Here is a 53,909-nt window from a genome sequence, read left to right as displayed (position 1 = left end):
TGGCGCGGCGCTCGTGGCTTTCGATCAGTGTTGCGCTGGCGCAGAAGATGGCGGGAAGTGCGAGGAAGAGCCCGCCTGCGGACACACCAAAGCAGGCACCCACGATTCCCGCCAAGACCGTGGCCAGTCCGCCGAGCACGAAGCGAACGCCAAATTCGTACCAATGGGTTTGCTTCAGTGTGGATAAAGACAGCTTGACCAGCATCAGGCGCCTCCGAAACCGGCTAGCAGACCGAAAGCGACCGCGAGCCATGCGGCGAAGGCGAAAATGGTGGCAGGCAGCGCCGTAAGCCGCAATCTCATCAGGATGTGGCAGACGACGACGCTGTAGCAGGTGAGCGCGACCGCGCCATAGATCATGGTCCAGCTCTCGGCCGCGGCATAGCCGGGGCCGTGCTGCACAAGGGCAATGCCGAGCGTGGCGAGCGCGACCGAAGGCGCTGCACCCAAAAGTCCGGCGAAACTCTTGGGCCTGAGCATGTCGCCGAGGGTTGCGAAGGCGGAAACGATCGCGCCGCCGACGATGAAGCGCAGGATATATTCGGTCATGCCTTTGTCCGTGACCTCGCGCGCTTGCCACGCGGCTCGCCCAGCGTCCATGGTCGCAAAAGTCTCTCGACTACGGCGCCAAGCGCGAAGCCCACGACCACGTCGCTCGCCCAATGTGCAAGCAACGCGATCCGCGTCAGCGAAAGCGCGACGGCAATGGAACGCACCAGTCGGCGGGGCGCCGGCGGCAGCAGACCGGCCGCTGAGGCGAGGGCGCCCATGTGCACGGCATGACCGGACGGAAACGCGTCGCGAGCCTGCCCTGAGATGGGAACGCCATGTCGATGGCCGCGAACAGTCAGCCGGTCCGGCCTGGTCTGGTCGACGACCGATTTGAGAATATGCGGTAACACCGCTGTCATCAGCGAAACCGTCAGGACGTGATTTGCGACAGGGCGGACCTGCGGCTGGCGAAGCTGGACATAGAGCCAACCTGCTGCCGCCAGCGCCAGCAGCACATGTTCGTCGGCGCCCCAAGTTACCGCCTCTGCGGCATCCTCAAGCTCGTAATCGGTATGAGCTGCGATCTCATCGGCGATCGCGGTATCCATTCGCGTGGGCTTGACTGTTACGAGCGCCATCGCTCTGAGGCCGGCAAGATCTGCTTCATGACAGTTTTGTAAAGCCTCGCGCCAGTGAAGGTTCCTGAATTGACGCGTTGGCCTTGTCGGCGTCTACGGCTGCCCCGATCCGCCGGCGGCGCCGTAAACCTGGCCCGTCGCGTAGCTGGCGTCAGCCGCGGCTAGCTGCACATAGATCGAGGCAAGCTCGGCGGGCTGACCAGGACGGCCGAACGGCGTCATCCCGCCGAATTTTTCGAGTTTTTCCATTGTGGCGCCGCCGGAGACCTGGAGCGGCGTCCAGATAGGTCCCGGCGCGACACCATTGACGCGGATACCTTTCGAGGCGAGTTGCTTCGCCAGCGATTTTACGTAATTCATCGTCGCAGCCTTGGTCTGCGCATAGTCGTAGAGATCGGGCGACGGATCGTAGGCCTGCTCGGAGGTCGTGCCGATGATGCAGGACCCGGGTTTCAAATGCGGCAGCGCCGCTTTGATAATCCAGAACGGTGCGTAGATATTCGTCTTCATCGTTGCGTCGAAATCTTCCGAAGAAACATCGAGAACTGAGGCCCGCGTCTGCTGCCGCGCCGCGTTGTTGACGATGATGTCGAGGCCGCCGAGGGCCTGCACAGCTTGCTCGACAAGCTTTTTGCAAAAGGCCTCATCCTTGAGGTCGCCGGGGGTCGCGATTCCGGTGCGGCCCTCCTTCTTGATCAGAGCGATCACCTCCTGCGCGTCGGACTCCTCCGCGGGCAGATAATTGATGACGACATCGGCGCCTTCGCGCGCATAGGCAATCGCGGCAGCGCGGCCCATGCCGGAATCACCGCCAGTGATCAGCGCCTTGCGGCCGGCCAAGCGGCCGGAGCCCTTGTAGCTGGTCTCGCCATGATCCGGCGGCGGCTCCATCTTGCCGGCGAGGCCCGGCCAAGGCTGCGATTGCTTCTTGAACGGCGGCTTCGGATAGCGGCTGATGGGATCGATCAAGTTCTGCTCGGCCATGACCGTGTTTCCTCGCGCTGTTGAAAATGCCCGCGAAGCCGCGAGCTTTGCGCTCGCGGCGGGGCCGGCATGCCCATCAATTGCTTACTTGGACGGTCCAACGCTCGGCGCCTTGCCGAGCTCCTGTGCCATCTCGAGGTGGTGGCGCAGTGCAGGTAGCGTCTTGCCGGCCCAGTCCTTCAATGCGGCATTATCGCCGCCCTTGGCGTAGCGCTCGAACAGCGAGACCGCGTCCTCGTGCGCGCTGGTCTGGTAGGAATCGAAGTCCGAGCTGAAATCCTTACCCGTCGCGCCCTTGAGCTTGTCGAGCTTGCTCTGGTGTGAGCTGTCCAGCGCCGCCGGCAGCGTTGCCTGCACCTTGCCGTAGCCGACGAGGGCCTTTAATTCGCTGCTGGTCTTGGTGTGGTCAGTCACCATTTGCTGCGCGAAGGATTTTTCCTGCGCGTTACCCTTCTGCTCGGCGAGCTTGCTCGATTCGATCTCGAACATATCGCTGACGGCGACCTCCTTCACGAAATCGGCCGTGGTCGGCGTAACACCGAGCGTCGAGTTGATGCCGGTCTTCTCACCGAGCGACTGAGCGAGGGCGGGGCCTGCGAGCAGTACGCAAGCAAAGGCGATGATGGTTCGTTTCATGGTTCGGTCCCTCCGGATTGGCGCAGCCGATAGGGCCGCGTGAAGTTTGCGCCGACCAACACGGCGCCGATACTGTTGTTCCAAACGCTTGGTTCCGCCGGATCGTTCGGCCTGAGCGGTTTGGTGGGGGCGTGCTTCCGGCTGGAACAGCACACAGGAACGATCATCCATTTATCCGGTTGGTCTAGGCATTGGCCGCGAGGGAGAATTCAAATGTTGAATCAAGGCGAGCTGGATCGGAACGAAATGGGCCGGTTAATCGGCAGCGACAAGGTCGAGGGAACATCGGTCTATGGCGCAGATCGCAACAAGATCGGTTCGATCGAGCGCGTGATGATCGACAAGACGAGCGGCAGGGTGTCGTACGCCGTGCTTGGGTTCGGCGGATTCTTGGGCGTCGGCAATGATCACTATCCGTTGCCCTGGCAGTCGTTGAAATACGACACCGAGCTCGGCGGTTATGTCACGGGGATTACGACCAAGGAGCTGCAAGGCGCGCCGAAATATCGCGAGCAGAGCGAGTGGAATTGGGGTGACGACGCAACTGTGCGCGGCATCAACACCTATTACGGCGTTCCCTTCGCGTAGCGTTTGGTACGGCAGGAGATCCGATGAGCAGGGAGGCAGCGTTGCCTCCTTATCGTCGCCTCTTATCGTCGTCCTGGCTTTCGCCAGGACGACATTGGGGCTCACCCCGCCATCTCCCTTCGTCCAGGTCCCGCATGCACATGCACCTGCTTGGCATGCAGCGCTTCGCCGCATTCCGAGCACACCATCACGGGATCGAACAGCTTGCCGCAGTTCTTGTGCTCATGCAGTAGCGGGCGGCCGCGTTCGTCGCCCATGTGGGCGTCGCCCCAATGCACCATCGCCATGATGATCGGGTAGAGGTCGAGCCCCTTTTGCGTCAGGATGTATTCGTAGCGCTTCGGCGACTCGGAATAGGGGACGCGGCGCAGGATGCCGAAGCGGACCAGCTTCTTCAGCCGCTCCGAGAGCAGGTGCCGCGTGATCTGGAGCGAAGATTTGAAATCCCTCGAACCGGCGCACGCGCAAAAAGCACTCGCGCAGGATCAGCAGCGTCCAGCGGTCGCCGACCACGGCGACGGTGCGGGAGAGCGAGCAGGGCTCTTCGTCCAGCGTGTCCCATTTCATGATCCGGTCTCCGGCGCGAGCTGAGTAAGTCAGAAAAAGGAACTGACTTGAATGATCAACGTTATTTGCAGTGAAGCCTAGCATTCAGCTGCAAAGTTTGACAGTTCTATTTTAGAACTATAGCCTCCGCTCAATCATATGCTCTCACCGGAGGAGGCGACCTTGCCCAAGCGAAACGCGACAGCGGCCGTGATTGGGGCCGGCGATTTCATCGGCTCCGAGATTGCCAAGAAATTCGCTGCCGAAGGTTTTTCGATCTTCGCCGGTCGCCGCAACGGCGACAAGCTGGCGCCGCTGGTGAAGGACATTGAAGCGGCGGGCGGCGAGATCCACGCACGATCGCTCGATGCGCGGAAAGAGGACGAGGTCATCTCCTTCCTCAACGACGCCGACAAGCACGCGCCGCTCGAGGTCTGCATTTTCAACGTCGGCGCCAACGTCAATTTCCCCGTCCTCGACACCACCGAGCGCGTGTTCCGCAAAGTGTGGGAGATGGCCTGCTATTCCGGCTTCCTCGCCGGCCGCGAGGCGGCGCGGCTGATGCTGCCGCACGGCGGCGGCAAGATCTTCTTCACCGGCGCGACCGCGTCCTTGCGCGGCGGCAGCGGCTTTGCCGCCTTTGCCAGCGCAAAATTTGGACTTCGCGCGGTGGCGCAGGCGATGGCGCGCGAGCTCGGACCGAAGAACATCCACGTTGCCCACCTCATCATCGATTCCGGCGTCGACACCGAATGGGTGCGGCAGCGCCGGCTCGAGGCGCTCGGCCCGAGCGCACTCGACAATCCCGATCTGCTGATGCCGCCGTCGGCGGTAGCTGACTCCTATTGGCAGCTTTATCAGCAGCCGAAGAGCGCATGGACGTTCGAGCTGGAGATCCGGCCGTTCGGAGAGAAGTGGTGACCGCGGCGCAAAAGTCCGGCTAGACTGTTCCCAACACCAAACAAAATTCCGGGAGGTAACTTAAGTGAAGACCGCGATCACCGAACTGTTCGGCATCGAGCACCCCATCATCCAGGGCGGCATGCATTTCGTCGGCTTTGCCGAGTTGGCCGCCGCCGTCTCCAATGCCGGCGGTCTCGGCATCATCACGGGTCTTACGCAAAAGACGCCGGAGCTGCTCGCCAAGGAAATCGCGCGCTGCCGCGACATGACCGACAAGCCGTTCGGCGTGAACCTCACCTTCCTGCCGACCTTCGCGGCGCCGCCTTATCCGGAATACATCGCCGCCATCGTCGAGGGTGGCGTCAAGTCCGTGGAGACCGCCGGCCGCAGCCCGGAACAATACATGCCGGCACTGAAGGCGGCCGGCATCAAGGTCATCCACAAATGCACCTCGGTCCGCCACTCGCTAAAGGCCGAGCGGATTGGTTGCGACGCCGTCAGCGTCGACGGCTTCGAGTGCGGCGGGCATCCCGGCGAGGACGACATTCCCAACATGATTCTGCTGCCGCGCGCGGCGGAGGAATTGAAGATCCCGTTCGTGGCCTCCGGCGGTATGGCCGATGGGCGCAGCCTCGTAGCAGCCCTGTCGCTGGGCGCAGCCGGCATGAACATGGGCACGCGCTTCATCGCCACCAAGGAAGCGCCGGTGCATCAGAACGTGAAGAACGCGCTGGTCGCGGCGACCGAGCTCGATACCCGCTTGATCATGCGCGCACTACGCAATACCGAGCGCGTGCTGAAGAACGCCAATGTCGACCGCTTGCTCGAGATCGAGCATGCCAAGGGCGACAAGCTGACGATCGACGACATCCACGATCAGGTCGCGGGTGTCTATCCCAAGGTCATGCTGGACGGGCAGATGGACGCCGGCGCCTGGAGCTGTGGCATGGTCGCAGGCCTCATCCACGACATCCCCTCCTGCAAGGAACTCGTCGATCGCATCATGGGTGAGGCGGAACAAATCATCCGCAGCCGGCTGATGGGGTTCCTGGAGGGAACGGGAACAGCAAGAAAGGTCGCCTGACACCGCCATACTTCTTAACCACGGCGGCAGTTGACCGCTGGAATTGCGCGCGACGCCTCCTAAATAGAGGTAAATTACCTCTTAAATAATCAATTTCAGGAGGCGTCCGTGGTCCTGAAGAGCGTTCATTTTGCTGTTGCCGCTGCCCTCGTGCTCGCATGGGGCGGTATCGCGCGTGCTGACGACTACAAGCCCGACGAATATCTTGGTCTCGATCTCTCCAAGGCGGTGCTGTCGCCGAAACGGCTGGGGCCCGAGACCCAATTTGCACCGGTCGCGTTAGAGGCCAAGGGTGGCAACGACGCGCAGGCGCGCGTCGAGCCGGTCGACGTGCCGAAGAAGGTCGCGGCCGAACACGTGCATGTATCGGAGCCGAAAGTCGCGCAGTCGAGGCCGGCGCAGCCGCGCGGCGCAGCCCGCGCCAAGCTCGCGCATCGTCACGGCAATCCGCTGGATGCTCAGGCGAGAGACACCCGCATCCAGACCTGGCCGTGCCGCACGGGCGGCATCTGCAACTGGCAGCGATAGTCTGGTCTGAAGCCGTCATCTCCGCGTCGCAAAACCGTAGGCGGGGAGTCAAGAAACCGTAAGCCAGGAGTCAAACGGCGCAGGCACCTTCCGTCGCGATTCGACGAAGGTTTCCTGAATGGCAACGCTCCGCGCCCCGCGCGCATGGACCTGACGGCAATTCCTGGTCCGCTCCACGTCTTCTCTCGTCATCGCCACGCTCGCAAAGCCGCACCTTAGCCGCGCCGCCGACCGCCCGCAGATCGCCGGCGGCATTCAGTCCGGCGACGTGTCGGATGGCTCCGCCATGGTCTGGGCTCGCGCCGACCGGCCGGCGCGGATGCAAGTGGAATGCTCGACCGTCGAAAGCTTCAGGACGATCATTGCGGCAGCATCCGGCGATGCGTTGCCGGATGCCGACTTCACATCAAAGCTGCTGCTGAACGATCTGCCGCCCGGGCAGGACATCTTCTATCGCGTCCGCTTCGACGACATCGCGACCGGCATCGCCGGCGAAAGCCGCGTCGGCCACTTCCGCACCGCGTCCGCCGAGGGCCAGTCGATCTCGTTCCTGTGGTCCGGCGACACCGCGGGGCAGGGCTGGGGCATCGACACATCGCGCGGCGGCTATCGCAGCTATCGCACCATGCTCGACAACCGCCCGGACTTTTTCGTCCACTCCGGCGATCACATCTACGCCGATTGCACGATTCCTGCGGAGCAGAAGCTGCCGAACGGCGAGACCTGGCGCAATCTGGTGACCGAGGACAAGGCGCAGGTCGCGCACACGCTGGCGCAGTTCCGCGGCAACTACAAATACAACCATCTCGACGAGAATTTCCGCGCCTTCCACGCGCACGTGCCGATGTTCGCGCAATGGGACGACCATGAGGTCACCAACGACTGGTCGCCGACCGGCAGCTATGACGATTCCGGCTATGAGGACAACGGCACCCCGCGCCTGGTCGCGCGCGCCCGTCGCGCCTTCTTCGACTTCATGCCGATCCGCGACATCGGCGCGCGGCAAGGTCGGGTCTACCGCAAGATCGCTTATGGCCCAATGCTCGACGTCTTCATGGTCGACATGCGCAGCTATCGCGACGACAGCTGGAACAAGGGCGACGACCATCGCGGCTGGATTCTGGGTGCCGAACAGCTCGCCTGGCTGAAGCGGGAGCTGGCCGCCTCGCACGCGACCTGGAAGGTAATCGCGGCCGACCTGCCGATCGGCCTGGTCAGTCTCGATGCAGTCGCACTCGGTGACGGTCCGCCCGACCGGCGTGAACATGAGATCGCCGATCTGCTCGGCTCGATCAAGCGTGCGGGTGTCCGCAACGTCGTCTGGCTCACAGCCGACATGCATTACACCGCCGCGCACTACTACGACCCCAACAAAGCTCAATTCCAGGATTTTGAGCCGTTCTGGGAGTTTGTCTCCGGCCCGCTGCATGCCGGCACCTGGGGCCCAGGCGAGCTCGACGACACTTTTGGCCCGGTCGCGATGTACCAAAACGGCTGTAGCGAAGCCCAGGGCGAGAACCTCGCGCCCTGTTTCGGATTGCAATTCTTTGGCAAGGTCGACATCGACGGCCGCACCGGCGTAATGACCGTGACGCTGAAGGACGTCGACAACCGCGACCTCTGGTCGGTTGACATCGTGCCGCGGCCGCAGACACGCCCGGCCGTGGTGGCGCAGCATTCGTGAGGGGCGCTAACCCGATCTTGATTGGCCACCCGACGGCTCCCGCGCTATGGTGGTCTTTCCCGCCACCTCTTTCCCATCACCAAGAGTCTGTTGTCGCGGCCTTGCCGCGCGTCTGGCGGGCTGAAATACGTCAGGAGCCTATTCATGGACAATTTGAAAACACAGGGCATCAGCATGCCCAAGCTCGGCCTCGGCACCTTCCGCATGCAGGGCGATGCCTGCCGAGGCGCGGTCGAGAGCGCGCTGTCGATCGGCTATCGCCACATCGACACCGCCGAAATGTATGCCAATGAGGAAGCGATCGGCGCTGCCCTCGCCACGGCAGGCGTGCCGCGGGGTGAGCTACACGTCACGACAAAGGTCTGGCACGAGAATTTGGCGCCGGACGCGATCCGCCGCGCCTTCGATACGAGCTTGAACAAGCTCAGGCTTGACCACGTCGACCTCTATCTCGTGCACTGGCCGTCGAAGTCGGCGAACTGGGGCGCGGTGTTCGAGACCTTGATGAAATTGAAGCAGGAAGGGCGCACGCGAGCGATTGGCGTCGCCAATTTCACCACCGCGCTGCTCAAGACCGTGGTCGAGGACATCAAGGCGCCGATCGCCTGCAACCAGATCGAATATCACGCGATGCTCGATCAATCGAAGGTTTTGGCCTATCTCACCGCCAAGTCGATCCCGCTGGTCGCCTACTGCCCGCTCGCGCAGGGACGCGTTGCATCCGATCCGGTGCTCGCTGAGATCGGCGCCAAGCACAACGCGAGTGCGGCGCAGGTGGCGCTGAAATGGTTGCTCGACCAGAACGGCGTCGCCGCAATCCCGAAGGCGTCGCGCCGCGAAAGCCAGCAGGCCAATCTTGACGCGCTGAAGATCACGCTCGACGAGGCCGACCGCAAGAAGATCGCCGCGCTGCCGAAAGACAAGCGCTGCGTCAATCCCGGTTTTGCGCCGGCGTGGGATTAGTCTCCCCAAAGCGCTTTTCGAACGCAAAGAAATGGCCCCGGGAGGGGCCATTTCCATTTTGCGTTGCGCATTAGTCCATGTGGTGATGGCCACGCTTGACCACGACGACACGGTCGTGATGGTGCCAGCCACGATGCCAGCCATTGTCACGATGCTCGCGCATTTCGGCGCGGGCGCCGTAACCGCCGTGATGACCGCCCTTGATCACCACCGTCTCAGCACTCGCCATCGTCGGTGCAACGATCGCCAGTGCGCCGAGAGCTGCAACCACATAAGCAAACTTCTTCATGATGTCCTCCTCCAGTTCAATTGCACAGGAGAACGGCGCATGCGTGCGATCGTTCCGGAGGAAATACGAGAGAATTCTGAATGGATGTTCAGGGTGGTTAATCGCAGCGTTGCTGCGCAGGTGTCGGTGCGCCGGTCTTGACGTATTTGCCGTCCCTGATCGTGTACTCGCCGCGCTCACTGCGATTGTAGATCGCGCGCAGGCTGCCGTCCTTCTGCAACATCAGTCCGAACTCGCGTGTCTGATGCAGCGATGGGAAGAACACCATGAGATTGAGCAAGCCTTCCGCGTTGACCGTGGCGGACACGACCTCGCTCTCGTCCTTGGCTTCTCCAAAATTGCGCCGGTACATCACCCGGCCGTCCTTGCTGATTTCGTACATCAGCAGCGCACCCTTGTCGCGGTCGGGCGGCAGTGCGCAGTCGACCGACCATGAGCCGAGCAGTCCCCATTGCTCCACTGTCGCAGCAAGCGTCTCGGCGTGAGCCAGGGACGCCAACGCAACCCACAGCAGCGCAGCCGTGATCCAGCGGCTCAGACAACGCATCATGTTCTGGCAAGCCCCGCCTCGATCGAGACGGAAGTCTAGCATTCTCTCTCCGATCGTCCAGCAGGCGCCTGATGCGCGGCGTCAGGCCCGCGCCTTCTCGATATTGGCGCTTCGGGTCGGCACGCCGAACTCCTTGCGGCAGACCTCGGCCAGTACAGCAATGCCCTCACGGATCTGCTGATGTGTCGGGCTTGCAAAGCATAGCCGCAGGCGTGAGCCGGAATAGCCCTTGTTGGTCGACCATTCCGGCCCCGGATTGATCGAGACGCCGGCGGCAAGCGCGGCCTGATAGAGTTTGAGCGTATCGACCTGGTCGGGCAGCTTCACCCACAGGAAGATGCCGCCCTTGGGCTCCTCGAATTCGGCGGCCGTCCCGAACTGCTCGTTTATCGCCTCCATCAGCGTATCGAGCTTGGTGCGCAGCGCTTTGGTCAGTGCTGGCACGTGGCTCGCGAAATGGGGCCGGCAATAGGTGGCAAGCACCATCTGCTCCAGCGCGCCGGAGCCGGCATCCGTCTTCAGCGCCAGCATCCGCGACATCACATCCCAAGGCGCGACGATGAAGCCGACGCGCAGCGCCGGTGCGATCGATTTGGAGAACGAGCCGATATGAATCACCCCGCCATTCGGGCTCATCGCGTGGATCGCGGGCGGCCGCTGTCCCGACCAGACCAGGTCGGCATAGCAATCGTCCTCGAATACAGGCGCGCCATATTCGACCGACAACCGCAGCAATTCGGCGCGGCGGTTTTCCGGCATGATGCTGCCGGTCGGGTTCTGCACCGTGGGGATGGTGTAGATGTATTTCGGCCGGACGCCGCGCTTCTTCAGCTCGGCCAGCGTCGTGGCCAGCACGTCCATGCGCATGCCGTCGCCATCGAGGGGAATACCGACCGCGTCGACGCCGAGACGCGTCAGCCGTTGCAGCGATCCCTGATACGTCTCCTGCTCGACGATCACGGTGTCGCCGCGCGCCAGCAACGCGGCATTGACGAGGTCGAGCGCCTGAAGCGAGCCGGAGACGATCATGAGATCGTCGACCTTGCAGTTGATGCCGGCATCGCGCTTCAGTTTGGTGACGAGGAATTCGCGCAAGGGCAAATGGCCCTGTGGGCCGTGCGCCAATCCGTAAGTGGCGAGCGACCGGCCCTCGCGTTGCAGCGCCAGATTAGCCGCCTCGATCAGGTCGTCGAGCGGCACCTGCTCGGAGTCATTATTACCGCCGACGAAACTGTATTTGGCGAGGCCCGTCCAGCGCGCAGAAGGGGCCGGCAGCCCTGCGGGAAACAGGGGCGTGAAATCGAAGCTGGACGTCATGGGGCGTTCCTCGTTTCTTGTCTTGTCTTGTTGAGCGGCCGGCTTTGCGCCGGCCTGCTTTACTTCTTGCCGACGGTCCGGGTCGAGCGTCCCTGGCTCATGAAAGCGTAATGCGCATTGGCGACGCCGCCAACCATCAAGGCTTCGACCGCCGGCTCCGCGATCTCGCCCGTGGCCGCCCAGTCGACGATGAAATTAGCCCCGGTCCCGCCGCGCACGTCGTCGGTCGGAATGAAGATCGAAACGGTGGCGAGCGGCTTGAGCGCGACCGGTGCCTTCAGATAGCTCTCGACCTGCTTGCCTGCGGTGTCGAAATAGGCGATGCGCTTGACCACCAGCGGTTGGGTTTCCGAAGCGTTGTGAACGCTCAGCGTCACCGAAAAGTCGACGCGCAGCTTGCCCTGGCTCATCGCGACACTGGAATAGGCCGGCACGTAGAAGCCACCGGAGACGCCGAGGTCCTCCTTCGGCATCGCGGTGAGCGAATCGGCAAAATTTTGTTCGATATTGACCTTGGGCTGCGCGAGCGCTGGCAGGGCCGATGCGAGCGGGCATAGCAGCGTTGCAACGGCGAGCCCCATCAGCATGTGACGAATTGCTCGCTTGCCGCGCTGCACCCGGTCTCTAGGGTGCGGCGAAACGGACCCATCTGGCATGCACGAGCTCATTCGCGACATCACTCTCTGTATCCTGTTTGCCTGGATGCTGGGCCTGCTCGCCCATTTCTTCCGGCAGCCGTTGATCCTGGCCTACCTTATCGCCGGCTTCTGCATTGGTCCATTCGGCGCCGGCTGGGTCAAGTCGCAGGAATCGATCAGCGTTATCTCCGAGCTCGGCCTGATCTTCATGCTGTTCATGATCGGCCTGGAGATCGACCTGAAGAAGATCGTGCGGGCGGGAAAGGTCATCCTGTTCGCGGCCGGCGGCCAGCTGCTCGGCGGCTGCCTGCTCGGCATTCTATTCTTCGCAGGCCTAGGCCTGTCGCTCGGCGGTGGCCATTTCGATGCGCTCTATCTCTGCGTCGCCTGCGCGCTGTCGAGCACCGTCATCATCGTCAAAGTGCTCTACGAGAAGCGTGAGCTCGACACGCTGCCCGGTCGCGTCACGCTCGGCGTATTGGTGCTCCAGGACATCTTCGCCATTCTTTTCCTGGCGGTGCAGCCGAGCCTTGCCAATCTGCAAATCAGTGTCGTCCTGCTCTCGATCGGCCGCGTCGCGGTGCTGGTCGCGGCCGCGCTGCTGGTCAGCCGCTACGTGCTGCCGCGGCTGTTTCACCAGATCGCCCGCCGTCCCGAGCTGATCCTGCTCGGCGCGCTCGCTTGGTGCTTTCTCGTCGCTGAAACCGCCGAGCAGCTCTCGCTGTCGCGCGAGATGGGGGCGCTGATCGCCGGCGTCTCGCTCTCGACCTTCCCCTATGCGCTCGACGTCACCGCCAAGGTCACCACGCTACGCGACTTCTTCATTACGTTGTTCTTCGTGGCGCTCGGCATGACCATTCCGGTGCCCGGCCTCTCGGTGATCGGGCTCGCGCTGATGATCGCGGCGTTTACGGTGGTAAGCCGCCTCGTCACCACCTTCATCCCGCTCTATCTGCTGAAGCAGGGCCTGCGCGCCAGTCTGTTGCCGGCGATCAACCTGGCGCAGATCTCCGAATTCTCGCTTGTGGTGATCCAGACCGGCGTCATCGATAATCACATCGCGGCCGATACGGCGAATGCAACTTCCTTCGCCTTCGTGGTGCTGGCCGTGCTCTCGACTTTCGCGATGACGCGCAGCGACGAGATCACGCGCTGGGCGATCGGCCCCCTGAAGCGGATCGGCCTACGCGACCTCGATCATGGTAACGGCCATGGGGAGGAGGGGGACGAGGGCGGCCATGGCGAGGCCCGTCGCATCGTCATCCTGGGCTTTTTTCGTGCGGCGAGCGCGCTGCTCGCCGAGATCGAGCGGCAGAACCCGCTGCTGCTGGAGCAGATCACGGTGGTCGACTTCAACCCCAATGTGTACCAGACCCTGCTTTCGCGCGGCTTGCACGTGATCTATGGCGACATCAGCAATGTCGACACGCTGCTCCATGCCGGGATCGGCAAGTCCGAGATGATCATCCTGAGCGTGCCGGATGCTTTGCTGAAGGGCGCCAGCAACGAGAAGCTGATCCGCCACGTGCGAAACCTCAACCCGAACGCCCTGATCGTGGCGACCGCCGACCTGTTGTCCGACGTCGGCGAACTCTACGAGGCCGGCGCCAGCTATGTCACCGTGACCCGGCTCAGCGATGCCCACGAGCTGTTTACGGTGATCGAAGCCGCCCAGGCCGGCCTGCTGGCGGACAAGCGCGCCGAGCTTGATCAGCGGCTGAGCGAGCGGCGCGAAGTGCTGCCCTGACAGCCGCCGGCCGTCTTCCGCCGGAGACATCCGCGCCTATATCGCTGGTATGTTCGGTGCAAGCCTGAAAGCCTGCCCGGAGACTGCCCCCGGGCATATGCGGTTGCGTCCAGGACACTAGCGCTCGGGCGTAAGTCCAGCTAAGCCTCCGGCCCATAACCGATAGAGATTGGGAAATGCCCGATACCGTTCAGGAAGTTTTGCAGGCCTTTGCCCGGGGCGAGCTCGTTGTCGTGACCGATGACGAGGATCGCGAGGGCGAGGGCGATCTCATCGTCGCGGCCTCGTTCTGCACGGCCGAGAAGATGGCCTTCATCATCCGCCATACCTCCGGCATCGTCTGCGCGCCGATCACGACCGAAGACGCGCGCCGGCTGCGGCTCGACCCGATGGTCGCCCACAATGATTCCGCCCACACCACCGCGTTCACGGTGTCGATCGACTACAAGCCCGACGGCGGCACCGGCATCTCGGCCGAGGAGCGCGCTTCCTGCTGCCGCGCGCTGTCCAATCCCAATGCCGGCGCCAACGATTTCGCCCGGCCCGGCCACATCTTCCCGTTGATCGCCAAGGACGGCGGCGTGCTGCTGCGCTCCGGCCATACCGAGGCCGCGGTCGACCTCTGCAAGCTGTCAGGTCTGCCGCCGGTCGGCGTCATCAGCGAATTGATGAACGACGACGGCAGCGTGATGAAGGGCGAGCAGGTCGCTCGCTTTGCTGCCCAGCACAAGTTGAAGCATGTCACCATTGCGGACATGATCGCTTATCGCCAAGCGCGCGAAAAGCTGATCGAGCGGGTCTCGACCTTCGTCACCGAAAGCCCGATCGGGCCGCTTCAGGGCTACGCCTACCGCTCACCGTTCGATTCCATCGCCCACGTCGCCTTCGTCTATAACGGCGTCGGCGACGGCAAGAACGTGCTGACGCGCTTCCACAAGCCGAACATCGTCAAGGACACCTTTACCGGCCACAAGCGCATGGCGGCGGTGCTCGAGCAGTTCAAGAAGTCCGGCCGTGGCGTGCTGGTTTATCTGCGCGACGGCGCGGCCGGTGTCCCCGTGGCGCCGCTACCGGATGAGACGTCGACGGAAGCCGACCGCAACCGCCAGTGGCGCGAGGTCGGCGTCGGCGCGCAGATCTTGCGTGATCTCGGCGTCAGCTCGATCCGCCATCTCACCTCGTCGGTGCACGACTACAAGGGATTGTCGGGCTTCGGCATCGAGATCGTCGCGAACGAACAGCTCGATACCTGAGATCGCCGTTCCGGGTTCGCGCTGCGTGCGCCCCCGGAATGACCGAAACCAGGATGCAATTGCACTTGTTGCCGCGGCGCTTTAGTTTGTCGGGCAAATTTTGACGGAACCAGATGCGAAAGGACGTTTCATGAGCGTGCGCCCTCAGGCCAAGGACAAGCCGGCTGCGGCTTCTTTCCAGTGGGACGATCCGTTCCTGCTCGACGAGCAGCTTACCGAAGACGAACGCATGGTGCGCGACACCGCCCGCGCCTACGCCCAGGACAAGCTGCTGCCGCGCATCACCAAGGCCTATCTCGAAGAGACGACGGATCGCGAGATCTTCAACGAGATGGGCGAGCTCGGCCTGATCGGCATCACGCTGCCGGAAGAATATGGCTGCGCCAATGCGAGCTACGTCGCCTATGGCTTGGTCGCGCGCGAAATCGAGCGGGTCGATTCCGGCTACCGCTCGATGAACTCGGTGCAGTCCTCGCTGGTGATGTATCCGATCTACGCTTATGGCGACGACAACCAGCGCAAGAAGTACCTGCCGAAGCTCGCCAGCGGCGAGTGGGTCGGCTGCTTCGGCCTCACCGAGCCCGACGCCGGCTCCGACCCGGGCGGGATGAAGACCCGCGCCGAAAAGGTCTCGGACGGCTATCGCCTGACCGGCAGCAAGATGTGGATCTCCAACGCGCCAATCGCCGACGTGTTCGTGGTCTGGGCCAAGTCGGCCGCGCACGACAACCAGATCCGCGGCTTCGTGCTGGAGAAGGGCATGAAGGGCCTGTCCGCGCCGAAGATCGGCGGCAAGCTGTCGCTTCGCGCCTCCATCACCGGTGAGGTCGTGATGGACGGCGTCGTGGTTCCAGAGGATGCGCTGCTGCCCAACGTCTCCGGGCTCAAGGGCCCGTTCGGCTGCCTCAATCGCGCCCGCTACGGCATCTCCTGGGGCGCGCTTGGCGCGGCCGAGGACTGCATGCACCGTGCCCGCCAATACACGCTCGACCGCAAGCAGTTCGGCAGGCCGCTCGCTGCGACCCAACTGGTGCAGAAGAAGCTCGCTGACATGGAGACCGAGATCGCGCTCGGCCTCCAGGGCTCGCTTCGCGTCGGCCGCCTGATGGACGAGGGCAAGTTCGCACCCGAGATGATCTCGATCATGAAGCGCAACAATTGCGGCAAGGCGCTCGACATCGCCCGCGTCGCCCGTGACATGCACGGCGGCAACGGCATCTCGATCGAGTACCACGTGATGCGCCACGTCCATAACCTCGAGACCGTCAACACCTACGAGGGCACCCACGACGTCCACGCCCTGATCCTGGGCCGCGCGATCACGGGCATTCAGGCGTTTTTCTGAGCGCTCAGCTGTCATCGCCCGCCTTGTGCGCACTTGCGCACTGGGGCGGGCGATCCAGTATTCCAGAGACCCCGCCTTCGCCACCGGCGCCACGGCGTACTGGATACCCCGCTTTCGCGGGGTATGACGGTGAGGGTTGGGGCTGCATTGCACAGGAAGTCCCATGTCCGACAACGACGACATCCCGTTCAACCGCAACTTTCCGCTCAAGCCCGGTGTCGTCGAGGAAGTCCGTCCCGGCGTGCGGCGTGTCCTCTGTAACAATCCGAGCCCGTTCACCTTCACCGGCACGGTCAGCTACATCGTAGGCCAAGGCAAAGTCGCGCTGATCGACCCCGGTCCGGATGACGAGGCGCATGCAGCAGCGCTGCTCGATGCCGTTCGCGGCGAGACCGTGACGCACATCCTGGTCACCCACACCCATCGCGACCATTCGCCGAACACCGCGCGGCTCAAGCAGGCCACCGGCGCAACCGTCTATGCCGAGGGCCCGCATCGTGCTTCGCGCCCGCGCTTTGAGAGCGAAAAGCACAATCCGGAGTCCGGCTCCGACCGCGACTTCGCGCCCGATGTCAGGATCGCCCATGGCGACGTCGTCGAAGGCGCCGGCTGGAAACTCGAAGCGGTGGCCACGCCCGGCCACACCGCGAACCATCTTGCTTTCGCCTGGCCCGAGCGAAAGTTCAACTTTGTCGGCGATCACGTGATGGGGTGGTCGACCTCGATCGTGGCGCCGCCCGATGGCTCGATGATCGACTACATGGAATCGCTCGACCGGCTCGCCGCCCGCGAGGAGGATCTGTATTTCTCCGGCCACGGCCCCGAGATTCCGGATGGCCCGCGCTTCGTGCGTTTCCTGATCCGACACCGCAAGGCGCGCGAGGCCTCAATCCTGCATCGCCTCGCCAAGGGCGAGGCCGACATCCCGACCATGGTGCGTGCGATCTATATCGGCATTGATCCCCGACTGACGACGGCTGCCGGCTATTCCGTGCTGGCGCATCTGGAAGATCTGGTCGCGCGCGGCGTGGTCGCGACGGATGGTGACCCGGTGATTGGCGGCACCTACAGGATGGCGGCCGGCTAGTTCTCGTTACTTCTTCACCGTCTTCGCCGGCGCCTTGGGCGGCGCCACCGGGGTCTTCTTCACCGGCTTCAGCGCGTCGGCGTCGGCTGCGGTGTTGAGATCGTCGATGAATTTGGTCACGCGCGCAGCATTGCTGCCGAGGTCGCTCTCGAAAAAACGTGAGGCGGAGCGGATGTCGACGCGGGAATCGTCGCCATCAGGCACGACCCTGATGGAAATATCCTCGCGAAAGCCCATGATCGGCGAGCGCGCCACCGCCTCGATGCGGCCGATGCGGCGCGGCGGCTGCGGCGCGCGCTCGTCGATGACCAGCCATTTGCGCTTGTTGACGAGCTGGAGCGCGATCGCATAGGCGCGGTCGACCGGAATTTCGAGCTCGATCGGCTCGATGTCGGGATAGAATTGGCGCTGCTGCTCGGCCGAATAGAGGCCGGCATAGACCGCTGGGTTGGCACCGTCGCCGGTGCGCAAGCGCGCCAGCGCGTCGAAGCGCGGCGGGTCGATCGGGTCGGTGGTGATGTCGTGGATCGCCGGCAACTTGCGGTATTGCAGGCCGAGATAGGCGGGGTAGGCGAGGATTGCTCCGTCGATGACGAAGGCGAGCAGGATACGCGCCATGCCGCGCGAGCCGTTCTGCCAGATCGCGGCAAAGCCGGCGAGGCCGAACAGGATCGAGAGCGCAGCGATCGCGAGCCCGCCGAAGAAGGTCGCGAGCGCCGGCTTCATCTCCAGGAAGCCAAAGCGGACGACGATGATCGACACCACCACCGCCACCACCGCGAACACGGCCAGATTGCGCGCCCAGCTCGCGAGGCTGGACACGGGCTCCGACTGATAGGGAGCGGAAAACCTGCGGGCCATCGGGTGAGCTCTGCCGGGGTTTTGGGGCGTCAGCGGCCGATTTGGCGCGACAATAGGGGCGTTGAGACCACGGCCGGACGGCAAATTCAAGAGTTCTGCAGGCGCCCAGGTCGTCATGGCCGGGCTTGACCCGGCCATGACGCCTCTGGCGACCTACGCCGCCGCGTTCGGGAAGCGATATTCCTTGAATTGGTCGCGCAGCGCGGTCTTCAGGATCTTGCCGGTGGCGGTATGCGGGATGCCGTCGACGAAGGCGACGTCGTCGGGCATCCACCATTTGGCGATCTTGCCGTCCATGTATTTGAGGATGTCGTCGCGCGTGGCCTGCTGGCCCTGCTTGAGCTGCACGATCAAAAGCGGCCGCTCGTCCCATTTGGGATGGAAGACACCGATCACGGCGGCTTCCGCCACGGCCGGGTGGCCGACCGCGAGGTTTTCGAGGTCGATCGAGGAGATCCACTCACCGCCGGACTTGATCACGTCCTTGGAGCGGTCGGTGATCCGCATATAGCCGGCCTCGTCGATGGTCGCGACGTCGCCGGTGTCGAAGAAGCCATCTTCATCGAGGATGTTGGCATCGAGGCGGAAATAGGCCTTGGCGACCGCGGGCCCTGAGACTTTCAGGCGCCCAAAGGTCTTGCCGTCCCAAGGCAACTCCTTGCCGGCATCGTCGGTGATCTTCATCTCGACGGCGAACGGCGCGTAGCCCTGCATCTGGAGCACGTCGAGCCGTGCCTCGCCGGTCGCATTCTGGAACGGCGGCTTCAGCGCCGCGACGCTGCCGATCGGGCTCATCTCGGTCATACCCCAGGCGTGGCGGACATTCGCGCCCATGTCGAGGAAGGCCTTGATCATCGAGCGCGGCATCGCCGAGCCGCCGCAGATCACCATCTTCAGGTCTGGCAGCTTCAGATTGTTGGCGCCCATGTGCTGGAGCAGCATCAGCCACACCGTCGGCACGCCCGCGGTATGCGTCACCTTCTCGGTCGAGAGCAGCTCGTAGACCGAGGCGCCGTCGAGCTTGGGGCCGGGCATGACGAGCTTGGTGCCCTGCGAGGGCGCGGAGAAGGCGATGCCCCAGCTATTGGCATGGAACAGGGGAACCACCGGCAGCATCGTCTCTGAGGCGCTGGTGCCGAGCGCGTCGACATTGTTGGCCATCAGCGCGTGCAGCACGTTGGAGCGATGTGAGTACAGCACGCCCTTGGGATCGCCCGTGGTGCCGGACGTGTAGCACATCGCAGCCGCCGTGTTCTCGTCAAAGTCCTTCCATTTGAATTTGCCGTCGGCCTCCGCAATCCAGTCCTCGTAGGCCACGACATTCTTCAGCGTGGTCTCAGGCAAATGCGCTTTGTCGGTCAGGATGACGTAACGCTCGACGCTCGGCAGCTTGTCGGCGAGCTTCTCGAGGACCGGCACGAAAGTGAGGTCGACCATCACGATGCGGTCCTGCGCATGGTTGATGATCCAGGCGATCTGCTCGGGGAAAAGGCGGGGATTCACGGTATGGCAGATGGCGCCGATGCCCATGATGCCGTACCAGACCTCGAGATGGCGCCAAGTGTTCCAGGCGATCGTGGCGACACGATCACCGAGCTTGATGCTGTCGCGCTCCAGCATCTGCGAGACCTTGAGCGCGCGCTTGTGGATTTCGGCATAGGTGGTGCGATGGATCGGTCCCTCGACCGAGCGCGTGACAACCTCCTGCTTGCCATGAATCCTGGCGGCGTGTTCGATGATCCGGTGGCAGAGCAGGGGCCAATCTTGCATCAAACCGAGCATTCAGACGTTCCTCCGAGGTGGGCTGGACTTTGTTATCGCTCTCAGCGCTGGGCCAAAGAATTGTCATGAGTTTTAGCCTGCCGGACTTTCGCCGCAAATGGTCTTGTCGCGGCTATATGTCCACCGGCGCGGCAATGGTTACCGCTGGGCTCGGGCTATCTCTTGTGCTGTCTGGGCCCGTGAGCGCGCGAAATTATGCTGCACCGCTCGATATCTTTGGCCTTGGTACACCACGGCCGCGCGGGCCGGCTCATTCGGCCAAAATCCCCTTGCCCAAGCCGCGGCCGGAGGAAGCCCCCAAAACGTCGGACAAGGGCTCACCGGCCGCCGAGGGCAAGCCTTCGTCCGACAAGCCTTCCCTCGACAAGCCGCCCGCCGAAAAGCCCGCCGAGGCAGCGCCCCCGCCCGAGAAACAGGCCTCGGCCTGCCGCCTCGCGCTGACCGAGGAGATCGCGATCGCGCCCTCGATTCCGGACATCCGCGGCCCCGGCGGTTGCGGCGGCGAGGATCTGGTGCGGCTGGAAGCCATCGTGCTGCCGGACAAGCGCAAGGTTGCGGTCAAGCCGGCGGCGGTCCTCCGCTGCACCATGGCGTCGGCGATCGCCGATTGGGTGCGCTCGGACATGGTGCCGCTCGCCGCAAGCCTCGGCTCGACCATCAACGACCTCGATAATTTCGACTCCTTCGAGTGCCGCGGCCGCAATCGCATCGTCGGCGCGATGCTGTCCGAGCACGGCAAGGCCAACGCGCTCGATGTCCGCGCAATCAAGCTCGCCAACGGGCAGTCGATCGGTCTGACCGACCGCACCATGTCGCGCGACGTGCGCGAGCGCGTGCTGCATTCGGTCTGCTCGCGCTTTTCCACCGTGCTCGGTCCAGGGTCAGACTGGTACCACGAGGACCACATCCATCTCGACCTGGCGCAGCGCCGCAACGACTACCGGATCTGCCAGTGGAATGTCTGGGATCCTCTGCCGCAGGTCGCCCCGCTGCTGCCGGCAGAACGCCCCGAAGAGGCGCCGCCGCGCGAGGTCGCGGCCAAATCTGAAACAAAGGAGGGCGCTGGCGATCAGGAGACGGCGAAGCCGGCCGCGCCCGCGGACAAGCCGGCCGCTGACTCCAGCAAGAGCAAGCCGGCAACAAAAAAGCGCCGGTGAAACCGGCGCTTTTTGTAGGCCCGCGAGATCAGGCGGCGATCAGAAGCTGCCGGCCTGGCCCGTGCCGCCACCCTGCAGCGCGAGACGCGAGTTGTAGGGCGAGTCGCCGTGCTTCGGCTCGAGCACCACGACGATGGTGCCGACCTTGACGCGGCTGTAGAGATCGATCGCGTCCTCGTTGGTCAGGCGGATGCAGCCCGAAGAGATCGAGGCGCCGATATATTCAGGCTGGTTGGTGCCGTGAATGCGGAACAGCGTGTCCTTGCCGCCCGAATAAAGGTACATCGCGCGCGAGCCCATCGGATTGTCGGGGCCGGGAGCGACAAATGTCGGAACGCCCAGGCGCGAGATCTCGCCCGGAGTCGGATGCCATGCCGGCCATTCCGTCATGCTGCCGACCTTGGCAATGCCCGACCAGGCCATGGCCTCTTCGCCGACGGTGATGCCGTAGCGGATCGCCTTGCCGCCATCCATCACGTAGTAGAGGTAATGGTTGTCGGAATCGACCACGATCGAGCCCGGCGATTCCTTGCGGTGATAGTCGACGATGGCGCGGCGGAACGGCTCAGCGACCGGGGTGTTCTCGTACCGGATCTTGGCGAGCAGTTCCTTGTCCTTCGGCTTGAAATTCTGCGTGTTGGTTGCTTCGAAGTGCGTGGACTGCATACAGCCCGACAGCATGAAGCCGGCGGCCAAAATACCAAGCGTAACTTTCAGCAACGACATGATTTGGTTCCAATCGAAAACAACAAGCTTTCGCGGGGCTTGAGCTGGGCTCAATTCCACGACTCCGTGGCCCCTATTATCGTTGAAATCTGCCACAATTCCAGCCTTTCGGAGCTTGTCCCGCGCTGCGAGACCCAACCTGTGGCTTTTTTGCCGCAAGTTTTGCGACTTGGCGCCGGTTTTTGGACAAAGGATGCCGAACTGTCGATTCCGTGCCACGGTGCGGCCACAAATGCGAACGCTCCGTTAATGTAGTTGTCATCATGAACTTGTCAGAATCGCGCTAAGGGGCTGCTGGTCGGCCGCAGTCCTCCACTGGAGTTGTTCATGTTTTCGGTGTTTGTTCCCTCTGAATCCTCCCTGAAGAAGGCTATTGTCGACGACCTCACGGCGGTGCCAGAGCACGCGGTGTGGATTGATCTGTTCAACCCGACCGCGGCCGAGGACAAGGCCGTGGAGCGGCTCTCGGGGATCGCGATCCCGACCCGGGAGGACATGCAGGAGATCGAGATCTCCAGCCGCCTCTATATCGAGAACGGCGCGCGCTATATGACCGCGACGCTGATGTGCCACTCCGACACCGACATGCCCCGGACCACGGCGGTCACCTTCATTCTCGGCGACCACCGTCTGGTCACGGTGCGCTACGACCAGCCCAAGCCATTCGCCCTCGTCGAGGCCAAGCTGGCCCGCACCTGCACGCCCGGAATCACCGGCGAGATGGTGCTGATGGAACTGCTGGACGCCGTGATCGACCGCTGCGCCGACATTCTGGAGCGCTGCGGCGCCGAGATCGACCAGGTCTCACACGACATCTTCGAGCCGGAGCAGGATCGCCACGGCCACGCCAAGCTGTACGCGCAGATTCTGGCCGCGATCGGCCGCAAGGGCGACCTGACCTCCAAGGTTCGCGAGAGCCTAGTCTCGATCGGTCGCGTCGTCGCGTTCCTTTCGGCGGTGGTGGAGGGCGTGAAATGGTCGAAGGACATGCGCGAGCAGCTCAAGACCATGCAGCGCGACGTCGTCTCGCTGACCGACCACGCCTCCTATCTCTCCGGCAAGATCACCTTCGTGCTCGACGCCATGCTCGGCGTCGTCAATCTCGAGCAGAACAACATCATCAAGTTGTTTTCGGTCATGGCTGTTGTCCTGATGCCGCCGACGCTGATCGCCTCGATCTACGGCATGAACTTCAAGTCGATGCCGGAGCTCGATTGGGCGCATGGCTATCCGTTTGCGCTGGTGCTGATGCTGATCGCGGCCATCGTTCCGTACTGGATCTTCAAGTTCAAGAAGTGGCTGTGATCTCGTCGCGCTCTCGGAAAATAGTGACCGAGACCTTACGCCGTTCGCAGAGACATGGCGTTTGATGTCGCAGAATAGAGCGGGATTGAGGCCGCGCAGTGATGTGTGCCCGTCGCCCCAATTGCTCCGGTAAAATTTGAGCGGTGGGCTGAACGTTTACGCGAAGCTTGTCTGCGATAAGCATCGTGTAGCCGCGAGGAACAGCCATGGTTGAGAAACACATAACGTCGCCCCGCAACGTCATCGATCTGGCGAACTATCGTCAGGTCCTGGCGAGCGGCAAGGCGTCGTCGATGTCGGCACGGATGTGCCGGCACTGTGGTGCTCCGCTGCTCGACGGTGAGAACGACGACGACTGCTCGACTGCAATCAGCGCAACCGCTCCGCGGTTGCGCGAACAGCCGCGTCGGTTTCGCGCCGATTGAGGAACGGAAGGGTCAAGGCGATCCAGGTCTTGCGGCGGCGTTGTCTGGATCGCCTTGCTTCCCGCCCCTGGCGCGGCAAATCACCTAGCGCTTCACGATCTGCGCCGTTGAGATGATGGTCTCGGCGATCATGCCGTCGCGGCTGAAGGACACCAGGCGTTCCTCGACCTCATGCAGCATCGCTTCGACATTCTCGCCCAACGCGTCCGGCGAGGACGACGAGTAGGTGAGGGTGCGTCGCGTCAGGTCCTGCACGCTGACCGCGTGGCTTGTCTCGACCGCGACGAGCTCAGTGGGCTGAAAGGCGCTGCCGCGAAAGAACGCGGGCAGGTCGCGATGGGTTCGCGTGCCGCGGCCGGCCTCCTCCCAGAGCTGGGCCGGCGACCAGCGGCGGCGGACTTCGTTGTAACCGTCAAGCCACGGGTTGCGGCCGTTGGTGGCTGAGAACGAGGCGCAGATCGCAATCGCACCGTCGCGTGCGACCAGCCGATCGAGCAGCGCGAGCGTCTGGTCGCGATCCATCCAATGCAGCGCGCGGCCGATCGTGACGATGTCGAAAGTGCCGATGTCCGCGGGAAGCGTCTCCGCCTTGCCTTCGATCAGCGTGAGCGCGTGCCCCGCGTTTGCAGCCGCGCGTCGCGCGGCCTCGAGCATTGCGGGTTCAGGGTCGACGCCGACGATGCGGCCGACATAGGGCGCGAAGCCGAGCGCCAGCAGTCCGGGTCCGGTGCCGAGGTCGATCAAGCCGCATCGTTTGGAGAGGCCGAGCTTTTGCGCGACGCTGCGAAAGAATTCGCTCGGGTAGGGCGGCCGCAGATGCTCGTAGAGTGATGCAGTGCTCGCGAACCGGCCCATGCTTTGCCCGCTTGGCCTACACGTGCTGGCCGCCGTTGATGTGGATCTCGGCGCCGTTGACGTAGGACGACGTCTCCGTGCACAGCACATAGATGATCTTGGCGACCTCGTCGGGCGTGCCGAGCCGGTGCAGCGGGATCTGCTGCTCCACGATCTTCTCGGTGCCGGGTGACAGGATCGAGGTATCGATCTCGCCCGGCGCGATGGCGTTGACGCGCACGCCGACGCGGCCGAAGTCCGACGCCATCTCGCGAGTCAGGGACGCGAGCGCGGCCTTGGAGGTCGCATAGGCCGCGCCCGCGAAGGGATGCACGCGCGAGCCCGCGATCGAGGTGACGTTCACCACCGAGCCCTTGGCCGCCTTCAATTCCTCGATAAGCCCGCGCGCGATCATGATCGGCGCGAAGAAGTTGACGTGGAACACATGCGTCCAGGTGTCGAGATCGGTGTCGATCGAGCCGAGCCTGGAGCCGCCCGGGCCCTTCGGCGAGATCGCGGCGTTGTTGACCAGCGCATGCAGCATGCCGCCTTCGAGGCGATCGCGGATGTCGGAGATCGCGCGCGTCGTATCCGCGGGGTTGGCGAGGTCGACCTGGATGTGGTCCTCAGGGCCCGCGTCCCACGGGCAATCCTCCGGGAACGGATGCCGTGAGCAGGTGATGACGCGCCAGCCCGCCGAGGAAAAACGGATCACGGTGGCATGGCCGATGCCGCGGCTGGCTCCGGTCAGGAGCAGCGTACGGCGCGGCGCATTGGACGACTGCGGCATGGAGGTCTTTCAGGTTGGAGCATGATCCGGACCGGGAGGGCCGCGTTAGCGCAAAGTGTGCAGCGGTTTTCCGAAAAGATCATGCTCAAACAAAATGCTAAGGGTACATCCGCATCTTGGACCACGGCTGCCCGGCCGCGTCACGGCGAAATTCGATGCGGTCGTGCAGCCGGAACGGGCGGTCGTGCCAGAACTCGATACGCGAGGGCGTGATGCGCCAGCCGCTCCAGCCCGGCGGCCGCGGCACCTCGCCGATGATGTGCTTGGCCGCGACTTTTGCGATGGCTTGTTCGAAGGCGAAGCGGCTCTCCAGCTCTTGCGACTGCTTGCTCGCCCAGGCGCCGATCTGCGCCTGCTTCGGCCGGGTGGCGAAATAGGCGTCGGCCTCGGCCTCGGTCACCGGCGTCACGTTGCCGCGGATGCGGACCTGACGGCGCAGCGACTTCCAGTGAAAAAGTAACGCCGCCTTAGGATTTGAGGCGAGTTCGTGGCCCTTCTGGCTCGCGATGTGGCTGTAGAAGACGAAACCCTCGGCATCAAAGCCTTTCATCAGCACCATGCGCACGTCGGGCAGGCCGTCCGGGTCGACGGTTGCGAGCGCCATGGCGTTGGGATCGTTCGGTTCGCTCTTGATCGCCTCGTTCAACCACGCCTCGAACAGCGCAAAAGGCTCATCGGCGGCGGTGAAATCACCGGATGTTAAGGGTGTCTGGTGTTTCATCGAGGTCGTGTCGGTCATGTCTGGAGTCCGAGTTGCGTTCCGCGGCCCAAAACGCGCTGTTATCCGCTACCGCCCTATATAGGGCATGGGGCCGCGTTGGCCTATCGGCGATGCGGCCGTCCGGCTTCGTCATGACGATGATTCTGATCGGGCTCGGCACCGGCGGTTGCAGCTTTTCCCGCAACGACACCAGCGCCTACGCCAAGGCCGATGACAACGACCTGACCGGTTCGATCGCACGTCTGGCGAAGGAGGCCGCACCGACCGAGACCGATCTCGCCTTCGCCCGCAACGCCGCCTCCGACGTGCTGAGCAAGGGCGACAAGGATGCCAGCCAGCACTGGGAGAATCCGGAGACCGGGGCGCGCGGCTCGGTGACGCCGATTGCACAGTCCTACGCGGCCGAGGACGGCCGCAAGTGCAGGGATTTCCTGGCGAGCTACGTCAACGGCAACACCGAAAGCTGGCTCCAGGGCGCCGGTTGCCAAAGCAGCCGTGGCCGTTGGGAGATTCATACGTTAAAGCCGTGGCGGAGCTGAGCATGATCCGGGAACCAATTTTCCGATAAGATCATGCTCGAATCGTAACGGGTCGCTTCACCCGACTAGTTGCAAAAATGCCACTCGCCCCCCACATGAGGCTCAGATGGGGCGGGGAGCCCTTTGATATTTCGATTCCGAAGAGGAGACGTGACGGATGCGCGACCCCTATGAGGTCTTGGGGGTGCCGCGGAGCGCCAACGCTGCCGCGATCAAGAGCGCCTATCGCAAGCTGGCCAAGAAGCATCATCCCGATAGCAACAAGGATGATCCCAAGGCCGCCGAGCGCTTCTCCGAGATCAACTCGGCCAACGAGATCATCGGCGACGAGGACAAGCGCAAGCAGTTCGACCGCGGCGAGATCGACGCCGACGGCAAGCCGCGCTTCCAGGGCTTTCCGGGCGGCGGCGGGCCGCGCGGGCGCGCTGGCGCGGGTCCCGGTGGTTTCGAGAGCTACTCGTTCCGCAGCGGGGGCGCGGGCCCTGGCCAGGGCGCGGGCGGCTTCGAGGATATTCTCAACAGCATGTTCGGCGGTGGGGTGCGCGGTGCGCGGCCGGGGGCCGGCGGCGGCGCCCAGTTCGAATTCGACACCGGCGGGGTCGGGCTCGATCTCGACGTCAACGTCGCGATGTCCGTCTCGCTTGAAGAGGCGGTCAAGGGTGGCGAGAAGCGCGTCCGACTGCCGACGGGCAAGGAACTCAACGTCAAGATTCCGGCCGGCGTCGTCGAAGGCCAGCAGATCCGGCTGAGGGGGCAGGGCGAGAGCGCACAGGGCCATCCGCCGGGCGATCTGCTGATCACCATCAGCATTGCGCCGCACGCCTTCTTCAAGGTCGAGGGTGCCGACCTGCGCATCGAGCTGCCGGTCACGCTCTACGAGGCGGTGCTCGGCGGCAAGGTTCGCGTGCCCACACTCGGCAATGCGGTCGAGCTCTCGGTCCCCAAAAACACCTCCAGCGGTCGCACCTTCCGTCTCAAAGGTAAGGGCTTGCCGAAAACTGGCGGAACCGGGGATCTCTTCGTCGTCGTCCGGATTATGCTACCGGACGGGAACGACGCCGAGCTTGAGGCATTGATGGAAAAGTGGCGGGACCAACACCCCTACAATCCACGTAGCGGGCTTGGCTAACGCATGATCCGGACCCGGAGGGCCGCGTTAGCGCAAAGTGTGCAGCGGTTTTCCGAAAAGATCATGCGCAAACAAGTAGCTAAAGCGCGAGCCATCGCGCTTTAGGGCGAAATCGAACTGAAGGGGTTCTCCTAAAGGCTGAGAGCATTCTCGCAGGAGATGATGCTCATCATATGCGTGAGGCGTGGTAGCGCTTCATGTGCTCGACGTGTCGGCTGTCCGGCGGGGTAGCCGATAAAAAGGTGCGGCCTCGAGAGGGGGACCAGCGCGGTACCAAAAACCCCAATCGAGGCCGCCCGCGTCGATCGGCGGATCGAACGCCGCTCATATTCGCGTGAGCACTCGGTGCGATAATGAGACGCACACATGTCTTGATTCCAAATTTTCAATGTCGGAATCGAGGCACCGCGCTTGTGCGGTTGCTTAGCCGCCGTTTTTCTCTGCCTGGTCGTAGACAGCCTGTGCCACCTTGGTCAGCCGGTCACGGTCGCTGCCGCCGCCGCTGACGACGTAGCCGACGCCGCGCTCGGCCCAGAACAGCGCCCCGTCCTTGTCCGCCTTGGCGAAGCGCATCTGCGTTGCGCCGTTCTCGGTCTTGGCGGTGTAGATCGTGTAGCGCTCGCCCGAGGCGCCCTCATACATCAGGAAGGATGCGGGTCCACTCGGCCCCGGCAGCAGTCGGCCGCCGACGAGCTTCAGCCCGCTCGCCTCCAGATTGGGCGCGAACACGGTCCAGCCGCAGCGCCGGGTCAGCCAGGCCTGGAGATGGTCGCGCTCGTTGCCGCCGACCTCGACCGGATGGCGGACCTCGACGACATAAAGGCGGTGGGCGTCGAGCGCGTCCGTCGTAAAGCTCTGGAAGGTCGAGGGCGCGTTGGCGGCGCCATGCGCGACCCAGCCGGCCGTGCCGCCGGCAACGAAGGCAACCAGCGTGGCTGCGACGGCGCCGTAGAGCCATTGCCGCGGGCGGCGCTCCAGCCGTTCGAGCTCCAGCCGTGCCGGCACCGGCTCCTGGGCGACGCCGTCGTAGCGGGCGTGCAGCATCTCGGCCATGGCACGCCAGGATTGCACCCGCTCGGCATCCTCGAGGTGGCTGGCGAGCCAGGCCTCGACGTCGGCGCGGCGCTCGGCCGGCAGCTCGCCATCGACATAGGCGTGCAGTTCGTCCTCGGTCACTGAAATCCTGTGGTCGTTCATATCGGTCGTCTCTGGCTCTGCGGCCCAAAAAATCTTACGCGGTTCAACTGCGCTGCGTCTCTCTCCGTGCAGGGGACGCGGCACGTGCGATGCATCAATCCTGCCATCATTTCACCCGCCTGAGCGCCGGGCGCATGCCCTCCAGTGAAGCTTTAACGTGGGCGCGGGCGCGCGCCAGGCGCGACATCACGGTGCCGATCGGAACACCCTGGATGTCGGCGACCTCGCGGTAGCTCATGCCCTCCAGCATCACCAGCAACAGCACCGAGCGCTGCTCCTCGACGAGCGTCGAGAGCGCCCTCTCGATGTCCCGTCCCTCGGCTTCGGTCCCGCTGGCATCCGGGTTGTTCTCCGTCAGCTGCATGAATTGCGGTCGCCGTGCCAGCGAGCGCCGCCGGTTCTTGTTGAGGTTGGTCAGGATCGTGTAGAGCCAGCTCCTGACGTCGCCTCCGAGAAACAATCGCTCCGAACGCAACGCACGCACCAACGTGTCCTGCACCAGATCGTCGGCCGCATCCGCGTCGCGCGTCAGCGCGCGGGCGTAGCGGCGCAACGCCGGGATCATGGCTTCCACACTCTGGCGAAACGCACTCATGCCGTCTTGACGTCCTTCACGTTCGGCGCGAACGCCTCAACGATCATAACACCCGAGCGGAACGGCTATTCCGCCGCCTGAAACAGCGTTAACACCGCGTATTAGGACTGTACCGCAGGGGAGGGCTGGTGTACCTCCAGACCTTAACCCAGTTCGCCGGGACGTTAAGAAAATGGTGCAGAATTCAGGTCTGATGCAAGGTAAGCGCGGGGTCATTCTCGGCGTTGCCAACAACCGCTCGATCGCCTGGGGCATCGCCAAGGCATGCCACGCCGCCGGCGCGGAGCTCGCATTCACCTACCAGGGCGATGCGCTGAAGAAGCGCGTCGAGCCGCTGGCTGCCGAAGTCGGCGCGCTCGTGCTCGGTCATTGCGACGTCACCGATGCTGCCACCATCGATGCTGTGTTCGATGTGCTGAAGGAGAAGTGGGGCAAGATCGATTTCGTCGTGCACGCGATCGCGTTTGCCGACAAGGAGGAGCTCGAGGGCCGCTATGTCGACACCACCGCGGGCAATTTCTCCAAGTCGATGCTGATCTCCTGCTACTCGCTGACTGCGATCGCGCAGCGTGCCGAGAAGCTGATGACCGATGGCGGATCGATCATCACGCTGAGCTATTACGGTTCCGAGAAGTGGATGCCGAACTACAACGTCATGGGTGTCGCCAAGGCGGCGCTGGAGGCGAGCGTGCGCTATCTGGCCGCCGATCTCGGCGAGAAGGCGATCCGCGTCAACGCGATCTCGGCCGGCCCGATCAAGACGCTGGCGTTCGCCGGCATCAGCGATTCACGTCTCCTGCTGAAATATAACGAGGTCAACGCGCCGCTGCGCCGGAACGTGACGATCGAGGAGGTTGGCGACAGCGCGGTGTATTTCCTGTCGGACATGTCGCGCGGCGTGACCGGCGAGGTCCACCATGTCGATTCCGGCTACAACGTGCTGGGCATGATGCGGCCTGACGCGCCGAAGGACTGATCGCAGCCCCGACAATGCCTGTGCCCACGATCTATTATCTTCGCCACGGCGAGACCGAGTGGAATGCGCTCGGCAGGCTTCAGGGCACCAAGGACATTCCGCTGAACGCGCGGGGACGCGACCAGGCCGTGCAGGCCGGTGGCATTCTCGCCGATCTGTTCAAGCGCGACGGCCGCGACAAGGCGGCGCTGCCATACGTGTCGAGCCCGCTCGGCCGCGCGCGCATGACCATGGAGTTCGCGCGCGGCAAGCTGGAGCTGCCGGTCGCGGACTATGCGCTGGACGATCGCCTGCGCGAGATCGGCTATGGCGTCTGGGAAGGGCTGACGCTGGCCGAGAGCGAGGCGACCGACCCCGACATCTATGCCAGGCGCCTCGCCGACAAATGGACGGTGGGCCCTGCAGGCGGCGAGACCTATGCCGATGTGCAGGTCCGCGTCCGTGCCTGGTACGACCAGCTCCGGACCGACACCGTTGCGGTCGCCCATGGCGGGACCTGCCGGGCCCTGATGGTCTCACTCGGCATCGAGACGCCGGCCAGCGCCGCCGAGCTCTATATCGAGCAGGGCGCCGTCTACGTGTTCCGCGACGGCCGGCTGGAGAAGTATAGTTAAGCCCCGCCACCGTCGTTGCGGGGCGGTGTTGCGGGTTTGACCCTCGGCCCCTCGCGCGTTACCACACGCCGGAACCAAGCGAGCAGCGATGTCCTTCAACACCTTCGGCCACATGTTCCGCGTCACCACCTTTGGCGAGAGCCACGGGGTGGCGATCGGCTGCGTGGTCGACGGCTGTCCGCCGATGATCCCGCTGACCGAGGCCGACATCCAGAAGGACCTCGACCGCCGCCGCCCCGGCCAGTCGCGCTTCACCACCCAGCGCCAGGAGCTGGACCAGGTCAAAATCCTGTCCGGCGTGATGGCGCATCCGGAGACCGGGGTGCAGGTGACGACGGGCACGCCGATCGGGCTTTTGATCGAGAACACCGACCAGCGCTCGAAGGACTATTCCGAGATCAAGGACAAGTTTCGTCCCGGCCACGCCGACTTCACCTATGAGGCCAAATACGGCCTGCGCGATTATCGCGGCGGCGGGCGCTCCTCGGCGCGCGAGACCGCGACGCGGGTTGCCGCCGGCGCCATCGCGCGAAAGGTGCTGCCTGATGTGAAGGTCCGCGGCGCGCTGGTGCAGATGGGCCCGCACAAGATCGACCGCGAGAAGTGGGACTGGGACGAGATCGCCAACAATCCGTTCTTCTGCCCCGACAAGGACAAGGCCGCGTTCTTCGAGACCTATCTCGACGGCATCCGCAAGAGCGGCTCCTCGGTCGGCGCAGTGCTCGAGATCGTCGCCGAAGGCGTGCCGGCGGGCCTCGGCGCGCCGATCTACGCCAAGCTCGATGCCGAGCTTGCGTCTGCGATGATGAGCATCAACGCGGTCAAGGGCGTCGAGATCGGCGCCGGCTTTGGCGCCGCTGAATTGACCGGCGAAGAGAATGCCGACGAGATGCGCACCGGCAATGACGGCACGCGATTCCTATCCAATCATGCCGGTGGCGTTCTTGGCGGCATCTCCACCGGCCAGCCGGTGGTGGTGCGCTTCGCGGTGAAGCCGACTTCGTCGATCCTTCAGCCCCGTCTGACCGTCGATCGCAGCGGCGCTGACACCGAGATCATGACCAAAGGCCGCCACGACCCCTGCGTCGGCATCCGCGCCGTCCCGGTTGGAGAGGCCATGATGGCCTGCGTGCTGGCCGATCATTTCATTCGCGATCGCGGGCAGGTGGGGCGTTAGGTCTTCGTGTCGCGGTACTAGCCCACCGCGCAGCTTGACGATTCCACAACTTCGTCCGCAAATGCGGCCATGGAAAGCTCCGGGCTCCAGCGTGTCCTGAACTGGCTTATCGACGGCGCGAGGTCTTCGGGGACTTCGGCCGACATGATCGCCGTCCTCTGCGACCATCTGGTCGATGCCGGCCTGCCCTTGTGGCGGTTCGGCATCTTCATCCGTACCCTGCATCCGGAAATCTTCGGCCGTAACTTCATCTGGCGGCAGGGCCAGAAGGTCGCGATGGGCACCGCCGATTTTGATTTCCTGGATTCACCCGAATTCACCCAGAGCCCGCTTCGCATCGTGTTCGAGCAGGGCGTGGAGGTCAGGGCCCGGGTCGATGATCCCGACAGCGCGCGGTTTCCGATCATCAACGACATGCGCGCCGATGGCGTGACCGATTATATCGCGGTGCCGATGCCGTTTCTCGACGGCTCGACCCACGCCACGAGCTGGGTCACGCGGCAACCGGGCGGCTTCAGCGATGACGACATCGCGGTGATCCGGATGATCATGGGGCCGCTGGCGCGGGTCAGCGAGATCGTCAGCCTGCGCCGCACCGCCGAGATGCTGCTCGACACCTATGTCGGCAACCGCGCCGGCGCGCGTATCCTCGGCGGCCAGATCCGCCGCGGTCACAACGACACCATGCAGGCCGCGATCTGGCTGTCGGATCTGCGCGGCTTCACCGCGCTGTCGGACCGGCTGCCGGCCGAGACCGTGGTCGAGATCCTGAACCTCTATTTCGACTGCCAGGTCACGGCGATCCGCGGCCACGGCGGCGAGGTGCTGAAATTCATGGGCGACGGCCTGCTCGCGGTGTTTCCGATCGACGAATATGTCGGCGACGCCGCGCATGTCTGTACCCGCGTGCTGGAGGCGGCACGCGAAGCCCGCGCCAGCGTCGAGGCGCTGGCGCATCCGGTCGGCGACGTGGTCGAGCGCTTTCGCTTCGGCGTCGCGCTGCATGTCGGCAACATCCTCTACGGCAATATCGGCGGCGGCAACCGTCTCGACTTCACCTGCATCGGCCCCGCCGTCAATCTCGCGGCACGATTGGAGAAAATCGCCGGCCGCCTGGGGCGCACCGTCGTGGTGTCGGAGGGCTTTGCAAATGTCTGCCGCGAAGGCTGGCGCGAGCTCGGTGAATTTCCGATCGCGGGATTTTCCAAGGCGCAGCGCGTGTACGGGCTGCCCGAAGAGACGCCGGTGGTGATGGCCTGACGCCTGTCGGCGCGGATGCGAGCGAAGAGCGTCAATTGAACGACATCCTTATTCGACCTGCTACCGAGCAAGACGCAGATCTCATCGCCGCGATCCATGCGTCGAGCTGGCGTGACGCCTATGCCCACATTCTCGCGCCGGAATTCCTGAATGGCGCCATCGAGGCCGACCGGCTTGCCGTCTGGTCGCAACGGCTCCGCGATCGTTCCACAACTCAACTGATCAACGTTGCCTGCGACCCAGCTGGGCTCGTGCAAGGCAAACGTAGCGGCTCTTCACTTTTACGAGCGGCTTGGAGGCCGCGTCGTTGGGAGGGATCGCTCTGAGATTCCGGCTGCTGGCGGCCAGACTGTGCTGCACGTCTATCGGCAGACCCTCGCGATGACCTGACGCCGGTCGCGATGGCGCAACAATCAGGCTATGCTTGAGATGAAGCAACAGGGCCGCCCATGACCGTCGAATTCCGCCAGATCGAGGTCGCCGACACGGATGCCTTCCGCGCCGCCGTCGATGTCGTTGCCCGCGAGCGCAAATACATTGCGCTTGTGGAGGCGCCGCCGATCGAACAGGTCCGCGCCTTCGTTGCGCGCAACGTCGAGCGTGGCTACCCGCAGATCGTCGCCGTCGCGGACGGTGCCGTGGTCGGGTGGTGCAACGTGCCGCCGGCCAGTCGCGTCGTCTCGGCGCATGTCGGCGATCTCTTCATGGGGCTGCTGCCGGAGTTCAGGGGCAGGGGATTTGGCGAGGGGCTGCTGCGGCAGGCCATTCAGGCCGCGGACGCGTTCGGCTTCCGACGCATCGAGCTCGGCGTGTTCGCGACCAACACCGCGGCGGCAGCCCTCTATCGCAAGGTCGGGTTTGTCGAGGAGGGCACCAGGCGGATGGCCATCCTGGTCGACGGGATCTATCACGACGAGATCATCATGGCGCGCCTCAAGGACTAGCTTATCGGCCTACTCCTCCGGCTCCGTCGTGAACAACAGCGGATAGCCCTTGGCACGGGCGGCATCAGTGCCGCGGGTGGCCTTGGTCTCGGCCACGTCCTTGGTGAACACGGCGACCACGCAGGCCCCCAGTTTGTGTGCGGTGATCATGACCTTGTAGGCCTGATCCTCGGTCATGCGGAACTCGGCCTTCAGGATCATCGTGACGAACTCACGCGGTGTGAAGTCGTCGTTGATCAGGATGACCTTGTGCAGCTTCGGCCGTTCGACCTTGGTCTTTGTCCGCGTCTTCGGTGTGGTGACGGTGTCGTTCATCTGTCCTGAGATACCCCGGTCCTGAGCTTCCAGCCGCGCGGCGCTCAGCCTGCAACGTTCGCATTATATTGCAGGACCCGCGCCTTCTCCAAGACGGTCGGACCGTCCAGCATCATGCCGTGAGAGATGGGCAGGAATGCGCTGATCAGGCAAGCGCGGTCAAGGAAACGCGCGAACGAGCTGCATCGCGGCAATGAGGGCGCCCACGGACAGCACGACCGATGCAATCATATAGGTCGCCGAGGCCCATGTTTGTCCGCGCTCGATCAGATACCAGGCATCCAGCGAGAACGTCGAAAATGTCGTGTATCCGCCACAAATCCCGACCGTCAGGAAGATCCGGGCGGCCTGCGGTAAGTTCCATTTGGTGACAAACAGTGCGGCGAAGATGCCGATCAAAAAAGACCCCGTTACGTTGATGATCAGGGTGCCCCAGGGAAAATCGGTGCCGAACGCCCGGGCCGAGCCGAGCCCAACGAGATAGCGCATCACCGAGCCGAGCGCCCCGCCTGTGGCGACCGCCAGAATGAATTGGATGTTCAACGTCTCGTCCCCCAGTTTGTGTCGTGCATTGTCACTTGCCTTCCTCTCCCAGCCCGTTGCCGACAGCGAGCAGCCCCACCAGCGCGGCCAACGTGAAGCCGAATCCTGCGAGGAACGTGCCGGCCGGGCCGTAGGCGTCCCACAGCGCCCCGGCGATCACGCTCGCGGACAGCAATGCGAGGCCCGTGAACAGGTTGAAATAGCCGAACGCGGTGCCGCGCAAGTGCGGCGGCGCCGTATCGGCGACGAGCGCCGAAAGCAGGCCCTGCGTCAGTCCCATGTGCAATCCCCACAGCACGACGCCGAGCGCGAGGCCCGCTAGATTCGGCAGCAGCGCGAGCGCGAGATCGGCGCCTGCGAGGAAGACGAGGCCGAGCGCGAGCAGGGCGGTCCGGTTCATCCGGTCCGACAATACGCCGGCCGGATAGGCGGACAGCGCATAGACGATGTTCATCAGCACCAGCACCGCCGGCACCCACATCGCAGTGACGCCGATGTTCTGGGCGCGCAGGATCAGAAAGGCCTCGCTGAACCGCGCGAGCGTGAAGACGACACCGACCGCGACGACGCGCCAATAGACTGCGCCGAGCTGCCGCATCGCGGCGGTGTTCAGCGGATTTTTCGTAAGTTCCCGGCTTGCGTCCGGCTCCGGCTCGCTCACCGCAAGCGCGATCAGGCCGAACGACAGAAACGCCGGCAGCACGGCCACCCAGAACACGGCGGTAAAATTGTCCGCAGTCCACCACATCAAGCCGATCGCGGCGAGCGGTCCGACGAAGGCGCCGATGGTGTCGAGCGATTGCCTCAGGCCAAAACTCGCGCCGCGCAAGCCGGCGGGCGCGATGTCAGCGATCAGCGCATCGCGCGGCGCGCCGCGAATGCCCTTGCCGATACGGTCGATGAAGCGCGCCGCGACCAGCCATCCGACGCTGGGGGCGAGCGGGAACAGCGGTTTGGTGAAGGCGGCGAGCCCATAGCCGAGCGCGGCAAGCAGCTTGCGCCGGCCGAGCCAGTCCGACAGCGCGCCGGAGAAGATTTTTGTGATCGAGGCTGTCGCCTCCGCGATGCCCTCGATGAAGCCGACGGTGAGCGTCGAGGCGCCGAGCACGGTGACGAGATAGACCGGCAGCAGCGCGTGGATCATCTCGGAGGAGATGTCCATCAGCATCGAGACGAAGCCGAGCACCCAGATCCCCCTGGGCAGCCCGGCGCGCGCAGCGTTTGGTGTCGTCGTCGTCACGTCCTTGCCTTCAAGTCTTCGCCTTCAGGTCTTCGCCTTCAGATCCTGGCCTTCAGATCCTGGCTTTCATCAGGCAACAAAAAACCCGCCATCGGCGGGTTTGTCCATGCTCCCGCCAAAGGCAGAGGCTTATTGATTGCCTCACCTCAAGCAGGAGTCATCAGCCCAGCACGATCATCGACCGTCGGGCGGTTGTCGGGGGACTCCATCCCCATCTGTGCGGTCAACCTAGCATGGAAATCGCGCGGAACAAGTGGGCGGGGCGCGCTGTCCCGTGGCTCGCATGTGCGGCGACGCAAGCGTGGCGACATGGCGGCGGTTTCGCGCAAAGCTCGAAAAGCCTAACTTGAATGTGAAGCACAAGCGATCTTCGCACTTTGCGGCAAGGCGTTTGCATGTCACCATCGCGTCATACGACGGGAGACTGCGATGCGGTTGCTGTTCTCGATCGGGGCTGTGCTGGTGGCCGGCGTGCTTGCCGGAGGGGACGTCGCGGGCATCGCGGCGCCAGGACCAAGGCATCAACCGCAGCGGCAGGCGGCCGACGGGGATGCGCAGTCGGTTGATGTCGAGCTGATCCTCGCGGTCGACGTCTCCTACTCCATGGACATGGACGAGCTCGCGATCCAGCGCGAAGGCTACGCGCAGGCGATCCAGTCGAAAGAGTTCTTGCAGGCGCTCAAGGCCGGTCCCAACGGCAGGATCGCGGTGACCTATTTCGAATGGGCAGCGTCCACCGACCAGAAGATCATCATCCCGTGGCGCCTGATCGACGGACCGGAGACGGCGGATGCGGTCGCCTCCGAAATCATGAAGACGCCGATCCGCCGCGCCTCGCGCACCTCGATCTCCGGTGCGATCACTTTCGCGATGCCGCTGTTCGACGAGGATCCGTATCACGGGCTTCGCCGCGTCATCGATATCTCGGGCGACGGTCCCAACAACAATGGTGGCCCGGTCACGTTGGCCCGCGACGCCGCGCTCGAGAAAGGCATCGTCATCAACGGCCTGCCGATCATGGTCAAGGAGCCGTCCTATTCGACCATGGATATCGACAATCTCGATTACTACTACGAGGACTGCGTCGTCGGCGGCCCCGGCTCCTTCGTGATCACGATCAAGGACCGCGACAAGTTCAAGGAAGCGATCCGCACCAAGCTTCTGATGGAGGTCGCAGGCCGCACGCCAGAGCGTCCGGTGGTGCGGGTTGCGGACAAGGACAAGGAGCCGCGCGTCAGCTGCACGATCGGCGAGAAGATCTGGTCGGACCGCTGGGGGCGCTGAGGCGCATCCCCGATGAGACCATTTGCCCCATCGCACCCGGCGGTTGAAATTAACCGCTTGTTAACGACGGCGTGGCCCTAATCAGAATTGTTTCTGAATGTTTCTGATGCCGTCTCCCGGCGCTCGAACGCAAGCGAGTTCGTCAAACTCGTCCACCGAGCAAAGCAATGGCCATCGTTACGCAAAGCACCAGCCAGATTTCGCCCGCTAACGAGCGTGTTTATCACCAGAGCGCTCTGCTCGGTGATTGGAAGGGCAATTGGGCGGGCAACAACCAGCCCGTCGGCTTCAAGGTCGTGAACATCCGCGGTAGTCGGGCGCAGGTCGAGTACACCCATAACGGGCACACCGAGCGCGGTTTTGCCCAGGTCAGTGGCGCGCTTATCACCTTTGGCGGGGTCACGGTCGGCACCAAGGACGGCAAGAACCTGGTGCTCCTGTTCTCCGCGGGCGGCTCTGGCAAGCAGACTGCGTCGCTCGAGAAGCAGGCGCCGCCGGCCTCCGACAGCCGCCTGATGGGAAGCTGGGGCGGCTATTCCAGCGACAACGGCAAAAGCGCGAGCTTTCGCGTGCTCGGGGTCAACGGCAATGAAGCGCAGGTCAGCGTCACCACCGATGGCATCACCCGCCAGGGCACCGGCATCGTCTACAAGAACGTCATCATGTTCGGCCAGTCGCAGATCGCGACGGATGACGGACAGAACGGCAAGATCATCTACCAGGTCGGCAACAAGTCCTTCATGGTGCCGGTGACGAAATATCCGCCGGCAGATTCGTCGTCCTCGGTCGACAAGACGGCGTAGCTGGACGCGGTTCGGCTCCCCGCATTGTCTCAGCGTTCGCGACTGTTAAACCCGTCATCCTGAGGTGCATTCCATGGGGCGCAGCGCGCCCTATGGAAGGCCTCGAAGGATGCACGGCCAAAGCTGGCAGCCGGGCCGTCGCCCTTCGAGGCTCCCCATCCGGCGCGTTGCGCCGCATGGCTCGCACCTCAGGGTAACGGCGATAGAATTGTCAGGGCCTGGGTGGAGGCTTCTACTTGGCCGCAAGCGGCGGCAGCGGTGGCACGCTGTCGTTCGGCGCTTCGGCCTGCATCGTGATCAGCGTCATCGAGACCAAATCGTAATAGCCGATCAGGCCGATGATATCCATGATGCCGCGCTCGCCGAATTTCTGCTCGGCCGCGCGGTAGACCTCGTCGGACACCTTCTTGTCGCGATAGAGCGCCATCGCGAGGTCGTAGAGGGCGGCTTCGTCGTCCTTCATCGCCTGCGGCCGCACGCCGCTCGCGATATCCTTGGCGACCTCTGGATCGAGCCCCGCCTTCATCGCCAGGGGATAATGCGCGAACCATTCATATTGCACCGTCCACTGCCGCGCCGTGATCAGGATGGCGAATTCGCTCAAGCGCGCCGGCAGCGACGAATTCCAGCGCAGATAGTCCGACATCGCCGAGAGCTTTGGCGCGAGCTCGGGATTGCGGATATAGGCGCGGTAGGGCGGGTTGGTGAATTTGGCATTGCGTGGCGGCACGGCGATCGCATCGGCCCATTCCTTCTGCGGCGGCGCAAGCTCGTCCGGCTTCAGCGGCGTAAAGCGCGTCGGCTCGCCGGCGCGGCCGGCTCCCGAACTCGCGACGGTGAACAGCACAACCAGCGCCAGGCCGAGATATCGCATCGTCATCCTCCCATTCCGGCGGACTGTCGCCGCCGTGTTCGGTCGCCAGCTTACGTTGCGGAATGGGCGGTGCAAGACCTCGTGATCGCATGCTAGGCTGCGTCGGACGACAGGCTCGCGATGCGAGGAGGCTGCAATGACTGACGAACACCCGATGATGGCAGGCTCCGCCACTGTCTTCGTCGTCTCTGACATCGCAACGAGCCTCGCCTATTATCGCGATGTGCTCGGCTTTCAGGTCACGTTCGAATACGGTGAGCCGCTGTCCTATGCCTGCCTCTGCCGCGACGAGGTCGCCTTGCACCTGCTCGCATCGAGCAGGACGAAGCGACTGCCCGGCCATGGCGCCATCTGCGTCTTCGTCCGGGATGTCGACCAGATCTATGCCGAGGTGTCGGGACGCGGCGCCAGGCTGCTCAACCGGCCGGAGGACCGCGACTACGGCATGCGCGATTTCGATGTCGTCGATGCCGACGGCAACCAGCTCACCTTCGGGATGGGCACGGACGCCGCGGCCTGACAATTTCGGCCGCGCGCCCGGCGTGAGTCAGATTCGCGCCTCCAGGATCAGGTTGAAGGGCGTCTCAGTGGCACGACGAAAGCGCGTCAGGCCACCTTCACTTGCGACCTTGCGCAGCCTTGCCTCGCCGGCTTGCGCGCCCAGCGCCAGGCCGACCTCCTGATCGAGCGAGGCCGGCGTGCAGATCATGGTCGACGCCGCATAGTAGACGCGCCCGACCGGGTTGAGATTGTCTTCGAGGCGGTCGTTGGCGAACGGCTCGACCAGCATGCAGGTGCCGTCCTTCGCCATGGATTCGCGCACGTGACGGATGGCGCCGACGGGATCGCCCATGTCGTGCAGGCAATCGAAGAAGCAGACGAGATCATAGGCCTCAGTCGGATAGGTTTTGGCGGAATGGACTGCGAAGCTGACCCGATCGCCCAGCTTTGCATCAGTGGCCGCCTTTCGCGCGGCCTCGATCGAGCCCTCGTGATAATCGAAGCCGTAGAAGCGCGAGTTCGGGAAGGCCTCCGCCATCAGCCGTGTCGAGACGCCATGCCCGCAGCCGACATCGGCGACCTTGGCGCCGCGCTTCAGCTTGTCCACGACGCCATCGAGCGCAGGCAACCACTCTTGCACCAGATGATGCATGTAGCCGGTGCGGAAGAAGCGGGCCGTGCCGCAGAACAGGCACTCGCTGCGCCGGTTCCAGCCGACGCCCTTGCCGCTCTTGAATGCATCCGAAATTTTGGGCTCGTCGAGAAACGCCGAGGCAATGACATTGCCGAACGCGCCGAGGAAAACCGGGCTGTCCTCGTCGGCCAGCGCCATCGCCTGCTCGGGCAGCATCGAGAATTTTCCCGAAGCGGAATCGTATTCGATGTAGCCGGACGCCGCCTGGCTCGACAGCCATTCGCGGACATAGCGCTCCACCGTGCCGGTGGCGCTTGCGAGCTCGGACGAATTCATCGGTCCCTTGGCGGCGAGGGTGCGGTAGAGACCGAGCTTGTCCCCAAGCAGGACCAGCGATGCGTTCATCGCTGCACCGAACTCGGTGACCATCTTGCCCATAAAGGCATTCAACTTGTCGGAATTGACCTCCATGACAACCTCCATGACGTGTTGAGAATTTTCAAAGGTCTGCGCAAATTGCGCGCTGCTGGACCACGCTTGGCCTTCGCGATCAAAGTGACGGCCTGAGCTTGCGCGTCCTTTAGGTGGGTCCATCCGCCGCAGGGGAGGTTCAACGTATCAAGAAGACGTAATCCCGGAACCTGAGCAAGCGATGACCGGCATCGGTCCGCTGGCATTCGTGCTATCCGAGTAGTATAATTTGCGAACTTTTCGACGGAAGCCTGAATGTCCAGCCTTGCAAGTTCTTGCGGTCTCGCAGCTTTGTTCGCGGTGCTTTGTCTCGGCGGGGCGCCTGCCCACGCGCAAGCTGCGCCTCTAAGTTATTGGATACCAGGCGGTGCTTTCGGCTTTGGCGGCAGTGCCGGCCAGAGCGCCGATACCTATGGCAACTTTCCAAGTTTCGATGCCAGCGGGCGCACCAATTTTGCGAACGGCTTCTTTGTCGGGAGCCAACGCGGCAACCTCAATTGGAGCGGCCTCAGCCAGACTGGGCCAGTCGGCAATTTCAACGCGCTCTCTTATGATAGCTCGCAGTTCGGCTACAATACCAAGACTGCGGGCGGCCTGCCGGTGACATTCTTCGCCGGTTTCGACACCCTGAAATACGGCAACGGCATTGGCAGCTCGGTTGCGCCGCTGACCTCGGGCGCTACACCCGGCTACGGTGCGTTTGCGGGCGTCGAATTCAAGCCGACCTCCAACCTCAGCCTGACGTTCGGGGCCGGGTTCACCCAGCAGGATTCGGGCCGCATGGACAGCGATATCAGCTCGAACATGCTGCCCGGCGAGTCGCCGGCACTTGGCGCGCTACGGCGTTAAGACATCACCGGGTAAAGCGCGCTATCAATTCTACATGCGGCGTGTGGCGGAACTGGTCGACCGGCACGACGGTCTCGATCTTGTAACCGCCATCGATGAGCAACCTCGCGTCGCGGGCGAAGGTTGCAACGTTGCAGGACACCGCGATCACGACCGGCACCTTGCTTGCGGCAAGCTTGAGCGCCTGCGCCTGCGCGCCCTGGCGCGGCGGGTCGAACACCACGGCGTCGAAGTCGCGCAGCTCGGGCGGCACCAAGGGACGGCGAAACAGGTCGCGCGGTTCGGCCTTGATCGGCTTCAGCCCCGGTGTGCGCGCGGCTTTTGCCAGCGCGGCGACAGCGCCAGCGTCGCTGTCATAGGCTGCAACGCGCGATTTCTCCGCAAGCCTCAAGGCAAAGGGACCGACGCCGCAAAAGAGATCGGCGACCTCCTTGGCCTTGCCGACGCGCTCGGCGACGAGCGCGACAAGCGTCTCTTCGCCCGAGACGGTCGCTTGCAGGAAAGATCCCGGCGGCAGCGTCACCTCGGCGCGGCCCATCTGCAAAGTCGGCGGCAGGCGTTGCAACACCAGCTCGCCGTGCCGCGTCAGCCGCGCCAGGCGATGCTGCTCGGCGACGTGCGATAGCGCCGTGACCAGCCGTGTCGGCAGAGGGCCCGAGCCGCGTATGTCGACGTCGAGACCGGTGGCGGTCGCGGTGACCTGGATGTCGAGCGGCTTCGTCACCGGCATTTTGGACGTCAGCGGCTCGGCGAGTGCCCAGGCGGCATCGAGCGCGCCGTCGAGCGCGGGATCGAGGATCGGGCAGCGATGGATCGGGATCACATCGTGCGAGCTTGCTGCGGCAAAACCGACCTTGAGGACGTTGTGCGTGCCGAACCTTCCGTGCAGCGTGACGCGCCTGCGGCCAGCGCCATGGGCGTCGACCAGCGGCGCGACCTCGCAATCGATACCGGCCTGCGCCAGCGTCTCGACCACGATGCCGCGCTTCCAGGCATGATAGGGCTCGGCCGCCCAGTGCTGGATCGCGCAGCCGCCGCAGACGCCGAAATGCGGACAGAACGGCTCGATACGCGCGGGACTTGCGACATCGACCGCGAGCAGCTTGCGGCGGTCGGGATGGCTGCCCGCGTCGACCTCGACGGTCTCGCCGCCGAGCGTGTAGGGCACATAGACCGTACCGCCCGCGTCGAGCGAGACACCGTCGCCGCGATGGCCGACATGATCGATCCTGACGCGTTCAACCACGGCGCGCACCCAGGAAGAATTCGATGTTGCCGTCGCCGCCTGCAATTGATGAGGGAAACACCTCGATGTCGGTGCAGCCGAGCGAGGCGGCAAAGGCTGCGATGTCGTCGCAGATCTCCTGATGCACGGCGGCGTCGCGGATGATGCCTTTCTTGTTGTGTTTTCGGTCGGCCTCGAATTGCGGCTTGATCAGCGCCAGCAGGCTCATGGGCGCTGCTGCGAGCGACAACGCCACCGGCAGCACGGTCTTGAGCGAGATGAAGCTGACGTCGATCACGACCACATCGGGCCGCGCCGGCAAACGTTTGCCGTCATAGGTCCGGATGTCGGTCTCCTCCATCGACACGATTTTTGGATTGTCCCGCAGCGAGGGATGCAACTGGCCGGTGCCGACATCGATGGCGAAGACGAGGCTCGCGCCGTTCGCCAGCAGCACCTCGGTAAAACCGCCGGTGGAGGCGCCGACGTCGAGGCAGACATGATCCTCGATCTCGATCGGATAACGCTCCAGCGCGCCGGCGAGCTTGACGCCGCCACGGGAGACGAAAGGATGTGCCGGCTCGGCCTGGATCACCGCATCTTCCGCGATGGTCTCGGACGGTTTTTCCACAGGCTTGTCGTTCGCGGTGACGAGCCCGGCCTCGATCGCCGCGCGCGCCCGCGCCCGGCTCTCGAACAGGCCGCGCTCGACCAGCAAAACATCCGCGCGCTTGCGGGGAGGGGACATCAATCTCTCCGAGGAAGACCTGAGCGCTTATGGTGCGATCAATCGCGCAGCCGCCATCCGGACGCAAGCCTCGAACGCGGCGAGATCATGCCAGACGTCGACCGGCATCGCGGCCGGAATCACCAGCGGGCAGCCATGCAGCTCCAGCGCATGGATCATCATGAGATTGTCGACGAGGCCAAAATCCTCGACTGTCAGCCCCTGCGCATCGACCAGCCGACCGTCCTCGGAGGTCACGTTCATGAAGCGGCCGACGCGGTCGGCATAGGTGGCGGGATCGTTGGAATAGGCCAGACAAAACTTGCCGCGGCCGGCCATGTAACCGAGCTCGTAGACGGTGCCGGGATCAGCGCCGGCGCCGCGAAACGGTGTGAGATTGGCGATGATGGCGTCGGCCTGATCCATCATGGCCTCGTTGGCGGTAAAGATCTGCCGCGAGGCGTCGGGAACGGCGAGCTCGATGGCGTTGTCGAGGGGATAGAGGCCGATGAGCCTCTGCGCGGCGCAGATCGCGGCTTTGCGCCGGCCGATCTCAACAGCATCCGGCAGGAACACGTCGGGGCCTGCCAGATAGATTTTCATGAAGGTCGCGCTGCTTCGCGAAGGTCGAAGCTCGCCGTCAGGCGAGCTTGACCGTCTCGGTCTTGACGTCCTTGCCGAGCGCCTCGAACACCTTGGCGACGATGCCCTTGGCGTCGAGACCGGCGCGGCCGTACATCGCCGCCGGCGTGTCGTGGTCCTGGAACACGTCGGGCAGCACCATGGAACGGAAGCGCACCATGCCGCTGTCGAGCGCGCCCTGATCGGTCAGGAACTGCGTGACATGCGAGCCGAAACCGCCGACCGCGCCTTCCTCGATCGTGATCAGGATCTCGTGGTCGCGGGCCAGCTTGAGCACCAGCTCGGTGTCGAGCGGCTTCATGAAGCGCGCATCCGCAATCGTGGTGGAGAGGCCGTGAGCGGCGAGCTCGTCGGCCGCCTTCTCGCATTCGGCCAGACGCGTGCCGAAGGAGAGCAGCGCGATCTTGCTGCCCTGGCGGATCACGCGGCCCTTGCCGATTTCGAGGGGAACGCCGACGTCGGGCATCTCGATGCCGCGGCCTTCGCCGCGCGGATAGCGCAGCGCGCTCGGGCGGTCGTTGATCGCAACCTGCGTCGCCACCATGTGCACGAGATCGGATTCGTCGGCCGCGGCCATGATCACCATGTTCGGCAGACAGCCAAGATAAGCGTTGTCGAACGAGCCGGCATGCGTCGCGCCGTCGGCGCCGACGAGGCCGGCGCGGTCGATGGCGAAGCGCACGGGCAGGTTCTGGATCGCGACGTCATGCACGATCTGGTCGTAGCCGCGCTGGAGGAAGGTCGAGTAGATCGCGCAGAACGGCTTGTAGCCTTCGGTCGCAAGACCCGCGGCAAACGTCACCGCGTGCTGCTCGGCGATGCCGACGTCGAAGGTGCGGTTTGGGAACGCCTTGTTGAAGATGTCGACGCCGGTGCCGGACGGCATCGCCGCGGTGATGGCGACGATCTTGTCATCCTTCTCGGCTTCTTTGACGAGGCTCTGGCCGAACACGTTCTGGTAGGCCGGCGCATTCGGCTTGGACTTGGCCTGGGTGCCGGTCGCAACGTCGAACTTGACGACGGCGTGGTACTTGTCGGCGGAGGCTTCCGCCGGGCCGTAGCCCTTGCCCTTCTGCGTCACGACGTGGACCAGGATCGGGCCGGTCTCCATGTCGCGGACGTTCTTCAGCACGGGCAGCAGATGGTCGAGGTTATGACCGTCGATCGGGCCGACGTAATAGAAGCCGAGCTCCTCGAACAGCGTGCCGCCGTCCATCATGAAGCCGCGGGAATATTCCTCGACGCGGTTGGCGCGGTTGGCGAGGACTTTCGGCAGGCGCTGGTTGATCTGCTTGGCCGCCTCGCGCAGCGTGCGATAGGTCTTACCGGAGTAGAGCCGCGACAGATAAGCGCTCATGGCGCCGACCGGCGGTGCGATCGACATGTCGTTGTCGTTGAGGATGACGATCAGGCGCGAATTCATCGCACCCGCATTGTTCATGGCCTCATAGGCCATGCCCGCCGACATCGCGCCGTCACCGATCACAGCGATAACGTTGTTCTTGCCGCCGGAGAGGTCGCGCGCGACCGCCATGCCGAGGCCGGCGGAGATCGAGGTCGAGGAATGCGCGGCGCCGAACGGATCGTAATCGCTCTCGCTGCGCTTGGTGAAGCCGGACAAGCCGCCACCGGTGCGCAGCGTGCGGATGCGGTCGCGGCGACCAGTCAGGATTTTATGCGGATAGGCCTGGTGGCCGACGTCCCAGATCAGCCGGTCGCGCGGCGTGTCGAAGACGTAATGGATTGCTGTGGTGAGCTCGACCACGCCGAGACCCGCGCCGAAGTGACCGCCGGTCACCGAGACGGCATCGATGGTCTCCTGACGCAGCTCGTCGGCGACCTGGCGAACCTGCTCGACCTTGAGCTTACGCAGGTCGTCCGGCGTCCGGATGGTGTCGAGAAGCGGCGTTTTACTGTATGCGTTCACGGCGATTTCCAATTTGTCAGCGCCGGAAAGTCATTCCGGTGCGCGATGGGTTTGCACAATATCGGCGCAGCGCGAGTCCCCAAACCGTCGGAGCCACCTGCATGGGGCAAAGCCCCTTGTTCAAGCTTAGGTGAGCTTTAAGTGCGCTCCGGTTCAGTCTCTGTGACCCCTGTCACTTAGATCGGCTTCGTCCGTCCCAACCAATTTCATTAGCGATTTGAAGCGCTTGTCGCCGGCAATCGGTGCCCACGTAAGGCTAACAAAAAGCCACACTGCGCGCAGCTTTACACCAAAGCTTAGGCCAAAGCCAACCCGCCGGACCGATTCCGGGTATGCAGGTGCAACCGGCGGGCCAGTTTAGTTAACCGCGGCGCCGGAGCGGAGGTTCCAGTCTTGCCCGGTTCCTCGGCAGCTTTTTGGCGAGAACGAGGCCGTTTTCGGTGAGATTCACGAGGTGGGAGCCCGTGGAAGGCGGGGCGCGACTCATCATCGATCGCGCGTTCCCGTGAGCGGAACCCACCTCAAACCATCATGACAAAATTGCAGATGGCCATTGCCCAAAACAGGCCGCTCGGAAGCGGCCTTTACTGTACGTCGAGCGGCGCGGTGCCCGTGGCCTGGCCGCTGGCATCGGTGGTGATCTTGTCGACGCGCGCCTCGGCCTGGCGCAGCAGTTCTTCGCAGCGGCGCTTCAGGGCCTCACCGCGCTCGTAGATCGTGACGGATTCCTCGAGCGGCACCTTGCCGTCCTCGAGCCGCTTCACGATCGTTTCGAGTTCCTCGATGGCGCGTTCGAAGGTGAGCCTGGAGACGTCGACTTGGGTATTTTCGGCCATATAAGTTTCCGATTGCCCGATTCGCTTCACATGGAGAAAAGCAGAGTTTTACGGGCTTAATGTGGCGGGTGCGTCAAGCGCCCATCAGGGCGCCGACATGCGCCGTAACAGATTCTTTCAGTCCTTGCAGGTCATAGCCGCCCTCGAGCACAGAAACAACGCGACCGCCTGCAGACTTGTCGGCAAGGTCCATCAGCTTGCGCGTCACCCAGGTGTAGTCCTCCGCGCGCAAATTGAGCGAGGCGAGAGGATCGCGGAAATGCGCGTCGAAGCCCGCGGAGATGATGAGCAGCTCCGGGCTGAATTCCGTCAGCCGCGGCAGGATCAAATTCTCAAACGCAGCGCGGAATTCAGGTCCGCCGTCCTCGGAGGCGAGCGGCGCATTGACGATGGTGTCGTGATCGCCGCGCTCATCCTTCGCGCCCGTGCCCGGAAACAGCGGCATTTGATGCGTCGAGCAGTACATCACGGTCGGGTCCGACCAGAAGATGTCCTGCGTGCCGTTGCCGTGATGCACGTCGAAATCGACGATGGCCGCACGCTTGATGCCGTATTTGCGCTGCGCGTGGCGCGCGGCGATCGCGACATTGTCGAAGAAGCAGAAGCCCATCGGCTTGCCGATCTCGGCGTGATGGCCCGGCGGACGCACCGCGACGAAGGCGTTGCGGTGCTCGCCCGCCATCACGGCTTCGGTCGCCGCAACCGCGCCGCCGACGCCGCGCATCACCGCTTCCCACGTGCCCGGCGACATCGAGGTGTCGCCGTCGACATAGACCTGCCCGCTGGTCGGCGCGATGTGGCGGAGCTCGGTGACGTAATCCTCGTTGTGGCAGAGCGTGACGAGATCGAGATCGCCCTCCGGTGCCTGGTCGCGCACCAGATACTGGAAGCGCTCAACCGACAGCGCTTCCTCGACCGCACGCAGGCGGTCCGGCCGTTCTGGATGTCCCGGTGGCGTGACGTGGTCGAGGCAAGCCTTGTGGGAGAGAAGAAGCGTGCTCATCAGGTTGGCCTCACAGGGTACGGGCTCTCGACGTCGCTTGGCGCATCCGGCGCCAAAACGCAATGCAGAACCCAATCTATGCGTTCGGTCGGGAATGGCAAAGGGTGGTCCAGTTCCGGCCCGCTTGCGCCAGATCAATTCACGCGGAGGATGCGGCTCAGTGGAAGCGGCCCGATCGGTCCGTGCGCCCGGAAGAACGCAAACAGCGCGTCTGCGTCGTAGCCGCCATACTGCTGCGCTGCGCCCTGTTTCGCGACCGTGAAGCCGTCGCCGCCGACGGCGAGGTAGTCGTTGAGCGTAACGCGATAGCCGGTGGCCGGTTCGAGCGGCTGGCCGTTCAGCGTCATCTTCTCGGCCATGACGCGCTCGCCGAATGGCTTCGACGCGTCCCAGCTGTAGCTGAATCCGTTCGAGACCTGGAGGATCCGCGGCCGCTTCGGATCGAGCCATTGCTGCTCCAGCATGTCCTTGAGCTGGCTGCCGGTGAGCGTCATGGTGACGAGGCGGTTGCGGAACGGCTGGCTCGCGAACAGCTCGCCGTAGGACACCGTGCCGTTCTCCTTCGGGATGATATCGGTGCGGATGCCGCCGGGATTGGTGAGGGCGATGACAGCGCTGCCATCCTTGGCGTCCTTGGTGACGGCAAGCTGCGCGTCCGCGATGATGTCGCCGAGCGCGCTTTCGCCGGCCTCGTTCGGCACGCGCGACAGCGTCTGCGTCACTGAGCCTGCCGGTCGGTTGGCGATGGGAGCGGCGAGCTTGTCATAGGCGTCGATCAGCGCGGTCTGCTCGGGGTCCTTGGCCAGCGAGGCGTTGGCGACGATGACGTTCTCGGCCTTGGCGCTGATCACGTCGCGGCTGGCGGGATCGAGCTTGAGATCGATCGCGGTGACCAGCGTGCCGTATTTGTCGCCACTCGTCACCAGCCGTCCGTCGATATTGCAGACATAGGCGCGATGCGTGTGGCCGCTGACGACGACGTCGACGGCGCGGTCGAATTTCTTGACGATATCGACGATCGGCCCCGAGATGCCCGGGCATTCGTTGTAGTCGCCGGCGGGCTCGCCGCCTTCGTGGATCAGCACCACGATGGCTTCAACCCCGCGCGCCTTCAGTTGTGGCACCAGCGCATTGACCGTCTCCGCCTCGTCGCGGAATTCGAGGCCGGCGATGCCGGCGGGCGAGACGATGCCGGCGGTGCCCTTCAAGGTCAGCCCGATGAAGGCAATGGGAATGCCGTCGAACTCCCTGATCTCGTAGGGGGGCAGCACGCTCTTGCCGGTCGCGGTCTCGATGGTGGAGGCGGCGAGATAGTGGAATTTGGCGCCGGTGAACGGATGCGGGCCCTGGCAGCCGTCGACCGGATGGCAGCCGCCGTTCTGCATCCTGAGCAGTTCGGTCCTGCCTTCGTCGAATTCGTGGTTGCCGACCGAGGTAATCGCAAGCCCCATCATCGACAGCGACTCGATCGATGGCTCGTCGTGAAACATCGCCGACAAAAACGGGCTTGCGCCGATCAGGTCGCCGGCGGCAACGAAGATCGTGTTCTTGTGCCCGTCGCGCAATTGCTTGACCAACGTCGCCATGTATTCGGCGCCGCCGGCCGCGACCATCACCTTCTTGGTCTTGTCCTCGGGATCATTGATGCGGATGCCGCCCGGCGGCGGCCGGAGATTGCCATGGAAATCGTTGATCGCGAGGATGCGCAGCTCGACAGGTGCCGCGGTTTGGGCGGCAGCGGGCGGGGCGGCGAGCGCGAGCGTGGCGAGGATGAGTGCAGAGGCGTATCGCATGGAACAATATTAGTCGTTCCGCGCGAAGATTTCACGAAGCATTGTCGTGAACGCCTTACCGTTTCTTCCGGTTCGCGAACGCGTTGAACGCGGCGACCGCCTCGTCCGATTTCAGCCGCTCGCCGAACAGATGGCCTTCCTGGTCGATGCGGCGGCTGAGCTCTTCGGGTGCTGCGCGCAGCAATTTGCGCGAGATCGCGACTGCCTCGGCCGGCAGCCGGCAGATCTCGCGCGCCACCTTGCGGGCCTCGACCTCGGTGTGTCCCGGCGAGACCACGGTGTTGACGAAGCCCGCGGCATGCGCCTCGGCGGCGCTGAAGGTCCGTCCCATCACCAGCATGGCAAAGGCACGCTGGTACCCCATGGTGCGTGGCATCAGCAGGCTGGCGGCGCCGACCGGAACCAGCCCGAGACTGATGTAGGGCGCCGAGAAGGTCGCGGCGTTGGAGGCGAGCACGTAGTCGCAATGGAACAGCATCACGGTGCCCATGCCGATGGACGCGCCGTCCACGGCCGCGATGATCGGCTTGGCGTTGAGCGCCAGCGAATAGAGAAATTTGGCGCCGTCCGACAGCGTCTCGGGGCGTGAGGTGTCGGCCTTCAGGAAATCGTCGATATCGTCGCCGGCGGTGAATACGCCGGAGCCGCCGGTGATGATCATGCAGCGGATGTCGGGATTGTTCTGCGCGGTGTCGATCGCGCGGCTCATCTCGCGATACATGTCCTGCGTGATCGCGTTCTTCTTGCCCGGACGGCGCAGGGTGATCACGCGCGTTGCGCGATCCTCCGTCACGATGATGTTGCCATTCGGCATGAAGCCCCCCTGCGGCCGCCGCGGCGCCTGCCGTCGACGAGTCCTGCGATGCTCAGCCTACATCATCTCGCAGGCGTGCCAATCCTGCGGCTCAACCTTTTCGACAGTGATACCCGCGAGAAGTTGCATGACACCGGCACAACGGATGCATTCGTCCGGGGAACTGTGACGTGAGGGCTGTGCGACATTTTGATGGGTGTTGCGCGTTGCAACAATCGGCTACAATGTTTCATTTGAAAAACCGGTGGTTGTGCGGCACGATGGCCCGTCTCGTTCCATTTGGTCGATTGCATGATTGATGATTGCCGCAACAGGCATTGACGAATCCTCGCTGCATTATCGCGGCTGGCGCGTGGTGCTGGCCTGTTTCCTGATGGCTTTTTTCATGTTCGGCTTCGGCCTCTACGGCCAGGGGGTCTATCTCGCGGAGCTCCAGCGCGCTCATGGCTGGCCGGGCACGCTGGTGTCCGCCGCCAGCACCTTCTCGTTTCTGCTGACCTCAGTTCTCGTCATCTTCACCGACGATCTGCTCGCCCGCATCGGGCTGCGGGCGCTGATCCTGTGCGGCCTGACGGCGCTTGGCGCTTCGACCGTGCTGCTGGGACTGATGCAGACGCCGTGGCAGCTCTATCTCGCCTACGCGCTGATGTCGGTCGGCTGGACCGGCATGGGCACGGTGGTGATCGCAACCGTGCTGAATGCCTGGTTCGAACGGCGCCGCGGGCTTGCACTTAGCCTTGCGTTCAACGGCGCGACCTGTGGCGGTATCGTTCTCGTTCCGGTGCTGCTGGTGCTGTCCGACAGTATCGGCTTTCGCTCCGCCATGCTCGCGACCACGATGGCGATGATCGTGCTGGTGTTGCCGGTGGTGGTGATCTTCACCGGCTGGCCGGCCGATGCGTCGCTGACCTCAGCCGGCCGCGCCTCCGGCGGCGGCGCGGCCGCGCCTGCGGCTCATTCGCGCAAGGCGCTGCTCGCCAACGCGACGTTCTGGACCATGGTGCTGCCGATCGCGATCGCGCTATTGGCGCAGATGGGATTCATCATCCATCAGGTGACGTTCCTCGAGCCGATGATCGGCCGCTACGCTGCGGGCCTTGCCGTCACAATCATGGCGGCTATGGCGGTGGTCGGACGGCTCTCGCTCGGCCTGTTCGTCGACCGGCTCGATCCGCGGCGTGCGTGTGCGGCGTCAATGACGAGCCAGGCGGCGGCGCTGTTCGTGCTCCTGCAAAGCGAGAGCCCGACGGTGCTGCTGCTGTGCTGCGCCGTCTACGGCTTCTCGATCGGCAACATGATCACGTTTCCGCCTCTGATCATCCAGCGCGAGATCGGCAGCGCCGCATTCGCCGCCGCGATGGGCCTGGGAACGTCGATCAGCGGCATCATCAGCGCGTTCGGTCCGGGCATCGTCGGCGTCGTGCGCAGCCTCACCGGCGACTACACGATGGCGTTTGCGATGTGCGTGGTGCTTGATCTCGTTGCGGCCGGCCTCGTGCTGTGGCGGCCGGGGAGAAGGGCGAAGATCGCAGCTTCGTAGCGCACGCGCGTCCCATGCATTCGGTGTCATCGTCCGGCTTGACCGGGCGATCCAGTACTCCGAGACGTCTGTGGTTCGCCGAGAAGCCGCGGCGTACTGGATTCCCCGCCTTCGCGGGGAATGACAGCGAGGAGGAGAGACCTCCCTTACCCCAACAGCACCGCATCCGCCGCCGCGACCGATTCCGCGCTCTCCGTCACGGTGCGCTCCAGCGCGCCCGCCTGCACCGTGATGTTCTCGGCGAAGAAGCGCGCGAGCGAGACGTAGCGCGACGCATCCGTATTGCCGTCGACCTTGGCGGCAAGCGCCTCGGACGCCAGCATGCAGCCGCCGAGCGTGGCGCCGAACTGCTGGAGGTAAGGTGTTGCGCCGGCGAGTGCCTCGTTCGGCGCGGACGCAACCCGCTCCAGCAGCCACTTGCTGGAGCGCGTCAGCGCCTCCAGCGCCTCGCGCAGCTTTGCACCGGTGGTGCCGAAGGCGGGATCGTTGGAGGCTTCGACCTGCTTGACGGTTGCCGAGAGCTCGTCGATCAGCGTCCACACCGAGGCGCCGCCGTTCGCCGCGAGCTTGCGTGTGACGAGGTCGATCGCCTGGATGCCGTTGGTGCCCTCGTAGATCGCGGTGATGCGCGCATCGCGATAGTGCTGCGCGGCGCCGGTCTCCTCGATGAAACCCATGCCGCCATGCACTTGCACGCCGAGATAGGCGACCTCGTTGCCGACATCGGTGGAATAGGCCTTTGCCATCGGCGTCAGCAGCGCCGCGCGCGCAGCCGCATCAGCCCGAACCTTGGGGTCCTTGGCGCGCGTGGAGACGTCGAGTGCGACCGCCGTGGCATAGCAGATGGTCCGTGCGGCCGCGGTCTGCGCCCGCATCCGCATCAGCATGCGCTTGACGTCGGGATGCACGAAGATCGCATCCGAGCCGTCGCTCTTGTTGCCGACGGCGCGGCCCTGCTTGCGCTCTTGCGCGTAGGCCAGCGCCTGCTGATAGGCGCGATCGGCGACGCCGACGCCTTCGAGCCCGACGCCGAGGCGGGCCTGGTTCATCATCGTGAACATGCAGCGCATGCCCTGGTTCTCTTCGCCGATCAGGAATCCGATCGCGCCGCCATGGTCGCCCATCGTCATGGTGCAGGTGGGGGAAGCGTGCATGCCGAGCTTGTGCTCGACGCCGCTGGCAAAAATGTCGTTGCGCGTGCCGAGCGAGCCGTCTTCCTTGACCATGAATTTCGGCACCAGGAACAGCGAGATTCCCTTGGTGCCGGCCGGCGCATCCGGCAGCCGCGCCAGCACGAAATGCACGATGTTATCGGTCATGTCGTGCTCGCCATAGGTGATGAAGATCTTCGTCCCCTTGATGCGATAGGTGCCGTCGGGTGCGCGCTCGGCGCGGGTGCGCAGCGCGCCGACGTCGGAGCCGGCTTGCGACTCGGTGAGCTGCATCGTCCCGGTCCATTCGCCGGTGACGAGCTTTTCGAGATAGATCTTCTTCAGCTCCTCGCTGCCATGCGCATCCAGCGCCTCGATCGCGGAGGCCGTCAGCAGCGGGCAGAGGCCGAAGGCGAGATTCGAGGCGCTCCAG

58 protein-coding genes, 1 pseudogene and 1 riboswitch (2 of these 60 running past the window's edge) are annotated in these 53,909 nt (G+C 64.0%); of the genes and pseudogenes, 26 read left to right on the top strand and 33 right to left on the bottom strand.

Going from position 1 to position 53,909, the window contains the following annotated elements; translation table 11 throughout:
* The 5 genes from UP06_RS13175 to UP06_RS13155 form a co-directional block, all read right to left on the bottom strand.
* On the bottom strand, positions 1–205 hold the 5' end (the start) of the coding sequence (locus UP06_RS13175; RefSeq protein WP_045003001.1) for a DUF3147 family protein. It extends 281 nt beyond the left edge of the window; 205 of the gene's 486 nt are visible here — the first part of the coding sequence; it begins with the start codon at positions 203–205; its stop codon lies off the left edge, out of view.
* Positions 205–549, bottom strand: coding sequence for a DUF3147 family protein (locus UP06_RS13170; RefSeq protein WP_045003000.1), 345 nt, complete (start codon positions 547–549; stop codon positions 205–207). Before UP06_RS13170 ends, UP06_RS13175 begins: the two co-directional genes overlap by 1 nt.
* The gene (locus UP06_RS13165; protein ID WP_045002999.1) at positions 546–1,130 is read right to left on the bottom strand and encodes a phosphatase PAP2 family protein; all 585 of its coding nucleotides are present in this window, start codon (positions 1,128–1,130) and stop codon (positions 546–548) included. The genes UP06_RS13170 and UP06_RS13165 overlap by 4 nt, the downstream gene beginning before the upstream one ends.
* A gap of 93 nt (positions 1,131–1,223) precedes the next feature.
* Complete coding sequence (locus UP06_RS13160; protein ID WP_045002998.1) at positions 1,224–2,114, bottom strand: SDR family oxidoreductase; 891 nt, start codon at positions 2,112–2,114, stop codon at positions 1,224–1,226.
* An 84-nt stretch (positions 2,115–2,198) separates the two neighbouring features.
* Positions 2,199–2,750: a DUF4142 domain-containing protein gene (locus UP06_RS13155; RefSeq protein WP_045002997.1), complete on the bottom strand. Its 552-nt coding sequence runs from the start codon at positions 2,748–2,750 to the stop codon at positions 2,199–2,201.
* 213 nt (positions 2,751–2,963) lie between these two features.
* On the opposite strand from UP06_RS13155, the gene UP06_RS13150 reads away from it, so the two are divergent.
* Complete coding sequence (locus tag UP06_RS13150; protein WP_045002996.1) at positions 2,964–3,338, top strand: PRC-barrel domain-containing protein; 375 nt, start codon at positions 2,964–2,966, stop codon at positions 3,336–3,338.
* Between the two features lie 101 nt (positions 3,339–3,439).
* Here the strand turns inward: UP06_RS13150 and UP06_RS13145 are convergent.
* A pseudogene (locus UP06_RS13145) lies at positions 3,440–3,905 on the bottom strand (winged helix-turn-helix transcriptional regulator).
* Positions 3,906–4,067: 162 nt separating this feature from the next.
* Between UP06_RS13145 and UP06_RS13140 the strand changes: the two are divergent.
* The 5 genes from UP06_RS13140 (at position 4,068) to UP06_RS13120 (ending at position 9,046) form a co-directional block, all read left to right on the top strand.
* Complete coding sequence (locus tag UP06_RS13140; RefSeq protein ID WP_045003060.1) at positions 4,068–4,805, top strand: SDR family oxidoreductase; 738 nt, start codon at positions 4,068–4,070, stop codon at positions 4,803–4,805.
* A gap of 64 nt (positions 4,806–4,869) precedes the next feature.
* Entirely contained in the window at positions 4,870–5,871 is a 1,002-nt protein-coding gene (locus UP06_RS13135) for an NAD(P)H-dependent flavin oxidoreductase (protein ID WP_045002995.1), read from the top strand.
* A 108-nt stretch (positions 5,872–5,979) separates the two neighbouring features.
* Positions 5,980–6,399 (top strand): hypothetical protein, encoded by a 420-nt coding sequence (locus UP06_RS13130; protein WP_045002994.1) that lies wholly within the window; start codon positions 5,980–5,982, stop codon positions 6,397–6,399.
* A gap of 163 nt (positions 6,400–6,562) precedes the next feature.
* The gene (locus tag UP06_RS13125; RefSeq protein WP_045002993.1) at positions 6,563–8,083 is read left to right on the top strand and encodes an alkaline phosphatase D family protein; all 1,521 of its coding nucleotides are present in this window, start codon (positions 6,563–6,565) and stop codon (positions 8,081–8,083) included.
* 144 nt (positions 8,084–8,227) lie between these two features.
* Complete coding sequence (locus tag UP06_RS13120; RefSeq protein ID WP_045002991.1) at positions 8,228–9,046, top strand: aldo/keto reductase; 819 nt, start codon at positions 8,228–8,230, stop codon at positions 9,044–9,046.
* A gap of 70 nt (positions 9,047–9,116) precedes the next feature.
* On the opposite strand, the gene UP06_RS13115 is transcribed toward UP06_RS13120, so the two are convergent.
* From UP06_RS13115 to UP06_RS13100, 4 genes are all read right to left on the bottom strand, one after another.
* On the bottom strand, positions 9,117–9,335 hold the full coding sequence (locus UP06_RS13115; protein ID WP_045002990.1) for a hypothetical protein: 219 nt from the start codon (positions 9,333–9,335) through the stop codon (positions 9,117–9,119).
* 97 nt (positions 9,336–9,432) lie between these two features.
* The gene (locus UP06_RS13110) at positions 9,433–9,885 is read right to left on the bottom strand and encodes a hypothetical protein (RefSeq protein WP_045002989.1); all 453 of its coding nucleotides are present in this window, start codon (positions 9,883–9,885) and stop codon (positions 9,433–9,435) included.
* Between the two features lie 81 nt (positions 9,886–9,966).
* A complete protein-coding gene (locus UP06_RS13105) occupies positions 9,967–11,202 on the bottom strand; it encodes an aminotransferase-like domain-containing protein (protein ID WP_045002988.1) in 1,236 nt (411 codons plus the stop codon).
* A gap of 59 nt (positions 11,203–11,261) precedes the next feature.
* Positions 11,262–11,789: a DUF3124 domain-containing protein gene (locus UP06_RS13100; RefSeq protein WP_045002987.1), complete on the bottom strand. Its 528-nt coding sequence runs from the start codon at positions 11,787–11,789 to the stop codon at positions 11,262–11,264.
* A gap of 67 nt (positions 11,790–11,856) precedes the next feature.
* Between UP06_RS13100 and UP06_RS13095 the strand changes: the two genes are divergently transcribed.
* From UP06_RS13095 to UP06_RS13080, 4 genes are all read left to right on the top strand, one after another.
* Positions 11,857–13,587, top strand: coding sequence for a cation:proton antiporter domain-containing protein (locus UP06_RS13095; protein ID WP_045002986.1), 1,731 nt, complete (start codon positions 11,857–11,859; stop codon positions 13,585–13,587).
* 176 nt (positions 13,588–13,763) lie between these two features.
* Positions 13,764–14,840: a 3,4-dihydroxy-2-butanone-4-phosphate synthase gene (gene ribB / locus UP06_RS13090; RefSeq protein WP_045002985.1), complete on the top strand. Its 1,077-nt coding sequence runs from the start codon at positions 13,764–13,766 to the stop codon at positions 14,838–14,840.
* A 130-nt stretch (positions 14,841–14,970) separates the two neighbouring features.
* Positions 14,971–16,185: an acyl-CoA dehydrogenase gene (locus UP06_RS13085; RefSeq protein ID WP_045002984.1), complete on the top strand. Its 1,215-nt coding sequence runs from the start codon at positions 14,971–14,973 to the stop codon at positions 16,183–16,185.
* Positions 16,186–16,348: 163 nt separating this feature from the next.
* Entirely contained in the window at positions 16,349–17,272 is a 924-nt protein-coding gene (locus UP06_RS13080) for an MBL fold metallo-hydrolase (RefSeq protein ID WP_045002983.1), read from the top strand.
* A 6-nt stretch (positions 17,273–17,278) separates the two neighbouring features.
* Here the strand turns inward: UP06_RS13080 and UP06_RS13075 are convergent, their stop codons facing one another.
* Together UP06_RS13075 and UP06_RS13070 are read right to left on the bottom strand one after the other, a co-directional pair.
* Positions 17,279–18,133, bottom strand: a complete 855-nt coding sequence (locus tag UP06_RS13075; protein WP_045002982.1) for a DUF1499 domain-containing protein — start codon at positions 18,131–18,133, stop codon at positions 17,279–17,281.
* Between the two features lie 153 nt (positions 18,134–18,286).
* Positions 18,287–19,915, bottom strand: a complete 1,629-nt coding sequence (locus UP06_RS13070) for a fatty-acid--CoA ligase (RefSeq protein WP_045002981.1) — start codon at positions 19,913–19,915, stop codon at positions 18,287–18,289.
* A 65-nt stretch (positions 19,916–19,980) separates the two neighbouring features.
* Between UP06_RS13070 and UP06_RS13065 the strand changes: the two genes are divergently transcribed.
* Positions 19,981–21,072 carry an extensin family protein gene (locus tag UP06_RS13065; protein WP_045002980.1) on the top strand — a complete coding sequence of 364 codons (1,092 nt, stop codon included), beginning with the start codon at positions 19,981–19,983 and terminating at the stop codon, positions 21,070–21,072.
* Positions 21,073–21,111: 39 nt separating this feature from the next.
* Here the strand turns inward: UP06_RS13065 and UP06_RS13060 are convergent, their stop codons facing one another.
* Complete coding sequence (locus UP06_RS13060; RefSeq protein WP_045002979.1) at positions 21,112–21,798, bottom strand: L,D-transpeptidase; 687 nt, start codon at positions 21,796–21,798, stop codon at positions 21,112–21,114.
* 327 nt (positions 21,799–22,125) lie between these two features.
* Between UP06_RS13060 and UP06_RS13055 the strand changes: the two genes are divergently transcribed.
* Together UP06_RS13055 and UP06_RS13050 are read left to right on the top strand one after the other, a co-directional pair.
* A complete protein-coding gene (locus UP06_RS13055; protein WP_045002978.1) occupies positions 22,126–23,103 on the top strand; it encodes a magnesium transporter CorA family protein in 978 nt (325 codons plus the stop codon).
* Positions 23,104–23,309: 206 nt separating this feature from the next.
* The gene (locus UP06_RS13050) at positions 23,310–23,528 is read left to right on the top strand and encodes a hypothetical protein (protein WP_045002977.1); all 219 of its coding nucleotides are present in this window, start codon (positions 23,310–23,312) and stop codon (positions 23,526–23,528) included.
* 84 nt (positions 23,529–23,612) lie between these two features.
* On the opposite strand, the gene UP06_RS13045 is transcribed toward UP06_RS13050, so the two are convergent.
* The 3 genes from UP06_RS13045 to pdxH all read right to left on the bottom strand — a co-directional run bounded on the left by UP06_RS13045 (position 23,613) and on the right by pdxH (position 25,891).
* A complete protein-coding gene (locus UP06_RS13045; protein WP_045002976.1) occupies positions 23,613–24,383 on the bottom strand; it encodes a class I SAM-dependent methyltransferase in 771 nt (256 codons plus the stop codon).
* Between the two features lie 16 nt (positions 24,384–24,399).
* Positions 24,400–25,152, bottom strand: a complete 753-nt coding sequence (locus tag UP06_RS13040) for an SDR family NAD(P)-dependent oxidoreductase (protein ID WP_045002975.1) — start codon at positions 25,150–25,152, stop codon at positions 24,400–24,402.
* Positions 25,153–25,249: 97 nt separating this feature from the next.
* Positions 25,250–25,891 (bottom strand): pyridoxamine 5'-phosphate oxidase, encoded by a 642-nt coding sequence (gene pdxH, locus UP06_RS13035; RefSeq protein WP_045002974.1) that lies wholly within the window; start codon positions 25,889–25,891, stop codon positions 25,250–25,252.
* 113 nt (positions 25,892–26,004) lie between these two features.
* Here pdxH and UP06_RS13030 point away from each other — a divergent pair, with 113 nt between their 5' ends.
* On the top strand, positions 26,005–26,412 hold the full coding sequence (locus UP06_RS13030) for an RT0821/Lpp0805 family surface protein (protein WP_045003059.1): 408 nt from the start codon (positions 26,005–26,007) through the stop codon (positions 26,410–26,412).
* 157 nt (positions 26,413–26,569) lie between these two features.
* A complete protein-coding gene (locus UP06_RS13025; RefSeq protein WP_045002973.1) occupies positions 26,570–27,541 on the top strand; it encodes a DnaJ C-terminal domain-containing protein in 972 nt (323 codons plus the stop codon).
* A 423-nt stretch (positions 27,542–27,964) separates the two neighbouring features.
* Here the strand turns inward: UP06_RS13025 and UP06_RS13020 are convergent, their stop codons facing one another.
* Together UP06_RS13020 and UP06_RS13015 are read right to left on the bottom strand one after the other, a co-directional pair.
* Entirely contained in the window at positions 27,965–28,738 is a 774-nt protein-coding gene (locus tag UP06_RS13020) for an anti-sigma factor family protein (RefSeq protein ID WP_045002972.1), read from the bottom strand.
* A gap of 106 nt (positions 28,739–28,844) precedes the next feature.
* Positions 28,845–29,333, bottom strand: coding sequence for a sigma-70 family RNA polymerase sigma factor (locus tag UP06_RS13015; protein WP_045002971.1), 489 nt, complete (start codon positions 29,331–29,333; stop codon positions 28,845–28,847).
* 172 nt (positions 29,334–29,505) lie between these two features.
* On the opposite strand from UP06_RS13015, the gene fabI reads away from it, so the two are divergent.
* The 3 genes from fabI to aroC all read left to right on the top strand — a co-directional run bounded on the left by fabI (position 29,506) and on the right by aroC (position 32,100).
* Positions 29,506–30,309, top strand: coding sequence for an enoyl-ACP reductase FabI (gene fabI, locus UP06_RS13010; protein ID WP_045002970.1), 804 nt, complete (start codon positions 29,506–29,508; stop codon positions 30,307–30,309).
* 14 nt (positions 30,310–30,323) lie between these two features.
* Complete coding sequence (locus UP06_RS13005; RefSeq protein WP_045002969.1) at positions 30,324–30,923, top strand: histidine phosphatase family protein; 600 nt, start codon at positions 30,324–30,326, stop codon at positions 30,921–30,923.
* Between the two features lie 88 nt (positions 30,924–31,011).
* Positions 31,012–32,100, top strand: coding sequence for a chorismate synthase (gene aroC, locus UP06_RS13000; RefSeq protein ID WP_045002968.1), 1,089 nt, complete (start codon positions 31,012–31,014; stop codon positions 32,098–32,100).
* A gap of 17 nt (positions 32,101–32,117) precedes the next feature.
* Here aroC and UP06_RS42420 read toward each other — a convergent pair whose 3' ends face one another.
* A complete protein-coding gene (locus tag UP06_RS42420; RefSeq protein ID WP_283806026.1) occupies positions 32,118–32,246 on the bottom strand; it encodes a hypothetical protein in 129 nt (42 codons plus the stop codon).
* Here UP06_RS42420 and UP06_RS12995 point away from each other — a divergent pair.
* The 3 genes from UP06_RS12995 to UP06_RS12990 all read left to right on the top strand — a co-directional run bounded on the left by UP06_RS12995 (position 32,245) and on the right by UP06_RS12990 (position 34,304).
* Entirely contained in the window at positions 32,245–33,360 is a 1,116-nt protein-coding gene (locus UP06_RS12995) for an adenylate/guanylate cyclase domain-containing protein (RefSeq protein WP_245305463.1), read from the top strand. The genes UP06_RS42420 and UP06_RS12995 overlap by 2 nt on opposite strands.
* A gap of 35 nt (positions 33,361–33,395) precedes the next feature.
* A complete protein-coding gene (locus UP06_RS39825) occupies positions 33,396–33,686 on the top strand; it encodes a GNAT family N-acetyltransferase (RefSeq protein ID WP_245305462.1) in 291 nt (96 codons plus the stop codon).
* Positions 33,687–33,809: 123 nt separating this feature from the next.
* Entirely contained in the window at positions 33,810–34,304 is a 495-nt protein-coding gene (locus UP06_RS12990; protein ID WP_045002966.1) for a GNAT family N-acetyltransferase, read from the top strand.
* Positions 34,305–34,313: 9 nt separating this feature from the next.
* Here the strand turns inward: UP06_RS12990 and clpS are convergent, their stop codons facing one another.
* The 3 genes from clpS to UP06_RS12975 all read right to left on the bottom strand — a co-directional run bounded on the left by clpS (position 34,314) and on the right by UP06_RS12975 (position 36,402).
* On the bottom strand, positions 34,314–34,619 hold the full coding sequence (gene clpS, locus UP06_RS12985; RefSeq protein ID WP_045002965.1) for an ATP-dependent Clp protease adapter ClpS: 306 nt from the start codon (positions 34,617–34,619) through the stop codon (positions 34,314–34,316).
* 159 nt (positions 34,620–34,778) lie between these two features.
* Positions 34,779–35,162 (bottom strand): fluoride efflux transporter CrcB, encoded by a 384-nt coding sequence (crcB, locus tag UP06_RS12980; protein WP_045002963.1) that lies wholly within the window; start codon positions 35,160–35,162, stop codon positions 34,779–34,781.
* 31 nt (positions 35,163–35,193) lie between these two features.
* Positions 35,194–36,402, bottom strand: a complete 1,209-nt coding sequence (locus tag UP06_RS12975; protein ID WP_045002962.1) for an MFS transporter — start codon at positions 36,400–36,402, stop codon at positions 35,194–35,196.
* Positions 36,403–36,546: 144 nt separating this feature from the next.
* Positions 36,547–36,624: riboswitch (Fluoride riboswitch) on the bottom strand.
* A 207-nt stretch (positions 36,625–36,831) separates the two neighbouring features.
* Here UP06_RS12975 and UP06_RS12970 point away from each other — a divergent pair.
* Complete coding sequence (locus UP06_RS12970) at positions 36,832–37,686, top strand: DUF1194 domain-containing protein (RefSeq protein WP_045002961.1); 855 nt, start codon at positions 36,832–36,834, stop codon at positions 37,684–37,686.
* A gap of 167 nt (positions 37,687–37,853) precedes the next feature.
* On the top strand, positions 37,854–38,489 hold the full coding sequence (locus tag UP06_RS12965; protein ID WP_045002960.1) for a hypothetical protein: 636 nt from the start codon (positions 37,854–37,856) through the stop codon (positions 38,487–38,489).
* 232 nt (positions 38,490–38,721) lie between these two features.
* Here UP06_RS12965 and UP06_RS12960 read toward each other — a convergent pair whose 3' ends face one another.
* Positions 38,722–39,369, bottom strand: a complete 648-nt coding sequence (locus UP06_RS12960) for a carboxymuconolactone decarboxylase family protein (RefSeq protein WP_045002959.1) — start codon at positions 39,367–39,369, stop codon at positions 38,722–38,724.
* Between the two features lie 130 nt (positions 39,370–39,499).
* Here UP06_RS12960 and UP06_RS12955 point away from each other — a divergent pair, with 130 nt between their 5' ends.
* Complete coding sequence (locus tag UP06_RS12955) at positions 39,500–39,883, top strand: bleomycin resistance protein (protein WP_045002958.1); 384 nt, start codon at positions 39,500–39,502, stop codon at positions 39,881–39,883.
* Between the two features lie 27 nt (positions 39,884–39,910).
* Here UP06_RS12955 and UP06_RS12950 read toward each other — a convergent pair whose 3' ends face one another.
* Positions 39,911–40,969, bottom strand: coding sequence for a class I SAM-dependent methyltransferase (locus UP06_RS12950; protein WP_045003058.1), 1,059 nt, complete (start codon positions 40,967–40,969; stop codon positions 39,911–39,913).
* A 255-nt stretch (positions 40,970–41,224) separates the two neighbouring features.
* On the opposite strand from UP06_RS12950, the gene UP06_RS12945 reads away from it, so the two are divergent.
* Positions 41,225–41,818: a hypothetical protein gene (locus tag UP06_RS12945; RefSeq protein WP_045002957.1), complete on the top strand. Its 594-nt coding sequence runs from the start codon at positions 41,225–41,227 to the stop codon at positions 41,816–41,818.
* Positions 41,819–41,822: 4 nt separating this feature from the next.
* On the opposite strand, the gene UP06_RS12940 is transcribed toward UP06_RS12945, so the two are convergent.
* From UP06_RS12940 to UP06_RS12905, 8 genes are all read right to left on the bottom strand, one after another.
* Entirely contained in the window at positions 41,823–43,064 is a 1,242-nt protein-coding gene (locus tag UP06_RS12940) for a class I SAM-dependent RNA methyltransferase (RefSeq protein ID WP_045003057.1), read from the bottom strand.
* The gene (locus tag UP06_RS12935) at positions 43,057–43,791 is read right to left on the bottom strand and encodes a TlyA family RNA methyltransferase (protein WP_045002956.1); all 735 of its coding nucleotides are present in this window, start codon (positions 43,789–43,791) and stop codon (positions 43,057–43,059) included. Before UP06_RS12935 ends, UP06_RS12940 begins: the two co-directional genes overlap by 8 nt.
* Positions 43,792–43,818: 27 nt before the next feature.
* Positions 43,819–44,373, bottom strand: a complete 555-nt coding sequence (locus UP06_RS12930) for a nucleoside 2-deoxyribosyltransferase (RefSeq protein WP_045002955.1) — start codon at positions 44,371–44,373, stop codon at positions 43,819–43,821.
* A gap of 37 nt (positions 44,374–44,410) precedes the next feature.
* Positions 44,411–46,339 carry a 1-deoxy-D-xylulose-5-phosphate synthase gene (gene dxs / locus UP06_RS12925; protein WP_045003056.1) on the bottom strand — a complete coding sequence of 643 codons (1,929 nt, stop codon included), beginning with the start codon at positions 46,337–46,339 and terminating at the stop codon, positions 44,411–44,413.
* Positions 46,340–46,923: 584 nt separating this feature from the next.
* Entirely contained in the window at positions 46,924–47,175 is a 252-nt protein-coding gene (locus tag UP06_RS12920; RefSeq protein ID WP_008132970.1) for an exodeoxyribonuclease VII small subunit, read from the bottom strand.
* A gap of 73 nt (positions 47,176–47,248) precedes the next feature.
* On the bottom strand, positions 47,249–48,178 hold the full coding sequence (locus tag UP06_RS12915) for a histone deacetylase family protein (protein ID WP_045002954.1): 930 nt from the start codon (positions 48,176–48,178) through the stop codon (positions 47,249–47,251).
* Positions 48,179–48,312: 134 nt separating this feature from the next.
* The gene (locus tag UP06_RS12910) at positions 48,313–49,971 is read right to left on the bottom strand and encodes a bifunctional metallophosphatase/5'-nucleotidase (RefSeq protein WP_045002953.1); all 1,659 of its coding nucleotides are present in this window, start codon (positions 49,969–49,971) and stop codon (positions 48,313–48,315) included.
* Positions 49,972–50,026: 55 nt separating this feature from the next.
* Entirely contained in the window at positions 50,027–50,785 is a 759-nt protein-coding gene (locus tag UP06_RS12905) for an enoyl-CoA hydratase-related protein (protein WP_045002952.1), read from the bottom strand.
* A 298-nt stretch (positions 50,786–51,083) separates the two neighbouring features.
* Between UP06_RS12905 and UP06_RS12900 the strand changes: the two genes are divergently transcribed.
* Positions 51,084–52,325, top strand: a complete 1,242-nt coding sequence (locus UP06_RS12900) for an MFS transporter (protein ID WP_045002951.1) — start codon at positions 51,084–51,086, stop codon at positions 52,323–52,325.
* 146 nt (positions 52,326–52,471) lie between these two features.
* On the opposite strand, the gene UP06_RS12895 is transcribed toward UP06_RS12900, so the two are convergent.
* Positions 52,472–53,909 carry the 3' portion of an acyl-CoA dehydrogenase family protein gene (locus UP06_RS12895; RefSeq protein WP_045002950.1) on the bottom strand. The gene runs 341 nt beyond the window's last position, so the window shows 1,438 of its 1,779 coding nt (coding positions 342–1,779); the start codon falls outside the window, past its right edge — the gene reads right to left on this strand; the stop codon is at positions 52,472–52,474.

Source organism: Bradyrhizobium sp. LTSP857 (assembly GCF_000938285.1).
In the GTDB taxonomy this organism is placed as follows: Bacteria; Pseudomonadota; Alphaproteobacteria; order Rhizobiales; family Xanthobacteraceae; genus Bradyrhizobium.
This window is presented reverse-complemented; position numbering and strand designations above follow the sequence as displayed.

Bases quoted from the DNA above. Each gene is read 5' to 3' on its own strand.
- UP06_RS13170 (WP_045003000.1), bottom strand. From the start codon at position 549: ATGACCGAATATATCCTGCGCTTCATCGTCGGCGGCGCGATCGTTTCC.
- UP06_RS13165 (WP_045002999.1), bottom strand. From the start codon at position 1,130: ATGGCGCTCGTAACAGTCAAGCCCACGCGAATGGATACCGCGATCGCC.
- UP06_RS13160 (WP_045002998.1), bottom strand. From the start codon at position 2,114: ATGGCCGAGCAGAACTTGATCGATCCCATCAGCCGCTATCCGAAGCCG.
- UP06_RS13155 (WP_045002997.1), bottom strand. From the start codon at position 2,750: ATGAAACGAACCATCATCGCCTTTGCTTGCGTACTGCTCGCAGGCCCC.
- UP06_RS13150 (WP_045002996.1), top strand. From the start codon at position 2,964: ATGTTGAATCAAGGCGAGCTGGATCGGAACGAAATGGGCCGGTTAATC.
- UP06_RS13120 (WP_045002991.1), top strand. From the start codon at position 8,228: ATGGACAATTTGAAAACACAGGGCATCAGCATGCCCAAGCTCGGCCTC.
- UP06_RS13115 (WP_045002990.1), bottom strand. From the start codon at position 9,335: ATGAAGAAGTTTGCTTATGTGGTTGCAGCTCTCGGCGCACTGGCGATC.
- UP06_RS13110 (WP_045002989.1), bottom strand. From the start codon at position 9,885: ATGATGCGTTGTCTGAGCCGCTGGATCACGGCTGCGCTGCTGTGGGTT.
- UP06_RS13105 (WP_045002988.1), bottom strand. From the start codon at position 11,202: ATGACGTCCAGCTTCGATTTCACGCCCCTGTTTCCCGCAGGGCTGCCG.
- UP06_RS13100 (WP_045002987.1), bottom strand. From the start codon at position 11,789: ATGCTGATGGGGCTCGCCGTTGCAACGCTGCTATGCCCGCTCGCATCG.
- UP06_RS13095 (WP_045002986.1), top strand. From the start codon at position 11,857: ATGCACGAGCTCATTCGCGACATCACTCTCTGTATCCTGTTTGCCTGG.
- ribB (WP_045002985.1), top strand. From the start codon at position 13,764: ATGCCCGATACCGTTCAGGAAGTTTTGCAGGCCTTTGCCCGGGGCGAG.
- UP06_RS13085 (WP_045002984.1), top strand. From the start codon at position 14,971: ATGAGCGTGCGCCCTCAGGCCAAGGACAAGCCGGCTGCGGCTTCTTTC.
- UP06_RS13080 (WP_045002983.1), top strand. From the start codon at position 16,349: ATGTCCGACAACGACGACATCCCGTTCAACCGCAACTTTCCGCTCAAG.
- UP06_RS13075 (WP_045002982.1), bottom strand. From the start codon at position 18,133: ATGGCCCGCAGGTTTTCCGCTCCCTATCAGTCGGAGCCCGTGTCCAGC.
- UP06_RS13070 (WP_045002981.1), bottom strand. From the start codon at position 19,915: ATGCTCGGTTTGATGCAAGATTGGCCCCTGCTCTGCCACCGGATCATC.
- UP06_RS13065 (WP_045002980.1), top strand. From the start codon at position 19,981: ATGAGTTTTAGCCTGCCGGACTTTCGCCGCAAATGGTCTTGTCGCGGC.
- UP06_RS13060 (WP_045002979.1), bottom strand. From the start codon at position 21,798: ATGTCGTTGCTGAAAGTTACGCTTGGTATTTTGGCCGCCGGCTTCATG.
- UP06_RS13055 (WP_045002978.1), top strand. From the start codon at position 22,126: ATGTTTTCGGTGTTTGTTCCCTCTGAATCCTCCCTGAAGAAGGCTATT.
- UP06_RS13050 (WP_045002977.1), top strand. From the start codon at position 23,310: ATGGTTGAGAAACACATAACGTCGCCCCGCAACGTCATCGATCTGGCG.
- UP06_RS13045 (WP_045002976.1), bottom strand. From the start codon at position 24,383: ATGGGCCGGTTCGCGAGCACTGCATCACTCTACGAGCATCTGCGGCCG.
- UP06_RS13040 (WP_045002975.1), bottom strand. From the start codon at position 25,152: ATGCCGCAGTCGTCCAATGCGCCGCGCCGTACGCTGCTCCTGACCGGA.
- pdxH (WP_045002974.1), bottom strand. From the start codon at position 25,891: ATGACCGACACGACCTCGATGAAACACCAGACACCCTTAACATCCGGT.
- UP06_RS13030 (WP_045003059.1), top strand. From the start codon at position 26,005: ATGACGATGATTCTGATCGGGCTCGGCACCGGCGGTTGCAGCTTTTCC.
- UP06_RS13025 (WP_045002973.1), top strand. From the start codon at position 26,570: ATGCGCGACCCCTATGAGGTCTTGGGGGTGCCGCGGAGCGCCAACGCT.
- UP06_RS13020 (WP_045002972.1), bottom strand. From the start codon at position 28,738: ATGAACGACCACAGGATTTCAGTGACCGAGGACGAACTGCACGCCTAT.
- UP06_RS13015 (WP_045002971.1), bottom strand. From the start codon at position 29,333: ATGAGTGCGTTTCGCCAGAGTGTGGAAGCCATGATCCCGGCGTTGCGC.
- fabI (WP_045002970.1), top strand. From the start codon at position 29,506: ATGGTGCAGAATTCAGGTCTGATGCAAGGTAAGCGCGGGGTCATTCTC.
- UP06_RS13005 (WP_045002969.1), top strand. From the start codon at position 30,324: ATGCCTGTGCCCACGATCTATTATCTTCGCCACGGCGAGACCGAGTGG.
- aroC (WP_045002968.1), top strand. From the start codon at position 31,012: ATGTCCTTCAACACCTTCGGCCACATGTTCCGCGTCACCACCTTTGGC.
- UP06_RS12995 (WP_245305463.1), top strand. From the start codon at position 32,245: ATGATCGCCGTCCTCTGCGACCATCTGGTCGATGCCGGCCTGCCCTTG.
- UP06_RS42420 (WP_283806026.1), bottom strand. From the start codon at position 32,246: ATGTCGGCCGAAGTCCCCGAAGACCTCGCGCCGTCGATAAGCCAGTTC.
- UP06_RS12990 (WP_045002966.1), top strand. From the start codon at position 33,810: ATGACCGTCGAATTCCGCCAGATCGAGGTCGCCGACACGGATGCCTTC.
- clpS (WP_045002965.1), bottom strand. From the start codon at position 34,619: ATGAACGACACCGTCACCACACCGAAGACGCGGACAAAGACCAAGGTC.
- UP06_RS12970 (WP_045002961.1), top strand. From the start codon at position 36,832: ATGCGGTTGCTGTTCTCGATCGGGGCTGTGCTGGTGGCCGGCGTGCTT.
- UP06_RS12965 (WP_045002960.1), top strand. From the start codon at position 37,854: ATGGCCATCGTTACGCAAAGCACCAGCCAGATTTCGCCCGCTAACGAG.
- UP06_RS12960 (WP_045002959.1), bottom strand. From the start codon at position 39,369: ATGACGATGCGATATCTCGGCCTGGCGCTGGTTGTGCTGTTCACCGTC.
- UP06_RS12955 (WP_045002958.1), top strand. From the start codon at position 39,500: ATGACTGACGAACACCCGATGATGGCAGGCTCCGCCACTGTCTTCGTC.
- UP06_RS12950 (WP_045003058.1), bottom strand. From the start codon at position 40,969: ATGGAGGTCAATTCCGACAAGTTGAATGCCTTTATGGGCAAGATGGTC.
- UP06_RS12945 (WP_045002957.1), top strand. From the start codon at position 41,225: ATGTCCAGCCTTGCAAGTTCTTGCGGTCTCGCAGCTTTGTTCGCGGTG.
- UP06_RS12935 (WP_045002956.1), bottom strand. From the start codon at position 43,791: ATGTCCCCTCCCCGCAAGCGCGCGGATGTTTTGCTGGTCGAGCGCGGC.
- UP06_RS12930 (WP_045002955.1), bottom strand. From the start codon at position 44,373: ATGAAAATCTATCTGGCAGGCCCCGACGTGTTCCTGCCGGATGCTGTT.
- UP06_RS12920 (WP_008132970.1), bottom strand. From the start codon at position 47,175: ATGGCCGAAAATACCCAAGTCGACGTCTCCAGGCTCACCTTCGAACGC.
- UP06_RS12915 (WP_045002954.1), bottom strand. From the start codon at position 48,178: ATGAGCACGCTTCTTCTCTCCCACAAGGCTTGCCTCGACCACGTCACG.
- UP06_RS12910 (WP_045002953.1), bottom strand. From the start codon at position 49,971: ATGCGATACGCCTCTGCACTCATCCTCGCCACGCTCGCGCTCGCCGCC.
- UP06_RS12905 (WP_045002952.1), bottom strand. From the start codon at position 50,785: ATGCCGAATGGCAACATCATCGTGACGGAGGATCGCGCAACGCGCGTG.
- UP06_RS12900 (WP_045002951.1), top strand. From the start codon at position 51,084: ATGATTGCCGCAACAGGCATTGACGAATCCTCGCTGCATTATCGCGGC.